The organism is Pseudobacter ginsenosidimutans (genome assembly GCF_007970185.1).
Lineage (GTDB): Bacteria > Bacteroidota > Bacteroidia > Chitinophagales > Chitinophagaceae > Pseudobacter > Pseudobacter ginsenosidimutans.
The window spans coordinates 5,017,419-5,075,089 of record NZ_CP042431.1; the positions used below are offsets into that span (position 1 = coordinate 5,017,419).

Sequence of the window (57,671 nt, forward strand, 5' to 3'; positions counted from 1 at the left end):
TTTCAATTCTTCACCTGCTTCCACAATATGGGATGAAATAATGAAGAGGCTGTTCGATTTGCCGGCGAATCCGCGCGTGACAGCCACCGTGGCTTCATGCGCATCCTTCACATTGGTGCCGCGGAACAATTCATCAAAAAGAATGAATAATGATTTGCCACTGCTCAGTTCGCTGGCCATCTTTTTAACCCGCAATACTTCTGCATAGAAATGACTGGCGCCGATGCCCAGGTTGTCCGGGAGATTCACTGTGGTGTACAAACCATCCAGCACGGAGAACTCCATCGAATTGGCTGCCACAGGGAATCCCATATGCGCTATATACAATGCTGTGCTCAGCGATCGCAGCATCGTTGATTTACCGGCCATATTGGCCCCGGTCAGAAATATCACATTCTGCTGTTCATCCATTCTTACATTGTTGCGCACTGCATTAGTGAGCGTTGGATGGTACACGCCTTCCAGGGCTAGTACGGGTTTTCCTTTGCTGAGCGCGCGGGGAAATACAAAGCCACGATCAGTGGCTGTTCTGGCCACAGCAATATATACATCCAGCTGATAAAGCTGTTTCAGCAGGTTTTCCAAATGAATTCTTTGTGCCGCTCTGAACAGGGAATCGAATGCCGTAACTGCCGCATATGAGATCTTGTTTTTTCCGGCTCCCTGTTTCAGCGCGGGCTCAAATGCAGGATTGGATAAGATCTTTTCTATGATCGTTCGCTCATTGATATATTCACTGAGTTGCTGCACATCATTTCGCTCAACAAAAATCTGGGTGAGATGTAAGAGATCGATAATTGCAGACACTCCATTCTGCACTTCCTTTTCGCTTAACTGAGTCTGATGCTGTTCGTTGATATTTTGGAACAAATACTTTTCAGTAACATCAAAAATTGAAGCATCAAAAGGGAAAACCAGATTTGCCTTCATGAACTGGGCAATGGTATTGCTTCGCTGGTTGATGGCAGTTTTGTCACTCAGGGGAGATTTGAACAACACTTCCAGTAATGCTTCTCCACCACGGGTATGCGCATTGTTGTAAATGTCATAGATCCCGTGACCGTCTCTTTTCCCAAATATGCCGAGATCATCGATGGTTTGTTCATCAGTTTGTAAATACATCGTTGCTTATTTTCTTTTTCTACGGATCAATACGATGGCGCCAATGCTCAGCAGTATCGCAGGCACCACCCAAAACATTATTTTCTTCTGATAGTATGCTGCGTGTTCCCCGATCTTTAGCAATACATCTTCTGGTTCTTTCCTGGTGGCTACAAGCGGGAACAGATTATACGCCATCCAACTGTAGATGGATGTGAGGAAAGTATTATTGTTTGATAAGCGCCTGTTACTGGCGAGGTCGGCATCACCACTGATCACCAGCCGCTGCTCTTTTCCGTTGATGGTCCTTGTCAGATTTTTGATCACAGAAAAACTTTGTTGTTTGAGATCGCCTGCTGCTGCATTGAAGGGAGGCAGGATGGAATCGATCACAATAGTTCCCCTGCTGAGCCAGGTGGCATTGGGTATGGTATTGGCGAGTGAATCAATTTTCCAACCGGCAGGTTGCAGACTGGTGACAGCTGTAACGCCGGGCAACAGTGCATAATCATTCAGGTTTGCTATCGGTTCTGCCAATGTTCTGCTACTGGCGGATACCAGCGCATACACTTTATCAGGTGTTTCGTCCTGGGTTGGATAAACAAGTTGTCCGGGCTCCAGTTGCATACCTAATGGGGCCAGTAAGGGATTCAATACATGTTGTTTGCCGGGCTCTCCGTAGAACATGCAATTACCACCTTTGGCAATGTACTGGTTGATCTTTTCAGTAACAACGGGACTAAGATCCATTTTAGGATCAGCGATCACCAGCGTTGTAAGTTTATCGGGAATGGATTGGGTATGCAGGTTGATGGTATCCACATCAAACCCGATATTGATCATCGACTTCCTGTGTTGTTTACTGGTTGTATGTGTAGCATATTCCCGGTCTCCCCATTTGTAAATATTCCTTTCAAGAGAACCTGTGCTGAAGGCAACCGAAGGCATGGGTGTTCCCTGCACTCTTTTGATAGCGGCCATCACATTGGTTTCATCGGGCCAGAAATTATTATCATCGAATGTGCGGAGTACTGCAGTATGCCCTTTGAATTTTAATTGCATCACCAGTTTTTCCTGTTCCGCTGCGAGGTTGATATCAGCCTGTACTTTGTTTACCGGGAGGTACATATCTTCAGACCGCCCGCTCATCTTGCACATTTCTTTTACGATTGCTTCCACAGATTTATGTGGGAACAATTTGGTTAAACTCTGCGGATCTGCGATTGTATCATACGCATAGTAATAAACATATTTAAAACTGATATCCGGTTTGAACCGCAGGTACATGTCCCAGAACTGTCCCAGGTAATTGCTGTTGCGGCTTTCGGGCATTCCATAGATGAGGTCATTTTGTTTACCGAGCAGATTGGAATACATCGTTACCTCCAGGGTGCTATCGCCCAACTCCTTCAACAACTGTTGTGTTTTCGGGTGCAGTGTATTTCTTTGGGTACTCGTGGCGTCGAGGTATCCTGTGAGCGCCGGACGCGAACTGATATAACCAAGCAGCAGTACAACCACCAGTGTCAACAGGGTTCTGCCAGCTTTGATATGCCAGGGTCTGTACTGTAGTTTACCGGAAAGTCTGAAGCAGGTGAATACAACAAACATCCCTGGCACCAGTATGAAATAAAACAGGTCCCTTGTGGTGATGAGACCGTTCAGCATTTTGTCTGCCCGGCCCTGCATGGAAAGGAACCAGGTAAGGTCTCTCACAAAATCATACCGCTGCCATAAGCTACCAATATAGATCAGCGCCCAGATAGTTAAGAAAGTGGCAATGGCAGATACGATCTGCGATTGACTGAGACTACTCAAAAACAGGCCGATAGCGGAATACGCACATACCAGTAAATAGAAACCCAGAAGGGCCGATAGTAATGCGCTGCTGTCAACCTGTTTGATATTCATCATTCCTGTTACCAGAAAAATAGCCACGATCAATACCAGGATCATATTGTACAACATGATACCAAGATATTTTCCCAGCACCACCTTCCTGATACTGATGGGTGAAGAATAAAGCAGTGCACTGGTGCCCATCAGGTAATCCCTGCTGATCAGTCCCATCGTTAACAATGGGATGATCAGAAAAAGATTGCCGCTGATACTGGTAAAAAATCCACCCAGCAGGAACACATCAGCTGTGAGCCCGTAGAAGGTGTGCAGGGCTTTGAATGAAGGAGCATTCTTAAGTTGCACTTCCTGGATATTCGCGAGATAGTGAATGGTGTTTGTATAGGAATGAGCACAGCTGATAAAAAAGATCAGCAACACAAACCAGGCAATCGGGGAGTAAAACAAGTTCCGGAACTCATTCTTTGCTATACTGAAAATGATTTTCATAGCGGATCGTTTATTTTCTTTTTCTTCTGATTAGAATTATCACGCCAGTTATCAGCACTAAGGATGGCAGTATCCAGGTGAAAACTATTTTCTGAATATAGGCCCGTTTCATTTTTACCAGCAGCCAGTCGTCTTTTGCCTGTGGCCTGGGTGTATAGATGGGGAACTTATTGTAGGCGGTCCAGCTATACATAGAATAGAGCATGGGAGTAGTTCCGTCCCAGATCCCCTGATTGCTGAGTATGTCTGCATCACCGGTCACGATAATTCTTTGTTCCTTCTGACCGATGGTCCTGGAGAGTTTGGTGATCACCGGTGCAGAAACTTCTTTCTGATCACCTGCTGCCGGATCAAAAACAGGCGCCGTAGAATCAACAATCAGTTTTCCTACTTTCAACCAGCTCTTGTTGGGAGCAGATAAAACAAGTGGAGTTGAATGAAATCCGTTTTCACCTTTTCCAGACAGGCTGGTGGCTCCTCTTATTTTCAGAAAGAGTGAGTCTTCGTAGATGCCATTTGCCCAGAGGTATTTTGATTGCCGGAAAGTTCTTTCTTCAGAGAGGTTGAAAGCAGTGGTATCGATAAAACCTGTAATTTTTTCCGGTGTTTCATGTTTGCTGAGTTGGACCAGCTGTCCATCCTGCAATTGGATACCTGTCTGTTTCAGCAATGGATTTAATACCTGTTGTTTGCCTGGTTCTCCCAGGATGATCATATTACCTCCTTGCAGCAGGTATTGCGTGAGCTTGCCCATAACAGTATCGGTATAAGCAACACGCGGATCGGCCAGTACCAGCAAAGAAGTATTGACTGGTATATTGTGTGTGGAAAGATTCAGTGTATCCAGATCAAACCCGGAATTGATGAGAGATTCCAGTCCCCATTTGTCGGCAGTATGTAACGACAATTCTCTTTCTCCTCTTTTGTAAATGCTTCTTTCCAGTTGTCCGGATACATAGTAAACCTGTGGAATTGGTTTATTCAGCAGACGGCTCAGTACTGCATTGATATTGCGTTCCCTGGGCCATGGTTTCGCCGGGGCATGCGTTCTCAGAATTGTTTTTCTTCCCTGGTATTCCAGGGTCATTAATAATTCCAGGTTTTCGGATTCCAGTTCTTTCAGGTTGGGCATTTCGGCAGCCGGTTTGAACAATGCCGGATCCACCTGTAGCATTTTTGCTTTCAGGCCGGCAATCTGTTGCAAGGTTTTTCCTGGATATTTTCTGAAGAGGCTGCTGTCAGTTTTTTGGATGCCATAATAGTACACATACTTAAAGTGGATATCTGATTTGAAACGCTGATAAGGCCACCATACTTTTTCCAGGTAAGTATTGCGTGCGGCGGGTAGCCCAAAGTTTGCTTTCTGATCCAGGAGATTGGTGTACAGGGTTATTTCCAATGGACCCTCATTCAGCTCCCTGATGAGTTCCTGTGATCTTGGATGTATGCTGTGAAGTTGTTGTGCAGTGGTATCGAAGTATACATTGTTAGCCGGACGGGAAAAAACATAACCTGTCAGTACGCAGATCAGTATCAGCGAAAGATAACGGCTCACCCTTACATACCAGACACGGCTTTCAGTGCCATGCTTCAGTCTTAATAAAGTAAATCCAATGAATGCGCAGATGATGAGAAGATAATAAATGATATCGCTGGTGGTTATGAGCCCAGACAGCATATTGGTGATCTTATTGGAGATCGCTAAGAACCAGGTGATATCCCTGAAGAATTCATACTCCTGCCAGAGTGTTTGAATGCGTGACAACAGAAACAACACCGTAAAACTGGCCAGTGCCGATACGATCTGGTAACTGGTAAGGCTAGACATGAATACTGCAATCGCAGTCAGGGCGCTGAGCAACAGGAACAAGCCCAGCAAACCAGAAAGGAGAGGAGGAAGATCAAGCGATCTGATATCAAAGAATCCAAGTACTATGAATATGCCGATGATGGCAACAAGGATGAAATTATACACCGTCAATCCCAGAAACTTACCCAGTACGATCTGCCTGAGTTTAACCGGCGATGAATACAAGAGCCTGATAGTACCATTGTTGAATTCCTTGTTGATGACGCTCATCGCCAGCAGTGGAACAAACAGGTACAAGTATTTTAAGATCACAAAAAACAGCCCACTTCCCAGGGTATTGTATATGTTTTTGGTGTAGGACTCATCAATATTATAAAAGAGAGGTTTGGGGTTATTTCTTTCCAGCATCTCGGTAGCTGCCGCATATCCCAACATTGGGTTTGTATAGAAGTAAGCTGTCATCACCAGCATGGTGAGCGCCAGGAACCAGCCAATCGGTGAATAGAACAGATGGCGGAGCTCGTTTTTGGCGATTTTGAAAATAATACGCATCAGAGTGATTTTACTTGCCTGGTAGATTAGTGATTGGATTGGGATGATAATTGTTTGAACACATCATCCAGCAATCCTTTGTCCTGACCGATTTCACGGAGTTTCCATCCTTGTTGTGCACTGGCATTGATCAGTCTGGCGTTCATCTCTTCATCACCATTGTAATGAATACGGACCTGTGAAGGATTGAGGAATTCTACGGATTCAACGCCTGGTATTTGCAGTAATGCTTCTTTGGATGGCGGGTTGTCGAATTTGACGAGTATGGCGTTTGCCTTCGTGTAATTGTTGAAAGCATCCATTGTATCGGAGAACACGATCCTCCCGCTCTCGATCATAATGATATCCCTGCAAAGCAGGTTGATCTCGGAAAGGATATGTGAGGATAATAAAACAGTGTGTTCGCGGGCAATTTCTTTGATCAGTTTTCTGGCTTCGATGATCTGGTTGGGATCAAGGCCGTTGGTGGGTTCATCCATCACCACCAGTTTAGGCTTATGGATGATGGCCTGTGCAATGCCCACCCGTTGGCGATAACCACCTGAAAGATTTTTGATGAGGCGAGAGCTGATATGAGACAGACCGCATTTGTCTTTCACTTCTTCAACAGCTTTCTTAATTTGCTTCTTATCAATTAGCCTGAGCTCTGCGCTGAAGACGAGGAATTCATCAATGGTGAGATCGGTGTACAGTGGCGCCTGCTGCGGGAGAAAACCAATTTCCCTTTTTACAGCTTCGGGGTTCTTTCGTTTATTGATCCCATTTATGAATACTTCTCCTTCGGTTTGATTCAGGGTGCCGCAGATGATATTCATGGTAGTGGATTTGCCGGCGCCGTTGGAACCCAACAGACCCACGATCCCATGCTCTGCAATTTCAATATTGATATCCCGTATGGCCCATGCCCTGGAATAACGGTGGGATAGATTTTCTGCTTTTAAGATCATCACTTTATATTTACTGTGTTTGAAATAGAACAAAAGGTCCCCCCTGATCAATGCAGCAGGCTGCTTTGACCGGTTATTGAATGCACTTCAAAAAACAGGGGAGACCTTATTCCATGGCTATGAATATTTTATTCAGGAAGTTTGAATCCGGCTTCCTGCGCGATGTTTCTGATGATGTTGAATTTTTTCAGGATGAATGCATCACCGGAATACAGAGCAGTGAACTCCTGTGCTGTGTAATAAAATGCCGCAGTGAGGAATGCCCGGCTGTCGTCCGCTTCCCTTGGAAGACAGGGATAGGTTATCTCCCTTGGACCTTCACCGGTTCCATACACTGTATATCGCAACAAGCCGGTTGGGCGTGGTGGTGGGATCATAGCCGGAGGAAGAAAAGTCAGCGGGTATCCGGAGTATACATCGATCCCCATCGACTTGAAAAATTTAGCTTCAGCTCTCGATACACTGAAAAAATCCTTTTGCAGTTTATCACCGGCAACTTTAGTCAGCCGCCTTTCAGCAATACCTGCCAGTATGGAAGCTGCGTACATCTTTCTTTCTTCACTGTTCATGACTGTTACATCCTGCACGGAAATGCCAATGGTATTGAACCCATGCCAGCTGGTCCAGCCATGTGCCAGCTCCACCTGTTTCAACAACAAACTGGTATAAAATGTATCGATCAGGAAAATGCTCGGGATCACAAATTGGTCCGGTAGCCCCGGGAGTACATTTTGTTTTACCAGGTCCAGTACAGCCGGAATATTTTCTTTATTGTCGATCAGTTTGAACTTGATATTGGCGAGATCCGATATCGAATATTCCAATGATAATGTTACATAAGAATAGCGGGGGAGCTCACCCAGATCACTGATCCTTTTTCTGTGAATGGTGTCATTATAAAAGCTGGCAATGCCGGTGCTTTCATAGAACCCGTAACGTGCATGATCTGCGGGAACATCAGGATTGTCCTTAACGATAAAATAGTTCTCATCCTGTTCACTTGGGTCCAGTGTTTTTTCTTTGCGACAGCCTGTTATCAATAACAGTCCTGCTGCCAGGCAGGGATATACTATCGATGCAACGGAATTCAACAATATATTTTGTTTCATGATGATGAGCATTGAGGTGAATGATGAAATCACTGCTTATTGTTTCAGCGGACGGCCAGGCCTTGGTTCATTGATCAGCATTCCCCGGTTGAATTCGATCTCATCATTGGGAATAGGTACAATGTATGCAGCGGCATCCTGTGCATAAGGGCTCAGTTCGTAATAACCGATCTCAGTATATCCGCTGCCGGTATTTGCGTATGCCTTGTGTTTGATCGATTTGCTGAATGGGTATTTTGCATTTACTGCATACCGGCGAAGATCGAACCAGCGATGGAATTCAAAACAAAGATCCAGTCTGCGTTCCTCCCGGATATTACTCATCAGTGCGGCGCCTTCCGTTGTGATGGCGGTCAGATCAGCAGGTTTGAACCTGTTCTTTCTTAATTCCTGTAAGCTGTTGCGGGCTTCTTCAAACTGATCTGTTGAAGCCAGCGCTTCGGCCCGGTTCAGGTATACTTCGGAAATGCGGAGGAGAAAATTATCTGATGCGTCATTGGTGGTGGCATTGATGTTCTTCCTCTTTTTTGCCGCTTTCAGGTAACCTTTGCTGCTTTGTATAAAGAAAGCCTGTCTGCGCAGATCGGTAGGGGAATAGCTGGTAGCGAGCTCATCAGACACGCGATAGAACGGGCTGCTGGCAGCATTGTCGCTCAGCCTCATGAGATCCGGAATAGCAGACCCGCCCATGGTAAAGATCACTTCAGTAGCAGAACGGGTGAGAAAATCATCCCCGGTTGTATGATTGTTGAGATCCTTTATCGGGTAACGTTGGGTATTGATCACTTTGTCTGCATATAAAACCGTCTTTTCATAATTCCCTGTATAGAGATAAACCCTGCAGAGTAATGCCTGTGCCGCAGCCTGGTTGGCTCTTGACGTGGAGGTTTGATTGGCGCCTTCCAGTTCTTTTTCTGCATCCAGCAGATCGGCAATGATCTGATCATACACCTGCCTGGTACTGCTGCGTGCAATGAACTGATCCTTGATGGTTGGATCGGTTCTTAACGGCACGCCAAAATCAGTGCCCGCAGAAGAAGGATTGTATGGTTTTCCATATAAGTTCACCAATATGTAATAATACATGGCCCGGAGAAAATGAGCTTCCCCGGAGATCCTGTTCAATGCAGCGGCAGGTTCTCCTTTGTCTCTCAGATCAGGGATGCTTTGGAGAATAGTATTGATACGGGCGATCTTATTGTAGAGTCCAATAAAATATGGATCATTTGACTGTACAACTCCATTGATATCCATGCGTGGTTCTGCCTGCCAGTAATGAAATCCTGTATAACTGTAAGGGATAGCGCCGGCATTTTCTACCTTACCCATTTCTGCATCATCATCCATGGAATGGAAATAAGACTTGTTGATATCGCCGGGCTGATTCAAATACTTATAATAGGCATCTCCCACCAGCACTTCATCCAGATCGGCAGCAGATTCAACGAAACTCTTGTTCTGGGAATAGGTAGATAAGAATTTCTTGCAGGAGCTGGTACTGATAAAAAACAAGCAAAGCAATGGGATCAATTTCCTGTTCATATATGTATGCATGGCTATGTTTTTAGAAACTGAGGTTGATATTGAGCGCATATACAGGTCTGATTGAAAGATTGATATTAGGAGCGGAGCCGGATTGTGAGGGATCCTGACCGCGTAGCGCTTTATTGGCGATTGTGAAAAGATTATTACCTGTGAGCCTTACAGTTGCTCCTTTTATACTCCATTTCTGACAAAGCTCCTTGTTGAACATATAAGCCAGCGAGATATTCTGCAATTTCAGGTAGTCTCCTGAAACCACACGCAGATCTGAATTATCATACATCTGATAATAATCACTGGCAAAATTGTTCACCGCATTCAGATATGGCGCCATGCCCCACCAGGGCACCTGCCCTGATGCGTCATTGAGTTTTTTACCTTGAATGGCTGGTATATTGGTGTACACTTCATCGCCGGGAGATCGCCATCTGTTTACGAATTCCTTCCGCAGGTTTTGTTGTGAGCCGGGTCTGAAAGTACCATACTTACCAGAGGCGATTTGCAGCAGCCTTACTTTATTGCCGATACTATAGGTGAAGGTGATATCGAGCATCCAGTTGCGGTACACAAAACTATTATTGATCCCTGCCTGTATTACAGGCTCTCTTCTGCCGGACTCCACCATTACCATTTCAAGCACCTGGTCCTTTGTCATTTTCTGGTACCGGGCAAATAGCTCGGCAGCTTTTTCAGGTTCTGCTCCGTAGAAGATCGGGTAACCATACTGGTGATCCAGGGACTTGAAGCGATAAGAATAAAAGGTGTTGATGGATTTGCCATTCACAGGCACACGGCCGTTCAGGTAATCCTCATAATTGATGGTGGCTGCATCTGCCATTACATTCCGGCTGTTCACGTTATTGTTGAGCAGAGTGTTGAATACCTGCGACATTTGTGGGTCGATCCGCCAGATAAATCCTCTCTTGTTACCCTTGCCCATATTATCGATGACCCTGAATTGCAGCGCAATTTCAACGCCCTTGTTTTCCAGCACACCACCATTGACCACATAATTGCTGATACCGGTGATCCCGGATACTTTCTTGGAAAGGAAGGCATTGGTAGTTTTATTGTAGAAATAACTCAATGTGCCGCTGACCCTGCTTTGCAGGATAGAGAACCGCAGACTTCCATTATAGTCATACTTTTTTTCCCAACCCAGGCCGGGATTCGGAAAGGAGATGATATTGGATCCGTTGGTGAGATAATACGGATCCACGGATCCTCTTTTGATCACTGTATAGGGTGTGGATTGATCATCCGGCATATTCCCCTGAACGCCAAAAGAAAATGTCAGGGCCGCAAGATCGATCCATGACTGGCGGCGGAGCAGATCCTCATGCATATTCCATCTTCCGGAGAGTGCCCAGGTGGGCAGGAATTTTTCATTGCTTCTCGATCCAAATGCATTCGAGTACTCCTGACTGGTAGTGGCTGAAAATATGAACCGGTCGTTGAAAATATAGGAGGCCACCAGGAAGCTGCGCAATGAATTCTGTTTTCCTTTTGTGATGGTGCCGTTTCCGTTTTGCGACATCCAGCTGGCAAAGGCCGGATATTTCACCGGGTCAACGATTGCAAAGCTATAACCACGACCGGGATAATAACCCCTGCTGGTAAGATCAAATGAATGAGTGTTGTTGGAAATCAGCTCGATGCCTGCATCTGCATTCAGTTGATGCAAATTCCGCCGGTCGAGCGACCTGTAAAAACTGATACGGCTATTGACCGTGTAATTCTGCCTCCGGGTGGTTTGCTGACGAAGTTGTCCTCCAAAGGGCATCACATTTAGTTTATCATCGAAAATCCCTTCCAGGGGTTTGTAGGCATTGTATTTCACCTGTGCAGCCCATTCTGTATTTTCTTCGAACCATGTTTGGTGATCGGCATTTCCACCAGTGTAGGCTAATGTGGAATTCCACTGAATGCCTTTGGCAATTTCATAAACGAGATTGGCCCTGGCGATGTATTCACTGTTCTCCACCAATTCACCGGTATGATCCATTTCATTGACGATATTCATCGATCTCAGATCATAATTGCGTGCGCTAATGGAAGTGGAAGAGCTGAGGGTGGAATAATAATAAAGGGAGCCGTCTTCATTGTACAAAGGAATGGCGCGGCTGGCTCCATATGCATAATTGAGCAGGCCGATTTCGGATGGTGTATATCTTCTTTTCCCTTTGTTGATCTCAAAACTGAGATCGGCCTTGAGTTTACCGTAACTGAGCAGCAGGTTGGCTGAACCAGTGTAGCGATCATTGGTTTCTTTTTTGATCACGCCCGGTTCGTTTTGATAGCCAAATGAAACACGATAACTGGCCGATGCAGTTCCTCCGCTGACACTCAATGTATGCGTAGTGGCAAACTGGTCCTGCATGGTGTTGCCGAGCCAGTCGGTATTGATCGTTTCTGCTCTGTCCACCAGTTTTTTGAATGTGTTGTAATCGATCCTTCCCTCGGAATAATCCAGCATGGCTTTCTCGTAGGCTTCCAGTGCAACACCACGGATAGGGATCTTCTTGTCGATCATTTCCCTGGATACGTCTATTCTTTCCCGTGAGTTCATCATGTACATCGATCTGTCTGTATACCTGGGTCTTTGTGTAAAGGATCCTGTTACATTGTAGTTCACAACAGGAGGGCCGGGCTTTCCTCTTTTGGTAGTGATCACAATCACGCCATTGGCGGCTCTTACGCCGTACAGGGCAGCAGCGGTGGCATCTTTCAATACATCGATCTGATCGATGTCGTAAGGATTTAAACCGGAAATGGCATTGCCGAGCAGGTTCACAAAATCCGGGTCATTGATCCTGTCGGCCGGAATTGGAATTGGGTTGGTGCGGATGATCCCGTCCACTACCCAGAGTGGTTCGCGGGAACCGAGTACTGTAGAGGTTCCCCTGATCCGCAGTTTGGGTGCGGCGCCTGACTGACCGGAATTTTGCATATAGGTCAATCCGGGAATGCGACCTTCCAGCATTTTGTCTACGGTGTTGAAACCCGGCTGCATGATGGAATCCATCTTTACTGAACTAACGGAGCCGGTCAGGTATTTCTGTTTGATCTTCTGATAGCCATTGTACACTACGGCATCGTCCAGTGTTTTGTCTTCCTGCATCATCCTGATCATGATGCGTGTACGACCATTCACATTTTCCTGATATTTCTTAAAACCAACATAGCTGAAGATCAGAACGGCATTGGGGTCTATATCGCGAAACGTGAATTCTCCTTTCTGATCGGTTGCAGTGCCTGCCTGTGTTCCTTTGATGGTTACACTCACACCCGGCAGCGGATTCATATTATTGTCCAGCACCAGACCTGTAATATCGAGGCGCTGGATTTCGGGGAGCAGAGAGGATGCGTTTGGAGTTATTCCGGCTGGTGGCCCCGTAGCTTTCCGCGATAGAAAAACAGATTTGACAGACAGGGTGAAGTCAATGGGCTGGTCCCTGAATAATTCTTTCAGGAATTGTTCAAGCGGGAGATCCTTGACCTGAAAAGTAACAGGCTTTACATTCTGCAATACATCATCGGTGTAAAGGAATACAAACCCAGTTTGCTTCTGCACCGTTGCAAATATGGCGGGAAGCGTTGCATTCTTAGCAGACAACGTAACTTTTTGAGAAATACCAGTAGCCGAAACCGTTAATGAAACAGCCGTCATTAATACTACAGTTAGTTTCATAACCAACAGAGATTTGGTGAAATGAAAGGTACCCCCACGGGCAGCCCTTCCGCAATAAGCAGTAATTAGCATACATTTGTGCTGTTTGGGTGAATAATAAGTAGTCTTGCTGGCTATGTTTGTTCATGTACCCAAACATCCGCCGCTTCGTGAGCAAGACGAAGCGGTTTTTGCTTTCAGGCACCAGGATAGGTAATAGCTTGAATTATGATCCTTTCAGGAAAAGTATCTTTCCATCGATCCGCGTTTTGATATGCAAACTGTTCAGATAACTGATAATATCGGATAAGGGGACATCCCTGTTCATTTGCCCGCGGAATGTAACGGTGGGGACTTTGCCTTCAAATTGTACCTGGATATCATACCATCTTTCCAGTTGCTTCGTGAATCCTTTCATTGAAAGGCCTTCCATATTGAAGAGTCCATTTTTCCAGGCCAGTACCTGGTCGATATTGGCCGCGTGCACGCTGATCTTTGCATCATTGTGCTGCGATGCCTGTTGTCCCGGCCGAAGTGTTACAGGCTGGCCGGATTGATTATTTGCGTTCTTATTGTTTGTTGCTGTTATGCGAACACTTCCTTCAACCAGTGTGGTGGTAATTGAATCCTCATTTTCATAAGCGTTGATATTGAAACTGGTCCCTAACACCTGGATCAAAGATTGTCTGTTCACATCTACCATGAATGGCTTCTGATTGTCTTTCACCACTTCCAGGAAAACTTCACCACTGACTTTCACTTTCCGTTCCATTTTTCCAAAAACAACAGGGTAGCTAATGGAGGAAGCAGCGTTCAGCCAAACCCGCGATCCATCGGGTAATACCAACTTGTAAGATCCTCCTTTGGGAGTGCTCATACTGTTGATCATTCCTGCATCCTGGTTTCCTCCCTGCATTGTATACCTGATCTCTCCGTTCTCAGATTTTTCTACGAAGGCGTTACCCTGTTGGGCAATCTGTCCCTGAGCTGCGTTGTTGAGGTCTATCTTTGTTCCATCTGATAATGTCAATACCGCTTTGTTTGAGCCGGGTAACAGATCCTGCTGTGTTGCGATACCAGGATCAAGGCTGGTCTTATCCTTACTGTTCTGATGCAGATAGAGATAAGTTCCTGCACCCAGGATGATAATAATAGCTGCCACCCATTTCCATCTCTGCAGGAAATGCACTGGCCTGACCTCCTGTTGATATACAGGCAAGGCCTTCTCTTCCGGCTCCACCTCGGGTACCTTCAATGCAGCAGCGATCTTTTCAGCCTCAGCATATTCAGACAGCTCAGTCCTGATAAAATGCAGGTTGATGAGCTCCTTGTATTTCGCCTCGTTTTCGGGAGAGATACTGCGCCATTGTTCCAGCAAGTTCTCTTCTTCCTGAGAGATCTCACCCAGTACCTTCTTTATTATGAGCTGTGCTATGAATGGAGCTGTCGACTTCATAAAACTTTACATATAATTAATACAAACAAGGGAGCTGTTCCGTCCCAAAAAGAATTACTTTTTTTTCAGGAGCTGCAGTAACAGGTCCAGGTATCCTGCCAGAACCCAGACCAGGATGGACTTTTGGCTCAGTATTTTTTTTATCAACTCAAGCGCTCTCATCTTTTGAGTTCGAACGGTGGAGGCGTTGATCCCCAGTTTTTGTCCAATTTCTTTTGGAGAGAGATCATGTGAATAGGAAAGATCGAACACGGTCCGGTATTCTTCGGGAAGCTGTTTTACTGCCCGATGGATCAATCCGATCATTTCAGTTTGAACCTGATCAGGGGATGCCAGTTCTCCTTCATCCAATCCTGCGTAGACCTTTTCCAGGATCTTTTCATGTCTTCGCTTCGCAGTATGATAATTGAGTACTTTATGCCGGACAGTAATAAAAAGGAAGTTGCGCAGGTGATTGTCCGATTGGAATTTCTCCCTGGATTGCCATAACAGCAGGAAGGCTTCGGAAATGATATCTTCCACTTCTCCGATATCGTCTATCGAACGTTTTGCATAATAAACCAGTGGAGTTTTGAACATTGCATGAGCCCTGGCAAATGCCTGCCTGTCTCCCTGAGCTATCAGGTCATAAAGTTTTGGGGCTTGCTGGTTCGACAAAACGTCAAATTCTAATTAATAATAGGAGCGTAAAGTAAAACAATTTCAAAATTCTTTCCAATCCGATCTTGCGGCTCTCCGCAATGGATTGCTGATCTCGTTTGAAAAGAATAGGATGAGGGAAGAGAAAATGCAATTCGGGAAAATATGCAGGAAAGGTGTCACCGAAAGAGAGTAATTAAAGTCACAGCAATTGCTATGATCTAAATAAAGAAGTCCTGATGAATATTGTCATCAGGACTTCCTTGTGCCCAGAACAGGAATCGAACCTGCACTTCTTTCGAAACGTGAGTTTGAGTCACGCGCGTCTACCGGTTCCGCCATCTGGGCAATCCTTAAGGGGCTGCAATATTAAGCATAAACTCAATTCACTCCAAATTCTCTGAAAAATAGTCTTTTATCTGCCGGGGGATGCAAATTCAAGGTGCTCCAAGGTCCTGCCTCCTTGTTTGTTAAATATTTCATAACCCGCAATATCCGCGTCCAATAAGGGGTAACAAACTTCCTCCCGCATGGATATAACAGTGAGCAAGTATTTCTTCACTAAAAAGGATGTTATGAAGTACCTCGTATATGCACTGTTAATCTTCCTGTGTCTGGATTCATTCAGTCAAACTACCAAACTTAAAAAAGATTCCACAGAGCGCAACGATCGCTACTGGCAGTTTTCCCTCCGCGGAGGCATGGACCTCGCTACCAAAAGCAAAATGCCTTCACTGGTGAAAATGCCGCTGAAAGGATATATGGGCGGGCTCAGTATCGATAAATACTGGGGTTGGTGGGGGGTAGGTATCGATGCAGACTTCTTCAGCAATGATGCGCCCAAATATGATTCAGCAGGATTCAGTCAGCAAGTGGCTCCCTGGGTAGTAGATAGCTATTCCGCTTCTTCCACTAAGCTTGAACGTTATTTTGCCGGTATCGGGCCTTCATTTAAATACCAGACCGCCAACAATCAGTTCACTACAGAATTGAATCTTCGTGGCGGTGTTACCCGAACGGATGGATCTGCATTGTCTGCAAACACTACTATTTCGAGTGTGACAGGTTCGCTGATCACTCCGCTCTTCCTGCATTCAGGGTATGCTGAAAAATACCATGCAGCAGCTAAAGCGCAGGTCCGCTTCAGTTACTACCCGGTAAAACGGATCGGTATCCAGGTTGGCGCTTATTACCTGTATCAGTTTGATACTGAAGAGCCTTTTCAATATGCGCTCTTTAATGCCAAACCGGAAGATCCGGAAATCGTTTATCAGCAAACAGCCTTATCATCCTATGGAGCATTTGTTGGCGTAAGCTATCGTTTGTTCGATAAGAAATCAAAACCGGCTGCTCCCAAATCAAAGCCACCTGTTGCAGCGCCTGCGCCTGTTGTGGTTCAACCAGCAGCGCCGGTGATCATTCAAAGGGATGTGATCGTACACGTAAAGGATGAACAGACTGGCCAGCCACTTTACAATGCTTCTGTAGTGATGAAAGGTACGGATGGGAGAGAACAGACAACCAACACCGATAAGCAGGGGATCGCACGTTTCCCCAAAACTTCATCTGCCGCTTATGAGATGGTGGCTATGCTGAACGATATCAGTTCTACCAAAGGCAGCATCGCTCTAACAGATTTCAATACAACGGGATCGATTGAACGAACATTGTACCACAATGATCCCCGGTTTACGCTATCAGGTAAAGTAGTGAACAAAACCACCCTGGACCCCGAAGGCGGCGCTCTGGCCACCCTCACCAATGAAACGAACAATGGCGTTCGTCAGGCATCTTCACAGTCAGGCACAGGCGAATTCAGATTCCAGCTGGAAGCCGCGTCAGATTTCAATGTGGTGGGTAAGAAAGCCGGATATATTTCCAATATTGAAAAAGTGTCTACCAAAGGCCTCAACAGAAGCCAGGTATTGTATGTGCAGATCGAACTGGGGGTGGAAGAAGCATCCAAAGGAAAGAAGATCACACTCAACAATATTTATTACGATCTCAATAGCGCCGCACTCAGAGATGATGCCAGCAGCGATCTGAAAAAACTGCTCATCTTCCTGCGCGATAATCCTGGCTTGCGTGTTGAGCTCTCAGCGCATACAGATTCAAGGGGCAGCGATAGTCACAATATGCGCTTATCGCAGTCCAGGGCGCAAAGCGTGGTGAATTACCTGGTGAACAATGGTATTGCCCGGGATAGAATGGAAGCGAAAGGATATGGCGAAACGCAATTGATCAATAAATGTAAAAATGGAATCGCATGTTCTGACGCTGAGCATCAGCAGAACAGGCGTACAGAAATAAAAGTGCTGGGTGAATAAACGATCAGGTTATTATCAGAATGGAACCGGGGCCTTGCGCTCCGGTTTTTTTGTGCAGGCTCCCGGATAAACAGGCAAAGGATCATTCAAACTCTTCCGGTAAGTTTTCCTTCGCCTGTTCATCTATCATTTCAAAAAGCGGCTCAAAGAATATGGCGTCCTGCCTGTTATCGAAAACCGGCAGGAGAAAAGAACCCATCCAGAATTTGATATGAAGATGTTGCAGTGTAGGGTGGCCTGTTACCTGTACATCTGCATCCCAGGAATCGGCGATGCCTTCCAGCTCCACTGCAGCGGAACATTGTTGCCCGTTTCCTGTAAAAGTCAATTGCAATCGGATCATGGCAGCAAATGTAAGTATTCAGGAAAAAACAAAATCCATCTGTACCTTCATTGTTGTATGGCAAGAATATTTATTACAGGTTCTGCGGATGGGCTCGGACAATTATCCGCCAGGCTGCTGATCCAACAGGGACATGAAGTAGTGCTGCATGCACGCAATGAGCAGCGCGGCCGGGATGCAATGAAAAATGCTCCGGGGGCTGAAGCTGTATTCACCGGAAATCTTTCCAGTATTGAAGAAACCAAAACGCTGGCTGCAGAAGTCAATGCATCAGGCAGCTTCGATGCCGTGATCCACAATGCCGGTATCTACCAGGGAAGCGGCAGACTGATGTTTTCTGTGAATACATTGGCGCCTTTTATCCTTACCTGCATGATGGCAAAACCAAACCGGCTCATCTATCTCTCTTCAGGAATGCATTTGCAGGGACGGGCCAGCTTCGGAAAGTTGGAAGATAATATAGATCGTATCAGTTATTCAGATACCAAATTGTATGTACTCATGCTCTCCAATGCAGTGGCGCGGCAATGGCCACAGGCGCTTTCCAATGCCGTTGATCCGGGATGGGTGCCCACAAAGATGGGCGGCCCGGGAGCTCCGGATGATCTGCAGGAAGGTTTCCACACCCAAACCTGGCTGGCTGTAAGCAATGATGAGAAAGCGATGGTGAGCGGACGATATTTTCATCACAGAAAGCAGGTCCGACATAATCCGCTGGCCGATGATCTTTCACTGCAGGACCAACTGCTTGAGATTTGTGAAAGGATCACGGGTGTTGCATGGCCGCTCTGAAAGTTCAGTGGAGGTATCTGGTAATCCGTACCTGATTACAGGCAATTCGTCGCCCGATTTGTAGGTTGATCGAACAGCCCGCCTCTGCTGCTCCATTTTTTTCTATCATTGACTCATGAAAACAAGTCAAACATTACTGGCGCTGACCATTTTCATCGGCGCATCCATCGCTACCGCATTTACTTTCCCTGCTGATCAGAAAGCAGCTTTCGCAGACAAATACTGGATACTTGAATCGTCCGTTGTTTCTCCGGCCATCGATCTCAATATGGACGGTAAGGCCGATACCGATCTTCGCGTGATGATGGAAGATTGTGAAAAAGACGATGCTGAAATGTTCAAGACCGGCGGTACTGTAATGAAACATGAAGGCGCCAATAAATGTGATGAGGAAGATGAAACTATTTCCGAGTCCGGCACCTGGCAATACAATGCAGCTACCAAACAGCTCACCGTTAAACATCATAATACAGATAAACCTCAAACTATGACGGTGAAAGAGGTTTCCGGAAACAAGATGATAGTCACTTCCACTTTTACATCAGCTAAAGGAAAGCACAATATCACGGCCATTTACAAATTGAAATAGCTTTTCTCTTTTTACATTTTTTTCGAGCGCTTCCCCGGGAGCGCTCTTTTATTTTACCTGCAAATCCTATCTTTATCAGAACAGCATTTAAAGTCTAAACACCCATATCTACTCCATGCGGAAGCAGGCGGACCTGAAAAAATTCAGTGTGCGTGAGTATGTGCAGCAGCAGCAGTCCAGATTCACGGGTTCATTTTTTATTGCCGACCAGGATACTTACAAAGACAATCAGGAGCAGTTCCCTTTTCGAACCTTTGCCTATAGTGTTGGTCTCTTCGGAGCCTGCAGAACGGGTCGCATGCAAATAGGGAGCGCTGCCTTCGATATCGGCTCAGGGTGTTTATCAACCATTGGTCCCGGTATTGTTTGCGAATGGCATATACATTGTGAAGGGGATCATGATACGGTATTCTTCAATGATGATTTTTTCAACGATGACGCCAGGAGCGCCTGGCTGCGAACACTTCCTTTCTTTCTGCCCGGTGGCAATCATGTGATCATACCGGATGATGGAAAAATGGAACAGTTAAGATCCTTGTTCATTACACTTAGGCAGTTCAGGGAAGATAAGAATGTACTCACCGGCATCCTGTATTCTATTCTGATGGTGGTGGCCGCCTGTCATGATTCCGCTGCCGCTCAATCCATAACTTCATTCTCTGTACATGAAAAAGTAACAAGGCATTTTCGGGAGTTGCTCTCTGTGCATTTCCTGCAGGAGAAATCAGTTGCTTTCTATGCACATCAATTGCAGCTCAGTCCCAAATACCTGAGTGAGATCCTGCAGGCAGTAACCGGCAAATCGGCCAAGACGATGATACTGGATCACACCCTCATGGAAGCCAGAACACTGCTGCGTCAAACGGAAATGAGCATACAGGAGATTTCCAGTTGGCTGGGTTACGAAGATTATTCATACTTCACCAAAGCCTTCAAAAAGAAAGAAGGGATTACGCCGATGGCGTATCGGAAATTATGATTGGTATTCCGCTTTCGTGATGCCGTATATAAAATTCAGTTTCGGTTCTTCGCCATAGTAGGATATCATTTCTTCTTTTATCTTTTTTGTTCCCAACCTCAGTACTGCGATCTGTGATCGGATATTGGAAGCGCCCACTTCCAGGTAAACATTATCAGTAAATTGAAAAATGTAATCCATCATCAGTTTCTTCACCATTGGGTTGAAGCCCGAGCCCCAGTATTTGGTGGCATAAAAAGTATAACCGATCCTGATGCTGCTGTCTGCTTCATCATATCCATAGAAGCGCGTGCTGCCTGCATATTCCCCGGTTTGTTTATCGATGATGACGAAAGCTCCCTTACTCTCCACCGCACCTTCGAAGAACTTGCTGAATACTTCCCGTTTGTAGCGGTCCGGTGTGGGATGCTGCTCCCAGATCTTTGGATCGGAGGCTGTCAGATAGAGCGCTTCAAAATCTGAAGGCTGCAAAGGGATAAGCTTCACAGTTTCGTTTTCCAGAACCGGCTGAATGGAAAAATTCATGGGTTTACGATTTGATCTTACAGATTGAACCTGTTTTCTTTTTCAGGATTGGAAGTTACAATAAAAAAGGCGTGCATCTCCCGATACACGCCTGCCAGTTTGTATTGCTTTATTTTACCGGCTCGATGATCACAGATTTCAATTTGAACAATTCTTTCCCATTGAATGCCGGACGGATGCGGATCTCCGCTTGTCCTGCTTTTGCGCTCACAATGCCCGCCACCTGTTTGATGAATATTAAAGGCGCCGATTTTTCAAAGCTGCCGGTCTTCAGCGTTCTGAAATACATAGGCTCATTATTGAAATAACAAATGCCTTCCTGTTTCGCAGAAGCAGGCTCGCAGGCATATTCCATGATCACCCTGTAATCTCCGGGAGCAGTAATGCGCAGGTTGAAACGGATCTCATCTGTACTGTCTTTGATATCAGTGATGCAGGTGGTATGCTTCCAGTCGCCGTAATAATGAGAGTAAGTAAGACTTTTGATCTGTCCATTTCCCTGGAGGGCAGCGTTTACTGCTTCAATATTATTCTGACTGAATTGAGGTGACACTGTTACCGGTACTTTCAGGTCATAGTCGGGTAATGATCCTTTGTATTCCATTACCACTACATGATCGGCGGAGCCAGGCAGATTGGATGGAAGTTGAATATTGATATCATTCCCGTGCGTTGTGAACTTCAATGCCTGCTTGCCTTTCAATAAATACACTTTGGAAACTACTACTCTTTTTTGCAGCGGCACCAGTAACTGGCGATCCGCAGGCATATGCAGCACATGCAAAAATTGTTTGCCGGCTCCGGAAGTGCTTACACCCCAGGGTTGGTCAGCTATGCGGCCAAAGCTGGTGCCGTAAATGGATGCACCGTTTTCTTTCAACCACTTGCCTGTTTCCCGGAGAAACCTGATGCTGTATTCTGGGATGCGGCCATTGCCGTCCGGCCCAACATTGAGCAGGAGGTTTCCACCACGGGACGCCACCTGCGCCAGCAGTTGAATGAGTGCTTCAGGTGTTTTAAAATTGAGGTCATGTTGAATATAGCCCCATGAATCGTTATGCGTATATAGGGATTCCCAGGCGCCACGCAGTGGCGTAGCCGGGATCTCCGAATCACCAAGATCCTTGTAATCGCCCAGGCCATGCCCTACACGGCTGCTGAACAAACAACCGGGCTGGAGTAACCGAAGTGAATCGATAAAGCTTTGCGTTTGTTCCTTCGTCATCCCTCCCGGCGTATCGAACCAGAGAATGCCGAGCGGACCATATTTCGTGAGCAACTCCTTGATCTGGGGAATGGCTTTCTGCTGATAATACAGCTGATAGTTCTTTTTCGATTCATCAAAATCCCAGCTGTTCTTTCCCCCGTTGGGCTCATGCCAGTCCTGGAACTGCGAGTAATAAAAACCAAATTGTATACCCCGTTTGCGAGTGGCTTCAGACAAGGGTTTCATAGGATCTTTGCCATAAGGTGTGGCGTCCACCATATCGAAGCTGGTCACCTTTGAATCGTACATGGAAAAACCTTCATGGTGTTTGGCGGTGATCACCATATATTTCATGCCTGCATCGGCGGTCAGCTGCGCCCACTCATCCGCATTGAAAGCGATGGGATTGAAACCTGCCGCCACCTGTTCATATTCTTTCGCAGGGATCTTTCCCTGGCTCATGATCCATTCGCCACTGCCGTAATATTTCTTTCCCTTCCATTCACCACCAAGCTTTGAATACAATCCCCAGTGGATGAACATACCGAATTTGGCATCTTTGAACCATTTGATATTCGGGTGTTCTTTTCCGTTGGAACGGTTATCCCACATTTCATCCATGGTTTGCGAAAGTGCGGAGGTATAACAGAATACAATAAGTACGGACGCTAACAGCAATCTTTTCATACAGCTAAAGATACTTTGTTCAATCAGGCAAGAGAAGGAAAATACAGGCTGCGTGATTGCTCTTTTTTGGTGAATGATTCAATGATATTGGCTCGTTTGAATGCAGGCCGGAAACAAACTTCTATTCTGGTTAACTCAGGACAGTAATACCGGCTGCCAATAAATTGAATAAAAAAACTATTTTTGGTTCTGTACTCAATAACCGAAAAGAGCAATTACCCAATTACCCCAGATTTCTGATCCGTATTGACAATCCACTCCAAATATGATGATGCTGCATTGATGCACTTGTTCCGTGAAGGAGATAAAGATGCATTTGAACATATCTATAAGCATTTCAATAAACGTGTTTTCTTCTACGTCCGGCAATACCTTTCAAGTATAACAGAAGCGCAGGACATTACCAGTGAATGTTTCTTCAGGCTCTGGGAAAAAAAAGCTGAGTTTCCCAGCCTGGATGCTGTTGGCGCCTTCCTGCACGTTGCTGCACGCAATCTCTGCTTCAACTATCTCAAACATGCGAAAATGGCCAGGGAGAAGGAGGGCGAGCTCCTGAGTTTGCTCAATATGCCGGACGATAACGGGTTTAAATTAGAAGAACTGCGGATGCAGTTGCTGAACCTGATAGCAGCTGAGGTAGACAAGCTGCCCTCAAAAATGAAAAAGATTTTCCTGCTGAGTTACGAAGAAGGACTAAAGCCGGCACAGATCGCGGAACGGCTGGGGCTACAGGTTCAAACGGTAAAGAATCAGCGACTCAATGCTGTGAAACTGATTAAAGCTGCGCTGGCAGACCATCCTTCATTACTTGCCCTGCTGCTGTTGCTCGAGTCCAAAAGCCCGGTTTTCGGTTGATTAGATGCCTGCCGGAATTATTTCAAAAAAAGGTTTCATTTTCCCTGGTACGTTTTACTACTTCGATTGTAGTATCCATCAAAGCCTCATTTTTTGGAGAACACCGATCCCATCCTTCCGTTATTATACAAGCATCTGCAGGGCACACTGACAGATGACGAAACAGTTATCCTGGATGCCTGGCTGGCTGCAGAACCGCGCCATCAGGCATTTTTGGACAATCTGAATAATGATCAGTCATTACTGGAACAACTTTGGCTAAACCAACCCGCCAACTGGGCAATGGTAGAAGCTGCGATCACGGAAAACCTTCAAAGCCGTATTGCAGCTGCTCAACCTTCGGGCCGCGTAATACCGTTGAAGCGATATTGGTGGGTTGCCGCTTCTGTGCTGCTGTTCCTGAGCATGGGTATTTATTGGTGGTTCCATGAAGGTGAGAATCAAAGGGATGCCATCGTATCCACCACTCCGGCTATCATTGAATCCGGTAAGAATGGGGCTGTGCTTACGCTTGCTGATGGAAAACAGGTTGTTCTCGACAGCCTTGGAAATGGGCTGGTGGCCCAACAACAGGGAGCACAGGCAATATTAAAGAACGGTCAACTGATCTATGCGGCAGATCAGAAAATTACCGGAGCTATCGTTGCCTATAATACGATGAGTACGCCTAAAGGCAGGCAGTTCCAGCTCATACTGCCGGATGGTACGCGGGCCTGGTTGAACGCAGGCAGTTCAATTCGTTATCCTACTCAATTCAGTGGAAGCGACCGTGTGGTGGATGTAACAGGAGAAGTATATTTTGAAGTGGCAAAAGACGCTTCGAAACCATTTTTTGCGAGTATCAATAATTTTACCCGCGTAGCAGTACTTGGAACCAGCTTCAACGTCAATGCTTATTCGAATGAACCTGTAACCAGCATGACGCTGGTTGATGGAAAAATAAGCGTAATGGTGAATGACGGTAATGTAGTGCTGATGCCGGGCAAACAGGCACAGGTGTTTGACGGCAATGTCAAGATTGTTAGTGTGGATACCAGTCAGGTGCTTGCCTGGAAGAGCGGCTTGTTTAATTTGAACAATCAATCTTTTGTAGCCATCATGCGGCAAATAGAACGTTGGTACGATATTGAGGTGGTGTATGAGAACGGTGTACCCAATGTGCCAATGGTAGGAGAGATCTCCAGGGATGTGAGCTTACAGGGATTGCTTAAGAACCTGGAACGAATGGGCATGAAGTACAGGCTGGAAGGGAGAAAGCTCATTGTGTCAGGTAATTGAAATTCTAATTAGAAACCTTTCTTATTCTCCATATTTTTTGAGGTAGCAAAAAAACTGCCCCGTATAATACCTTCCCTTATCCATCAGTACCAGGAATCATTGAACCTAACCTAAGCCTGGCGTTCAGCATAAAAAAACCGTCACGGATCTGACCCGTAACGGCGATTAGCTGGTTCGTCCAACATGGTCTGGCTGACCGAATATTGTAAAACCAAACTGAAGCAAGGTATGCAAAAAACTGCTAATGGCCACCCGTCTGTCCAATGGGGACGGCGACGCCTGTCCAAAATTTTCCTGGTTATGAAACTGACAGCACTCTTTCTCACCATTGCATTTGTACATGCATTTGCTGGTACGAAAGCACAACAGATCACGATCTCCGGTAAGGATTTTACCTATGTACAGGTATTTGCTGCCATCAAAAAGCAAACAGGCTATGTAGTAGCGGCAACACCTGATCTGTTTGCCGGGAACAGAAAAATTTCTTTGACGGTAAAGGATCTGCCGCTGAAAGAATTTCTCGATATCATTTTGAAGGATCAGCCATTCATGTATGATATCGATGGCAAAACGATCTTCATCAGCCGAAAAAAAGTAAATGAGTCAGCTGGAACTACACAGCAGATTACCAGTGCTGTTTTGCCGGATAACACTCCGGTGACAGGCGTCGTTTTTTCGGAAAAAAACACTCCGCTCAGTGGAGTAAGTGTTCTTGTGAAAAAAACGAACCGGGGAACCATCACCGATAACCAGGGCGGGTTTACCATTCAGGCTGAAACGGGTGATATCCTTTCCTTCTCTTCGGTTGGTTATACCAGTCAGGAAGTGAAAGTGACAGGTGGCACTGTAATAGTGAAATTGAAACTGGCCGTTTCCATGCTGGATGAAACGCAGATCATCGCTTACGGCAAAACTACCAAGAGGCTGTCTACAGGAAATATCGGAACCATTAAAGGAGAAGATATAGAAAAGCAACCTGTCTTCACCGTTCTTGAAGCCATTGCAGGGCGGGTACCGGGAGTAATTATTACTCCAATGCAAGGCAATTCTGCTGCGCCTGTAAAAGTGAATATCAGGGGCAGGAATACGATCAATCCCAATGTTATTTCTGATCCGCTCTATGTAGTAGACGGAGTTCCATTGAACAATCTTAATTCATCGCCCTGGATGAGCGGCGTATCTTATCAAACCGGCGCTGTTCAGGCAGGAAGAACGATCCTCAATGGTGAGAATCCTCTATTGAGTATAAATCCAAAAGACATCGAAAGCATCGATATATTGAAAGATGCAGATGCTACGGCCATCTATGGTTCCAGGGGTGCCAACGGCGTTATTCTTATTACAACTAAAAGAGGGAAACCTGGCCCCACCAGCTTCAGTCTTCAGGTAGCCAATGGATTCAAATCAGTGATGAAGTATCCCAAATTGATGAACACCGAGCAATACCTGGCAGTGAGAAGAGAAGCATTTCTGAACGATGGCATTACTCCAAACAGGTTCAATGCTCCGGATCTTACCATTTGGGATCAGCAAAAATATACTGACTGGCAGAGAAGCTTTGGATCAAGCGGAAATGAGCTGAATGTAAATGCAGGATTGTCCGGCGGAATGGGCCAGACCGTTTACCGTATTTCTGCCAATCATACTTCAACTACTGAGCTATTCAATAATGGTGGTGGGAACAAAAGAAGCTCACTGAGTCTGAGCCTTGGTCATGCAAGCATCAATCAAAAGTTCAAGCTGGATTTCAACACCTCCATGGCGCTTTCTGATCTATTGGTTTACTCAACTTCCGGTTTGAACAGTTTGCCGCCCAATGCTCCTGATCTTTTTGATGCAAAAGGAAAATTGAATTTCGAACCCTACAGGGGAGAGAATTCCAGCCTGTACGAACTGGGTGTATTGAAAAGATCAAGCAGCAGCAAATCGTTCTACCTGCAAAGCACACTGATGCTTCAGTACGAAATACTAAAGGGCTTACAGGTGAGTGTGAATGCAGGCTTCAACACCGATCAGAATGAAAACAATACCCTGACTCCTTCGGCATCACTGGATCTTTATTATCCCAGCCAAACGTCTCTTGCATATTTTGGCAGCTCCAACAGAAGGTCTTTCAATATCGATCCCCAGATAATGTATCGAACGATGATTGGACGGGGAAGATTGACGGCACAATTGATTGCCAGTATGCAGGAGTCTGAATCCAGGGGATTGACTACCGAGGCCAGAGATTTTCCCAATGACAACCTGATAAAAAGTCAAAACAACGCAAGAACACGGTTTACCGGTGAAGGTTATGCGCAACACCGTTATCTGTCTGCGGCAGGTATTATCAAATATTCATGGGACGATAAATATGTGATCAGTCTGAATGCAAGAAGAGATGGTTCTTCCAGGTTCGGACCCGGAAAACGGTTTGGGGATTTTGGTTCTATCGGATTGGCGTGGATCATGTCCGATGAGAACTGGGTAAGGTCTGTTATGCCGGAATGGATGAGTTTTGTGAAACTGAGAGGGAGTGTTGGAACAACTGGCAGCGACAATATCGGTGATTATGAATTTCTCTCAAGATGGGGAAATACGCTTTCGCTTACCAATGACCGTATCCAATTCGGTTATATGGGTCTCAATTCCTTTTCCATCCTCCGCGCATTGTACCAGGATTTTCAATGGGAGTCCACAAGGAAGTCTGAGCTGGCAGCCCAGTTTGGCTTTCTGCAGAACAAGCTGAACCTGGAGATCTCGTACTATTCGAATTTGAGCAGCAACCAGCTTACACAGGTTCCAATGCCGGTATATACGGGATTCCAGAATGTTACTGCCAACTGGCCCGCCAAAGTGCGTAATTCAGGTATCGAGGCTGCTTTGAACTGGAATGCGATCACTACAAAAGATTGGGGACTTACCTTCAATTTCAATATCGGAAGGAACAGGAATAAACTGGTGGATTTTCCTGGTATGGATGATACCCGTTACAAATCTGAATATAAGATCGGAGATCCACTTACTGTTAGGTACATGCTGCACTATACCGGCATAGATCCTCTGACTGGAGAGTATTCCTTTGAAGATCATAACAAGAATGGAGTGATCGATAATTCAGGTGGAGTGGTGCCTGCTGCCGGCCGGCCTGACGACAGATATGTAAAACTGGATCTCGCTCCCAAATATAGCGGTGGCTTTGGTTTTAATCTTACCTGGCGCCAACTGGCTGTAAGTTCTCAATTCACCTTCATCAATAAATTGTCCCCAGACCCTTATTTACAGTTGAGAGCAGGGGATATGGACAATAGCATGATGCCGGCGGATATCCTGGAGAATCACTGGAAAAAACCTGGTGATATAGTGAAGTATGCAAAATTCACTACTGTCACCGGTACAAGTATCACCAATGCAGATGCCTACTATACCAATGGTTCTTATGTAAGAATGAGTACACTGTCCATCAGATACCAGGCTCCTGAAAAATGGGTCAGGAAAGTTCACATGAAGAACGCCAGTATTGGTATCAGCTCAAACAATCTTTTTACGATCACTTCCTATAAGGGCTTTGATCCGGACATCTCTACATTGAATGGGTTGAGCCCGATACCCAGAATTATCGCTACCAATTTAATCTTCAACTTCTAAAACGATTTTTATGAAAAAATATAAATTGTTTAGCCTGGTGATATGGGTATGCAGCAGTGTTGTTTTGTTTTCCGGCTGTAAAAAATATCTCGATATAGCGCCACCCATAACCACTATCACCACTTCTGAAATTTTCGAGAACGATGATCAGGCAGAATGGGCTATCGCAGGAATGTATTCAAAGATGGTCAATGGTACAGACGGCAGACCGAATAATGCAGCCAATAATTCTTTCGCTGCAGGCGCCAGTACGATTGCCGCTGGCTTCTCTGCAGATGATATTGTGAGAAGTTTTGGAAATGACGATCTCTTTCGCAACAGGTTGCTGATGGCCGGTAATACATTTACCCAGAATATCTGGCTTTCCGCCTATAAACTGATCTACGATGCCAATGGCGTTATTGAAGGCATCCAGGCTTCTTCCTCTGAAGAGTTCAGCAAAACTGCCAGAGACCAGTTCACGGGAGAAGCACTCGCTTTACGCGCTTTTGCTTATTTCTATCTCGTTAATTTTTTTGGAGATGTTCCATTGCCGCTGAGTACTGATTTCAATAAAACAGCCAGCCTTTCAAGAGCTCCTGTTACCAAAGTATACGATCAGATCAAAACAGATCTTGTGAAGGCGAGATCCCTTCTGACAGATAATTTCAAAATAGGAAAAGAAGAAAAGATCAGGGTCACCAAATGGTTTGCAGAAGCGCTGTTAGCCAGGGTGTACCTGTATACAGGAGAATACCAGCAGGCCATCACCAGTGCATCTGCCGTGATTGCCATGTCTGACCTCTTCTCCATTGAACCTGATCTTAATAAGGTTTTTCAGAAGAACAGCACCGAAGCCATCTTACAACTTAAACAAACTAACGAGAATTCTTCGCTGAAAAATGCTACGCCGGAAGGTTTTCTTCTATACCATTTTCCCAATGGCTCAGGCACTCCACCCAGCTTTTATTTATCAGAACCCCTGTTGAATGCATTTGAAGCAAACGACAAAAGAAAAACCAGCTGGACCAAACAGGATGGCGCATATGTAAGTGTTGAGAAGTACAAAACAGGACAGTGGAATGGCGTATTCAATGCAGTACAAACCGAATACTATACAGTAATGCGACTGGCAGAACTTTACCTGATCAGGGCAGAAGCACAGCTGTTATTTTCCGATGCCAATAAAGACCTGGCCATTGCCGATCTGAATGAGCTCAGGCAAAGAGCCGATGTAGATAACCTGCCGCTAACACTCAGTGCCGGGGAAGTAAAAGAAGCCATTGCACATGAGCGGCAGGTAGAACTGTTTGCAGAATGGGGACACAGATGGTTCGATCTGAAAAGGACCGGAAAAGCTGCAGCCGTTTTGTCGCAGATCTCCTATAAAACGCCCTGGTACGGTAATTACCAGTTATTGTATCCCATCCCATTGAATGAGATCAAATACAATAATAACCTGGTGCAAAACCCTGAATACACACAGTAACCACTTACTGAAAAGATCAGAAAAACATTTACCGACATTATTTAAAGGAAATCTATGATCCGCATATATTCCCAACGGAACTTTTCCCGCTTTATCCGGGAAAGATCGATTGTTCTTATTGCTCTCATTCTTGTAACTGTATTTGCTTCCTGCAAAAAAATAAACTTTGAAGGAAGTCCGGGCACACTGGCTGTATTCAATGCACTGGATGATCAGATCAACCTGTACACGAATTTTTCGGGCAGCCACCCATTCAATTACAGTACTGCAAGCCTGATCAGGAACAAGGAATTTCAGCCAAACAATTACCGCTATAAAATTGACAGGGCTCCACTACCACTGGCTTTGTTCGCATCCACAGATACATTGCCCAAGGATGAGCCTGTATTAAAACTGGATCTTGATCTGAAAGCAGGTGATACTTATTCTCTCTTTGTATATGGCCAAAAAGATGCTGCAAAACATCTGTTGCTGAAAGACCTGATACCTGGCGTGAAAGAAAAGGACAGCCTTGTATGGGTGAGGTTCATCAACCTGAGCGGGTTCCCAAATATCAGTTTCAATATTGCGGGTAACGATCCGGGGGCTCTGGTAAGTGATCTGGCATATGAACAAAACAGCGGATTCCTTCAGCTTCCTGCCGACCATACCGTATTCAATTATGTTTTTGAAGTCAGGGATAAGAGTACCGGTTCTTTGCTCTTTTCATTGACAACTGAACGGATCAATGATTACACCAATCTTTACAATGGATGGTTCAACCGGCCCAACACACTTGTTTTTGCCGGTATACCGGGAGCTTCAGGAACCAATGCTCCAAAGCTTTTCATGATGGCTAACCGATAACGCTATTACCTGTAAATTAATTTAACCTACATATTGATGACGACCATTTTAAAAGTGGAGAACCTCTCCCATAGGTATTCCAGTGCCTGGGCTATCCGTGATATCAATTTCGAGATCGGCCAGCATGGTGTAATTGGCCTGCTCGGTTCCAACGGCGCCGGCAAATCTACCACCATGAATATCATTTGTGGCGTACTGAACCAGACGGAAGGAAATGTAATTATCAACGGGATCAATAAGAAAGATAATCCAAGGCTCGCGAAAACGCAGTTGGGTTTTCTGCCGCAGACCCCGCCATTGTATACAGATTTCACTGTCAGTGAATACCTCACTTATACTGCTGATCTGCGTTTTATGGATAAGAAGCTTATTAAAAAAGCTGTGGCCGAAGTGATGGATAAAACAGGTATCTCTCATTTCAGTTCAAGGCTGATCAAGAACCTTTCGGGTGGTTACAGGCAAAGAGTGGGCATTGCGCAAGCCATCATTCATAAACCCAAACTGGTGATCATGGATGAGCCTACCAATGGCCTTGATCCCAACCAGGTGATTGAAGCCAGGAAACTGATCAGGGAGATTGCGCTCGATCATACTGTACTATTATCGTCCCATGTGCTCTCTGAGATCAACCTGCTCTGCCGTGATATTATTATGATCGAAGGAGGAAGGATCGTGTTTTCAGATACCATGGATGCTTTTAACAATTACGCACAACCGAAGAGCATCCTGGCGGTGATGGATAGCCCGCCGCCTGCTGCAGCCATACAATCCATTCAAAACGTAACCAAAGTAGAATTCCTTTCAGACAAACAATGCCGGATCTGGTTTACCGGTTCTTCCGATATCACGCAAACGATCATTGCTGCCAGTATGCAACAGGATTGGAAGCTGAAAGAGATCAGCCTGGAAAAATCATTACTGGATGACGTTTTCAAACAGCTTTCCGGTTTTTAGTCATCCCTAATCAAAGCGCTTTATGAATATTATTTGGAAAATAGCCAGGGCGGAGTTGAGGAATCTTTTTTATTCTCCCATCGCCTGGCTGGTGATTGTAAGTTTTTATGTAGTGATAGCCGCGGTGTTCACGCTTTCTTTGGATGTACTCACAAGGTTACAGGATGTTACACTGGAAGTAAGGCCTGGATGGACAGGCTTTTCAATGGGTATTACCCGGTTAACGATGAGCGCTCAGTGCATGCAGGTAATGAATTTATTATACCTGTTCATCCCTTTGCTGACCATGGGAATTATCAACAGGGAGATCAGCAATGGAACTATCAAACTCCTGTATTCTTCGCCGGTGAGGTCGGTTGATATTGTGATAGGGAAATTCCTGGCGCTGGTGGTATTGAACACAGTGATGCTTTTGTCTCTGTTATTGTTCTTTGCCACTTCCTGGTTTGCTGTTCAGTTCCCGGAAATCAAATGGCATCTTTCCATGTTGCTTGGGCTCTTCCTTTTACTGAATACTTATGCTGCGATCGGGATCTTTCTTTCCTCCCTGACCAACTACCAGATTGTGGCGGCTGTGCTCACCTTTGCTGCTTTTTTTCTGCTTTCATTCATTGGATCATGGTGGCAGCAATATGATTTCTTCAGGGATATCTCTTTTGCACTTACCATAGCAGGAAAAGCAGAGAATATGATCATGGGATTGATCACCAGCAGGGATATTTTTTACTTTATCCTGTTGATCATATTGTTCCTGGGTTTTACCGTCATCCGGTTGAAAAGCACTCAAAGTACTATTTCAAAAGCAAGTCTTTTTGCCCGGTACACGGGGCTGCTGGTGGTGGTTACATTGCTGGGCTATTGTACTTCAAGATCAGGATATATCGGATACCTGGATGTTACAAAGGGCCAGAATAATACTATCACGGCGCCAATGCAGGAAGTGTTGAAAGAGCTGGATGGTTCACCGGTGGAGGTTACGCTCTATACAAATTTATTTGGAAGGGGTGTTGCAGAAGGTCTTCCTCAGTCAAGAAATGCATACTTATGGGGTTTCTGGGAAAAGTATAAAAGGTTCTATCCGAATATCAGTTTTGAATATGTTTATTACTACGACATAAAGGAGAACGACAGTAGTTTGTTCCGCAGGTATCCCGGCAAAACGATCGAGGAGATCAAGGACGTTTTTGGTGAATTATTGAATATCAGAACTTCTATTTTCAGAGCACCTGAAGAAGTGAGGCAAATGATCGATCTGAGTCAGGAAGACCTGGGAACAGTAATGGAAGTTTCTTATAAGGGTAAGAAGGAACTTATGAGAACATTCGGTGAAACCGATATCTGGCCTCATGAAAGGTCTGTAGCCGGTACTTTAAAGCGGTTGACCAGGAAAGAGGATGTTCGCGTTGCCTATGTAAGCGGTAACTATGAACGAAATCCATACGGTAGCTATAACAGGGATTATTTTGTTCACCTGAATGATAAAGGGAACAGGGCGGCTGGTATCAATGCAGGCTTTGATACGGATACTATTTCCATTCTGAACAACGAAATACCTGCAGGCATCAACTTACTGGTGATTGCGGATCCCAAATCTGAATATAGTGAAGCAGAACAGGAGAGGATTACCAGGTACCTGCAGGAGGGAGGTAATGCTATGCTGCTGGGTGAACCTGGCAAACAGCATATTCTCAATCCCTTGATAAAGTCGCTGAGTATTTATTTGGAGCAAGGTACTGTTGTAACGCCCAATGCACATGAAATGCCACATATCCTGTCTTCGAAAGTTACCAGCAGGGGAGCAGCCATGTCTGATGAATGGGCTTTCTGGCATTCCAGGAAATATAAGACGCCTGTAGAGGAACGGGTTAAGTTGGTGGGTGCTACTACTCTCGCAACAATGGATTCAACTTCCTTTCGCATCGATACCATACTGATGGAAAGATCAGGAGAGAATATATGGCTGAAAAATGGGAAGCTTGTGGTGGATTCTGCTGCTCCCGTGTTTGCAGCTGGAGATCTGCGAAAGGATCTGTATGTAATGGCTATATCACTTAGCAGAAACATAAACGGAAAGGAGCAGCGTATCGTTGTTGCCGGAGATGGGGACCTGTTCAGCAATGAAAGATTTTCCAGTAACGGTTCCGGCTTTTCATTTTATAGCTGGCTACTGTACAACCAATATCCATTATACCCAAACAGACCAGATGATGGAGATAACAAGTTCACCATAAAGAATGACAGTGCAAAAATGATCCAATACATTTTGCTCTATACCGTGCCTGTATTATTGCTGCTTACATCCATCATCCTCCTGGTGCGCAGGAAAAGAAAATAGCCAATTTGCTGAGCAACCAGTGACTAAATAATTTGCCATGTTTTTACAAACTGACGATCAAACGATCGAAGACCTGCGGATCTTCGGCAAGCGAGACGGCCAGGGATTATTCGATCTCTACAATCATTCACATACCCGCGGCGCAGAAGCTGTATTGAAGGAAATGTTCACCAAACCCCTGAGTGATCAGCAGGAGATCAATCGCAGAAGCGATATCATCAAGAGCTTCGCGGGCATGAATATCTGCTTTCCATTCGAAGGAGCTTTATTCGATATGGCGGAAAAATACCTGATAGCTGCCGATGAACAGAAAAAACAGGGAACACAACATTCGGTACTCAGTGAAAAAGAGATCAGCAATGGCGTAACGGCGCTGATCACACTGGTACAGCAGATCAAGTCTTTCATTAATTCAAAGGAGGTCATAGCCATGGAATCCTGGTCAAAGGAAAGGGAGGCGATTGCCTCCTTCCTCCTCGACCCTGCTTTTGAACCGGTACTGCGTGAACAGCAAAAAGGGAAGGTTTCCTATGCAGCTGTCACCGCTTTCGATCTCCTGTTCCGGCTTCGGGAACGAAATAAAATTGAACAGCTGCTGGCGCAGATCTATCAGCTGGATGTTTATCTGTCTGTTGCTAAAGTGGCACGCGAACGAAAATTCGTTTTTCCCAAAGCGTTAGAAAAGGGGAAAAGCATATTGCGGCTTAAAGGTGTTTATCACCCTGAACTGGCAAAGCCGGTGAGTAATGATTTTTCGATGGATGCCTCAAATAACGTGGTGTTTCTCACCGGGGCGAATATGGCGGGAAAATCAACCTTCCTGCGATCTGTAAGCACAGCTATTTATGTGGCGCATATTGGCTTTCCTGTGGCTGCGGAGGAAATGGAATTCTCTGTGATGGATGGTATGTATACCACCATCAATCTGCCCGATAACCTGGGCATTGGCGCCAGCCATTTTTATGCAGAAGTATTGCGTGTGAAAAAGGTGGCCGCCGAACTGGAAGCAGGCAAATCGATCTTCGTGCTTTTTGATGAATTGTTCAGAGGCACCAATGTAAAAGATGCGCATGAAGGAACTGTGGCCATCACAAAAGCATTTGCCGGCAGAACAAACAGCCTGTTCATTATTTCATCGCATATCGTGGAAGCCGGTGATGAGTTGAGCATGAAGAAAAATATCGCCTTTCACTACCTGCCCACCCGTATGAATGGGAACACTCCCCTCTACACCTACACACTGGAGCGAGGCATCACAGATGACCGGCACGGTATGATCATTATCCGTAATGAAGGTATTTTAGAAATACTGGAAAAGGGAAAGAAAGATTTACAAGGGGAGCGACTGGGCACACACTGATTAATTACAACAACTATGAGTTTTAGCATAGACAAACAATCGATTGAAGAGTTGAACCTGATGGGGAAATTCAGGCAGGGTTCCGTGTATTTCCTGTTCAACAAAGTGCAAACCAGGGGAGGAGAACAATTGCTTGACGAATTGTTCAGGCATCCGCTCACAGACGAAAAGATCATCAATCATCGTACTGCTGTGTTTAGCTTTTTTCAGCAGCAGCATCTTGCATTCCCTTTCGATAGCAGTCAGGTGAGTATTATGCGGGAGTATATCGATACAGCCACCGCTCGCAGCAAAGCGGCCAGCTACCTGAATATCCTGTTGCTTAAGATGACGGCAGCCTTAACGAGGAACGAACGGTTCAAAATACTGATCCAGGGTATTCAGGCTTCTATCTCTGTGTTGAAAAGAGCCTATGCTTTTGCCAATGAATTATCTGTTCATGAATCGCCCTTCAAAGAGCGCGCTGTTGCCATCAGGCAGCTACTTGAATCACCCCAACTGGCAGCGCTGATGGATACGGATATTTATAAATCGGTTTCGCTGCAGTCTATCGCAACATTCGACTACCTGCTTCGAAATAAAATGAACCAACAGCTGCAATTGGTGCTGGATTTCATTTTTGAAACAGATGTAAATATTGCCGTGGCTGCTGTTGCCAAAGAGCGTGGCTTCAACTATGCGAAAGCGCTGCCCAAGCAAGACAATCTACTGCGTGCTGTTGAGCTCAGGCATCCCTGTATTGAAAATGCCATCGGCAATACGATCAATATGCATCCCGGCAGTAATGTGATCTTTTTAACCGGCGCCAATATGGCTGGTAAGTCTACCTGGATGAAATCGATCGGTATCAGTGTCTACCTCGCTCATATTGGATTTCCGGTGGCTGCAGCCAGCATGGAGTTTTCTGTGCGCGAAGGACTGTATTCGAGTATCAATGTGGCTGATAATATCGGCCTGGGATACAGCCATTTTTATGCGGAAGTGGTAAGAGTAAAGAATGCGGCGGAAGCCACCAGTACCGGCAGGCACCTGTTGCTGATGTTTGATGAATTATTCAAGGGAACCAATGTGAAAGATGCCTATGATGGAACGCTTGCAGTAACGGAGGCTTTTGCGCAGTACAGGAATTGTTTGTTCATAGTGAGCACACATATCATTGAAGTAGGAGAGACTTTAAAACAGAAAAAGAATATTCAGTTCTGTTTTATGCCAACTATAATGAAGCAGGGAATACCTGCTTACACCTATCAACTAAAAGAGGGTATCACCATAGACCGGCAGGGGATGATGATCATCCGGAATGAAGGCATTCTTGAAATGATCGGATCGTAAATAACAGGTATTCTTTTTTAATCTACCAATCAATTGTAATGAAAATAATTTTTAAGATAGCCAGGGCTGAGTTGAGGCATTTATTCTATTCGCCGATTGCCTGGGTTGTTATTGTTCTTTTTTTTGTGATCACAGGCATGGGATTCGTTTCGAGCTTGAAAGAACTAGCCAGGATCCAGGAAGTTTCCATGGAAAACAGTGCCGGCTTTGAAGGATTTTTTGATGGGCTCACGTTGAAGCTATTCATGTCATCTATCGGAAATGCTTTGTCTTATTTCTACCTGTTCATTCCTTTGCTCACGATGGGAACCATCAGCAGGGAACATAATACAGGTACGATGAAATTGTTGTTCTCCTCGCCACTACGGGTAAGGGAACTGGTACTGGGCAAGTATTTTGGGCTGCTGGTCTTTAATTTTATCTTATTGTGCAGTATCGGATTGTTATTACTTACAGGCGCCCTGAGTATCAAGGACGCCGATTATCCGATCTATCTCTCTTCTTTACTGGGTTTCTTCCTGCTGTCAAATACCTACCTGGCCATTGGTATGTTTATTTCCAGCCTCACACAGTACCAGATCATGGCGGGGATCATTACTTACCTGGTGTTTGCCATACTCGGGATGGCGGATAAATTCGGGCAGCAGTATGACCTGGTGAGAGACCTTACTTATTTTCTGTCTTTGTCCGGAAGAGTTGATTTTATGATCCTGGGGCTGATCACTTCCAGAAATGTTTGTTACTATCTTTTGATCATTGCCATGTTCATCGGTTTTACCATGATCAAACTGCGGAGCTTGCAGGAAAGCAAAAAATGGACAGTGTCATTTACGCGCTATTCTGTACTCTCTGCCATCATCCTTTTTGCCGGTTATTTTACTTCCAGGCCCGGGGCTGTTGCTTACTGGGACGTTACAAGGCATAATGATAATACCATCGACTCCACTACACAAGCAGTATTGAGGGAATTGGATGGCTCTCCCGTAACAGTAACATTATATACAAATCTCCTGGATAAGAAGGTCAGGGAAGGGCTACCCGAAAACAGGAATAAGTATCTATGGGGATTTTGGGAGAACTACCTCCGCTTCTATCCAAATATGAAATTCAGGTTCGAGTATTATTACAAACTGGATGATAACTCCTTCTTTAAGGAGATGTATCCGGGGAGAACAGTAGAGCAGATGGTAGATCTGCAGGTGCGTACCCATGGATTGAAAAGAAGTTTATTCCAAAGCAGGCAGGAAATCGAAAAGAAGATCGATCTGTCTGATGAGCCGGCGAAATTATTGATGGAACTTGAATACAAAGGAAGGAAAACAATTCTCAGAACCTTTACCGACAATAGAAATATCTGGCCCACACAAATGAATGTTGCCGGAGCAATACGCAAACTGGTAAGAGACTCCATTCCCCGGATAGTATTCAGTACAGGGCATTTCGAAAGAAGTCCCTGGAAATACGGAGAACGGGAGTATGCTATGCATACAGCTTATAAAGAAGCTGGCAAAGCGCTGGTGAATACCGGAGTAAAGGTTGATTCCATTTCTCTCATGGAAAAAGTTCCGTTGCCGGGTTCAGATGTACTGGTGATAGCAGATCCAAAATCTGCGCTGAGTGCAATTGAACAGGAAAGGGTAATGGATTTTCTGAACCGGGGAGGAAATGCGTTATTGTATGCTGAACCGGGCAAGCAGGAAATACTGAACCCGCTACTGAACCGCATTGGAGTGAACATAGAACCTGGCGTATTAATGAACTTCAATATCAATACCAGTCCGGTTGATGTAAGAAATGAGCTCAATACAGCAGGAAACGCCATGGCCAGGGAAGAAGAAATGCAACGACACTTTCTCAAAAAGAAGCGTTCTGCTGCAGGTTTATTCAATAGTGCTGCCGAGCTTTCCTGGAAAGAGATCGATGGGTTTACAATAACGCCTGTATCTGTTTTTGAAGGTAATCAGAAAGTGTGGCGGGAAAATGGATATCTTGGTCTGGACTCTGCGCTCGCTACTTTTTCTGATGCTGAAGGCGATGTGATGAAAGATGGATATCCGATGGCGCTCAAACTGAGCCGTACTGTCAATGGAAAAGAACAAAGGATTGTTGTGGCAGGTGATGCAGACTTTATGTCTCTTAAGAATCACAGTGGATTTACTATCGGCGTTGGATTCTATAGCTGGTTGATGAATAATGAATACCCTGTTTACAGAACCGTGCATTTCAAAACAGATAAGTTTCTCACGATCGGGAGGAAGACCGGCAATTTGCTCTGGAATGTTTATGTGTATATACTGCCGGCAATATTATTACTGACCGGATTGATATTGGTGATCAGAAGATCGAGAAAATAATCTAAGTAAAAAGCAGGAGTTGTTGCTCCTGCTTTTTTTAGTTTTTCAGCATCTCCAGTATTCCTTCATTCCTGATGATCATCATGCCCTGCCTGTCTTCCGTGATGCCTTCTTCCAAAATATACGTGTACTTTGGCCTGGCGCCATCCATGATGGTAGGCATGAACCTGAATTGGATATTCTCCGTTTCCTTCAATGCTTCGCCTACTTCGATGATATGGGTGGAGACAATGAACAAACACTCCTGGTATTCTGCAAAAGCCTCTGTTACTGCAAGCGTTCCATCATAGGCATCTTTCACATTGGTGCCTTTGAATAGTTCATCGAACATCAATAATAATCTTTTTCCACTGCTGGCCGCATCGGCGGCTTGTTTTACGCGCACTACTTCCGCATAGAAATGGCTGTAACCAAGCCCGATATTGTCAGCTACGTTGATGGAGGAATACATTCCTTCGCGCACAGAAAATTCAAATGATTTTGCAGCAATCGGAAATCCCATATGAGCGAGGTAAATTCCTATACCGATGGATTTCATCAACGTGGATTTCCCTGCCATGTTAGCGCCGGTGAGGAAGATCACATTGGTGTTCTCATGCATCAGGATATCATTACCGATTGCTTTATCGATGCAGGGATGGGCAAGTTTGGATGCCTGTAAAACATTCATCTCAGCCGGCAAAGCCTTTGCATAAGTGAATCCTTTCTTCCGGGCTACATTACTAACGGAAATGTACAGGTCAAGTTCGTAAATGAATTGCAGAAGGTTTTCCATTTCCTCCGGCAAGCGGCTTTTCAGCAGGTGATCGTATTGAGCGAGAATGGTTACCGGCAGGTCTTTGTAGATATCGGTGTTGCGCAGTTTCTCCAGGTGCTTATCGGAAAGTAACTGAAGCAGCTGGTTCACACGGTCAGCCAGTGGGCTTTTTAATTGCTGCAATACTTCCAGCATGCCATGGCAGCGGTTCAACGTAACGATGGTAGCCTGTAATCCCTGTACCGATTTCTTGTACCGCTCATCACGTGTAAGCTTGCTGAGCAGTTTCTGGGTGAGCATACTGCTGACTGTGGCGAAAGCACTCTTTCCGGTGCCTGCATCCAGGTATTCCCGCATGATGTTCAGTTGCTGCACATCAAATGAGAAGCCCAGGCTTGATTGCTGAAAGAACCTGAAGATCTTACTGCGCTGGTTGATGCTTTCCGCATCCAGCATTGGATTGCGGAACATCTGGTCCAGCAATTGTTCACCTCCCCGGGTTCTTACTTCATTGAAAAGATGGTACACCGATCCCTGCCTGAATTTTCCCAGCAGGTTCAGCTCATCCACTGTTTGTTTATCTGTATTGAATTGCATTTTTGTAAAATTTTATCAGCGTGTGCCCAGTCGCTGGAGGCGACGGAATAGTGGTCACTCGCCGGAGGCGAGCGACTGCGGCACTCCGACAATTTTTTTGACAGCGCGTTTACGGCCATCTTTCAATGTTTCCAGGATACCTTCATTGCGAATGATGATCATACCATGCCGGTCTGCTGTGATCCCGCGCTCCAACGTGTAGGTGTATTCGGGAATATTTCCGTTCATGCGTGTAGGCAGGTATTGGAATCCAATAGAAGGAATCTGCTGTAAACGTTCTCCCGCTTCCACAATATGGGAGGAGATAATGAACATGCTATTCCTCTTTGCTGCAAAGGCAATCGTGATCTCCACCGTAGCTTCATGCGCATCTTTCACATTGGTGCCGCGGAACATTTCATCAAAAATGATAAAAAGAGATTTGTTGGCCTGCAGTTCTGATGCCACTTTCTTCACCCGCAATACCTCCGCATAGAAATGGCTGGCGCCAATCCCTAAATTATCCGGTAAGTTGATGGTAGTGTAAATGCCATCCAGTACGGAGAACTCCATTTCTTCTGCCGCTACCGGAAAGCCGATATGCGCCACATATACTGCAGTACTCACGGATCGCAGGAAGGTGGATTTTCCCGCCATATTCGCTCCGGTGAGAAACACCACGTTATTTGCGGCATCCATGGTAAAATTATTACTCACGGGCTTCGCCAGCTCCGGGTGATACACACCTTTGAGCCGGAGAATGCTTGTGCCTTTTTCTAACGCTTTGGGAAATACGAATTTCCTTTCCTGTGCAACTCTGGCCACTGAGAGATAAACATCCAGCTGATAGATCTGCGCCAGCAGTTGTTCAATTTTATTCCTTTCACGATGCCGGAACAAGAGATCGTAAGCCGTGATGGCTGCATAGCTCAATTTTGCTTTGCCCTGTTCCCGCATTACCGGTTCAAAAGCAGGGTCGAGGAGGAGGGAGGCAGTCGCCTCCCTTTCCTTTGACCAGGATTTCATGGCTATGACCTCCCTTGTATCTATGAAAGATTTGATCTGCTGAACCAGTGTGATCAGTGCCGTTACGCCATTGCTGATCTCTTTTTCACTGAGTACCGAATGTTGTGTTCCTTGTTTTTTCTGTTCATCGGCAGCTATCAGGTATTTTTCCGCCATATCGAATAAAGCTCCTTCAAATGGAAAGCGCATATTCATGGCCGCGAAATTTTTGATGATATCGCTTCTGCGATTGATCTCCTGCTGATCACTCAGGGGTTTGGTGAACATCTCTTTCAATACAGCTTCTGCGCCACGGGTATGTGAATGATTGTAGAGATCGAATAATCCCTGGCTGTCTCGTTTGCCGAAGATCCGCAGATCCTCGATCGTTTGTTCGTCGGTTAACAGGTACATGTTATAATGGATTATTGTCGTTTACGTCTGAGCAGGATCACTGTGCCGAGGATCAGGATGGCTGCGGGTAGTATCCAGACCAGGATGATCTTTTGTGTTTCTGCTGCTTTGAGGCTAACGGTCAGCAGGGTATCCGTTGGTGGAATGGGGAACAAATGGATCGGGAAAGCTTCATCGGTCAGCCAGCTGGCATAGTTACTGGCAAGGAATTGCGAGCCGATCCTGAGGTTGGAAGGAAAGTCTGCATCGCCGGCAATGACTATCTTTTGTTCCTTATTACCTACCTGCCTGCTCATTGCCAATGCAACTGTGAACGAATCCAGTTTGTAATCGCCTTCATTGGCAACCAGTACCGGTGGTGCTGAATCAGTTACCAGGTGACCAGCTTTTACCCAGGCCAATCCTTTAGGTCCTGACACCATCAGTCTGGTAACTTTGAACCCGTTTTCTGTATAGGAAAGGGGAGCAACGCCAGGGTGCATCACCTTGGTTGAATCGCCATCCTCCAATCCTTTTCTGACCATAATGCTGAAAGGATTCTTTTGTTTGAAGATCCAGGTGTGGTCCGTAGTTACGAATGGCGTTATCTTATCCGGTGTTTCATGCTGCGAGATCTGCACCATCGTGCCTTGCATCAGTTCAGCTCCCATTGGTTTGATCATCGGGTTCAGCACATGTTGTTTGCCTGGTTCTCCCAGGATCATGAGGTTGCCGCCTTTGTCGATATATTGTTTCAGTCGGTTTGTGATGGTATCGTTGAGCATTACTTTGGGATCGGCCAGCACCAGTGCATCTGCATCGGCTGGTATATCCTGTTTGCTCAGGTTCACCGTATCGAATTCAAAGCCGTGGTTGATGAGGGCAGCCCTGCTTAATTTCTGGATGGAGTAGCTGTTGTATTCGCGTTCTCCATATTTGTGTATGCTGCGTTCGAAGTTGCCTGTGGACGCATATACTTTTGGTATCGTATCGTTCGCCAGTCTCTTCAACGCTGCTGCCACATGCTCTTCATCGGGCCAGTATTTTGAATCTTCATAAGTGCGGAGGAAAATACTTTTGCCTTTGTATTTCAGGTGCATCACAGAACGCATCCCTTCACCCTGCAGATCGATCTGTTTCCTGATCTGCGCCGGCTTCAGGTACCAATTGAGATTTGTTTCAAACATCTTGGCATATTCCCGTGCTATGGAATCCAGTGTCATGCCGGGCATACGTTTATACATGGTGCTGTCTCCATCCGCCACATCATAATAAAGTACATAGTTGAATTTGATATTGGGCTTGAAACGGATGAACTGGTCCCAGAAATTCCAGATATAGGTATTGCGTGCACTGGGTCTGGTTCTTCCGAAACCCTGTCCGGGGTCCAGCAGGTTGGTATAGAGCGTTACTTCCATTGGCTCATCCTGCATGGTCTTCATGATACCCTGCGTTTGTTCCTTGATGGTATTGGCTTTCACCCTGGTGCCATCCCAGTAACCTACATAGCCTGGCCTTGATGTGAGATAACCTACTACCATAACCGAAAGGAACACAGTCAGGTAACGGACTGCTTTCTTTCCTCTCGATACCATTTCTCTTCCATGACGTAAGCTCAGGTAGCTGAAGGTTACGAACATATAGGTGAGGAGGGCATAGTACATGATATCGCGGGTAGTGATCAGGCCGGCAACCATTCTTTCCGCCCTGCCGTTGATAGCGAGGAAATAGGTGAGGTCGCGGATAAAATCATATTCCTGCCAAAGGCCGCCTATGCGCTGCAGGAGGAAGAGCAGGATGAATGTGGCGATGGCAGAAACGATCTGGTAATTGGTGATGCTGCTCATGAACATACCGATAGCGGTATAGGAACAGACCATCAGGTAGAATGTGATCAGGCCGGTGGTTAAATGCCCTGCATCGATATCCCTGATGCTGAAAGCACCTACTATCATGAAGAGCAGCATGATGGTCAGCAACAACATATTGTAGGCCATCACTGCCAGGTATTTTCCCCATACGATCTGGTTGAGCTGTACAGGCGAAGAGTAAAGCAGTTTTACTGTTCCGTTGTTGAACTCCCGGTTGATCAGTCCCATGGTGAGCAGGGGAATGAAGAGATACAGATTAGAGAATATATTGGCGATAAAGCCATTTGAGTCCATTCCCATGAACACGGATTTGGTCAATCCCATCGGGAATTCCTTGAAGGAAGGGGTTGTTCGTAGCAGGGAGTCCTGCCAGTTTGCTATTGCTGCAATGTAATTGCTGTAAAAGAGAGCACAGATGACGAGGAAGATGATTGTGAGGAACCAGGCCACCGGTGAGAAGAATAGGTTCCGGAGTTCCGTTCTCGCGATTTTTAAGATCAGTTTCATGGCTATACTTGTTGATGGGATTGGGTGGATAATTGTTTGAAGATATCGTCAAGCATACCTTTTTCGAGATTCACTTCACGGATACGCCAGTCTTTTTGTACGCCGGCGCTGATGATCCTTTCAGTAATGTCTTCTTCTCCGTCGAAAAAGAGCCGGACCTGCTTGTCTGTAGTGTATTCCGCCCTGGTGATACCCTGGATCTGCTGCAATTCAGTGATGGCCGGCGGATTGGCGAAACGTACCAGCACGCTTTGCGGTTGCATATAGTTGTTGAAAGCATCCATCGAGTCGGAGAAAACAATCCTTCCTGATTCGATCATAATCACTTCCTTGCAGAGCAGGTGGATCTCAGACATGATATGGGAAGAAAGCAATACTGTTCTTTCCTGTGCGATCTCCCTGATCAGTTTCCTTGCTTCGATCAGCTGATTCGGATCGAGACCATTGGTGGGCTCATCCATCACTACCAGTTTGGGTTTATGGATGATGGCCTGGGATATGCCTACCCGTTGGCGATAGCCGCCGGAAAGGTTTTTGATCAGTCGTTTGCTGAAATGTGTGATGCCTGTTTTTTCCTTTGCTTCATCTACGGCTTCTTTGATCTTCTTACCTTCTATCAGTCGCAGTTCTGCTGTATAGGTGAGGTATTCATCCACCGTCAGATCGAGGTATACCGGCGGTGTCTGTGGCAGAAAGCCGATGGATCTTTTTGCCAGCTCTGGTTCTTTCCTGATATCGGCGCCATTGATACTTACGTTCCCTTCGGTTTGGTTGAGCGCTCCGCAGATGATATTCATGGTAGTGGATTTACCGGCTCCGTTGGAGCCCAGTAACCCAATGATGCCATTGGTTGCGATCTCGATATTGATATCGCGGATGGCCCAGCTGCTACCATAACGGTGCGAGAGGTTTTCTGTTTTTAAGATCATGCATTGAGTGTTTTTGAATTTAGATGAGAGGCATAGTACGGCCTGATCAGTACAGTAAACTGTATCGATCCCATTTTTCAGACTGTCCGCAGACAGAATGCTGTTATTGTTTTATTGAATTAAATGTGACCTGTGTGATAACGCTGCCCAGATATCTCTTATTAAACAATTCCATGAGCCCGTCATTTGTATTACTCTTTTTGAAAAAAATATTGTTACAAAAAAAGAGCAGTACAAATATTGAAATGCAGGTGAGATTTTCTTTTACAAATTGCACAGCACGGTTGAGATGCACTTTCACTGTGTTGGGTGAAAGCTGCAGGCAGGCGGCGATCTCTGCTCTCTTCAGTCCTTTTTCCTTGCTGAGATGCAGCACCATTTTTTGCTGTGAAGGAAGCTGGTTGAAAATATGGTTGAGTAAAACATGCCTTTCCTTTACAATGAGGTTTTCTTCCACATGTGTGCAGGATAAGCTTTCTGCTTCACTCAATGTTTTGTGTATGCGAACCTGTATGTTCTTATCGCGTATATACCTGGCTGATAGATTGGTTACTACTTTGATCAACCATCCCACAGGATTTTCGGGGATGATCTTTGCTCTATGCTGCCATAGCGCCAGGAATGCTTCCTGCACAATGTCTTCCGCTACCTGTTTGTTTTTGGTGATCTGCCAGGCGGTGTATTGAAGATGTGCCGTCCAGTTATCCACGATCCTGGTGAACTGGTAATGAAAAAAATGCACAGGAACATCCCTGCAGGGATATTCCTGTACTGACATAGGTGAAGGCTTGTATTGGGTGATAGTGGTCATGTAAGATCATTTATCCATTCAACTTATTATTCCGGGATTTTGAATCCGGCTTCTTTGGCGAAACTCCTCATACTGTTGAATTTTTTCAGCAGGAGAGTCTGGTTGGGATGCAGATCGGCAAATTCCTGTTCAGTATAATAAAATACGGCAGTGAGGTATGCCCTGATGTCATCTGTTTCGCGCAGCATATTATCCACTAGAAATCCGCCCATGTCAAAAGTTGGATAAAAGAGAAAGCCTATATCATTCGGTGGTGGTATCTGGTCCGGCGGGATCAGGTATATGAATGGAATTCCGTAATAGATATCCACCTCAAAAGGGAAGAGGTTTTTTGATGCCTCTCTTGAAACGCTGAGGAATTCATTTTGCACTCTTGTGCCTGTTACCTTGTTGACCCTTTTTTCTGCGATACCTGCCAGTATGGAAGCTGCATACATTTTTCTGTCTGCGCTGCTCATCGCTTCCACATCCTTCACTACAAGGCCAAGTGTATTGAACCCATACAATGTTGTCCAGCCATGTGATACCTGGATATTTGTATTTATATAATTGATGAATGAATCAATCAGCAGTATGCTGGGGAATAGCCGAACGTCCGGCAGTTTGGGTACTACATCCGTTTTCATGAGATCCAGCAATGCCGGTATTTTTTCCCTGGATGAAAGCGGGACGTGGTAGGTCCAGATGTTTTCCAGGGGCATGTATTCCAGCGATAGTGTTACATAGGTATAGCGTTCCGGGTATTCGTTTTCTTTACTGACCTTTCTCTTGTAAATGGTATCATTATAAAAGCTGGCAATGCCGGTGCTTTTATAGAATTCATAGATCGAATGATCGATTGGATCATTGGGATTGTCTTCGATCACGAAATAGTTTTGATCCAGGTCGCTGGGCCCGGTGGATTTCTCTTTGCGGCAGCCTGCAGTCAGCAACATCACTGCCAGCAGCATACAGGCGAGTGTGGAAGGAGTTGAAAGGCTCATATAATTAAGTTTCATGATGATGTTGAATTGAGATGAATGATAGGCCGTTTATTGTTTTAGCGGACGTGCCGGCCTGGGTTCATTGGTCAGTAATCCCTGGTTGAATTCGATCTCATCGTTGGCAATGGGAACTACATAAGCAGCTGCATCCTGTTCATAGGGGCCCAGTTCATAATAGCCATTGTCTGCATATCCGTTCCCGGTGTAAACAACAGAGCGGTGCCGGATGGATTTGCTGAAAGGGTATTTGGTGTTGACCCCGTAACGGCGGAGGTCGAACCAGCGCTGCGTTTCCCAGCACAGTTCCATCCTTCGCTCATCGCGTATGGTATTGATGAGTGCCAGTCCTTCAGAACTGACAGGCGGGAGCTCATTGGGCCTGAAACGGTTCTCCCTGAATTTCTGAATAGTGTTGCGTGCTTCTTCGGTGCGGTCGAGAGCGGCCAGGGCTTCGGCCTTGTTCAGATAGATTTCGGATAGGCGTATCAGGTAGGAATCAGATACATCGTCGGTAGTGGAATTTTCGACCTCTCTTTTTTTAGCAACTCTCATATGGCCTTTGCTGTTGGGTGAAAAGAAAACCTGAAGGCGCAGATCCTGCGTAGAATAATTGATCATGAGGTCGTCCGATGCCCTGTAGCCGGGGCTGGACGATACATCTTCAAATAGTCGCATAATATTGGCTACCCGGTTTGCGCCCATGGTGAATATCACTTCGGGTGAATTCTTTCTCAGAAAATCCTTTCCTGCGGGATGCGTATTCAGGTTGGTGATCTTGTACTGGCCTTTGCTGATCACCTTGTCTGCATAGAGAACTGCCTGTTCATAATTTTCCATATACAGGTACACTCTGCTGAGAAATGCCTGTGCGCTTGCCTGGTTGGCGCGGATGGTAGAAGTTTCATTGGCGCCTGTCAGTTCTTTCTCTGCTTCCAGCAGATCAGCAACTATCTGATCAAATACCTGCCCGGTGCTGCTTCGTGAAGCAAATTGCTCTTTGATGGCCGGATCTGTTTTCAGGGGAACGCCATAATCGGTACCTGCAGTTGAAGGTTTATACGGTTTGCCATAAATATTCACCAGCAGGAAATAATAGAAAGCGCGAAGGAAATGGGCTTCTCCGGCAATGCGGTCCAATGTAGCAGCAGGCTGGCCTTTTGCCCTCAGCAATGGTACATTATGCAGGATCGTATTGATACGGGCGATCTTGCTATACAGATCGTTGAAATAGGGGTCGTTGTTGGTCAGTTGCCCATCGGAGTTCATGCGTGGCTGCTGTTTCCAGTAATGAAAGCCAGTTGGCTCCCACAGTTTGTTTATGGCTGTAGGGACGAGGGCTGCAACGTCATCATCCATCGTATACAGCATTTCCGGAGCGGATTCCATATACTGGTCCACGTATGCATCTCCAACCAGCAGCTCATCAAGATCGGCTGCTGATTCTATAAAGCTGTTGTTCTGAGAATATGAAGCAAGGAATTTTTTGCAGGAAAGGCTACTGATGCAGAGTATGCAAATAAAAAGTACCCAGATCCTGTTGGCAGGTGAATGCATAGTGTTGGTTTTAGAAGCTGAGATTGAGGTTGAATGCATATACCGGTCTGATTGAAAGATTGATATTGGGGGCGGAACCTGACTGTGATGGATCCTGCCCGCGAAGCGCTTTGTTGGCAATGGTGAAGAGATTGCTGCCGGTGATCTGTGCAGTTGCTCCCTTGATGGATAATTGCCTGCAAAACTGTTCGGGTAACCTGTAGCTCAGCGAAACATATTGCAGCTTCACGTAATCTCCTTTTACCACGCGCAGGTCAGAGAAATCATACATCTGGTAATAATCAGTGGCAAACTGACGGGTTACCAGGGTTGCCGGATTTCCCCACCAGCCAAACCTGTCGAAATCCACTACGCCGGGAGCTCCCAGGATGCCTGGGATATTGGTGAATTTTTCATCTCCGGGATATCGCCATCTGTTCACGAATTCCTTGCGCATATTTTGTTGCGAGCTGGGCCTGAAAGTGCCGTAATTGCCCGATGCGATCTGCATTAACCTGATCTTATTGCCTACACTGTAAGTGAATGTTACATTGAGGGTCCAGTTACCCAATACGAAGGAGTTGTTGATGCCTCCCTGCAATACAGGTTCTCTTCTTCCGGATTCAACCATCACCAGACTGAACACTTCTTCCTTCGTCATCTTGTTGTATTTCGCACTCAGCTCATTTTTGTTTTCCGGTTCCGCTCCATAGAAAATCGGAAATCCCTGATTGGGGTCAAGCGATTTGAACCGGTAGGAAAAAAAGGTGTTCACTGATTTCCCATTGACGGGCACTTTGCCATTCAGGTAATCCTGGAAGGTGAGCGTGGCTGCATCCACCAATACGTTACGATTGTTGAGGCTGTTATTGATGAGTTTGTTGAATACCTGGCCAAGCTGCGGATCAAAACGCCACATGAATCTTTTCTTACCGGCGCCCAAATTGTCGATGATCTTGAAATTCAAACTCATTTCCACTCCCTGATTTTCCAGTGTTCCTCCATTCACCACGTAAGTATTCCTGGGTGCTCCATTGATGGCAGAAACTTTCTTGTCAAGGAAGGCATTGGTGGTTTTGATATAGAAATAACCGATGGATCCGTTCACTCTTCCTTTGAGGATAGAGAACTGAAGCGTACCATTGTAATCCTGCGTTTTTTCCCAGGCCAGGTCTGGGTTAGGGAAAGCAGTAATGCTGGAACCTGGCGCCGTATAGAATGGATCGATGGGGCCTTTCTCAAAAATTGTATAAGGTGTTTGGCCGGGCAGCATGTTTCCACGGGTGCCAAAGGAAACCAGAAGGGCTGCCTGATCTACCCATTGCATATTGCGTAACAGATCCTCATGAATATTCCATCTGCCTGACAATGCCCAGGTAGGCAGGAATTTTTCATTGCTTCTTGAACCAAAGGAGTTCGAGAATTCCTGGCTGGTTGTAGCGGTGAGCACATAACGTTCATTGAAAATATAGGTGGATGTAATAAAGGGACGAACAGCATTCTGCAATCCTTCTATGATGCGGGGTCTGCCAAAGTTCGCCGCCCAGCCGGCGTAGCTTGTATAGATTGCAGGATCGATCATGGCGAAGCTATATCCCCGGTCAGGATAATAGCCCCTGCTGGTTTGACTGAATTGACTATTCCGGTTGGAAGTCAGGTCTGCAGCAACTTCCAAAGTGAGCTGGTGTTTGTGCTGCTGATCCAGGTACCTGTTGAAACTGAGACGCCCATTGATGAGATAGTTCTGTCTCCTCACTGATTGATGGCGGAGCTCGCCACCGAATGGGATCTCATCCTGGCCCGGTTGAAAGATATCCTGGAAGTAAGAGATCCTTCTTTGTTCTGTAACCCATTCAGTATTCTCTGCAAACCAGATATCGTGGTTGGAGTTGCCGCCGGTATATGCCAGTTTGGAATTGAACTGGATCCCTTTCGCGATCTCGTAGCTGAGGTCTACACTGGCATTGTATTCATTGCTTTCAACCGTTTCCCCGGTATGGTTCATCTCGTTCTCGATATTCATTGATTTGAGATCCTTGAAACTGTTGATGATCGTATTTGAATTAACGGTTGAATAGAAGTAGAGTGAGCCATCTTCATTGCGCAGCGGGATGGCCCTGCTGGTGTTATATGCGTAATTGAGAATCCCAACATCGGATGGAGTATATCTTCTTTTCTCCTTGTTCAGCTGGATATTGAATTCCGCTTTGAATTTCCTGTAATTCAACTGCATGTTGAATGTACCGGTATACAGGTCGTTGCTTTCTTTTTTGATCACTCCCGGCTCTGTTCGATATCCCACGGATGCACGGTAAGATGCAGAGGTTGTTCCGCCGGATACACTGAGGGTGTGATTGGTGGCAAAAACATCACGCATCGTATTGCCGAGCCAGTCTGTATTGATGGACTCCGCCCTGTCTACTTTCTGTTTGAAAGTTTCATAATCTATCGCTCCTTCATAATAATCGATGATGTCTTTCTCATAGGCTTCGAGCGCACCGCCGCGGAGCTTCATCTTTTTTTCGATCATTTCACGTGATACGTCAATCCGCTCGCGGGAATCCATCATATAAATGGCCCTGTCTGTATATCTCGGTCTTCGTGTGAAGGTCCCTGTTACATTGTAGTTGACAGTGGGAGGGCCGGGCTTTCCGCGTTTGGTGGTGATCACTATCACGCCATTGGCAGCCCTTACACCATAGAGAGCAGCGGCTGTTGCATCTTTCAAAACATCGATCTGTTCGATGTCGTAAGGATTCAGTCCTGAGATGGCATTGCCAAGCAGGTTCACAAAATCCGGATCGTTGATCCTTTCTGCAGGAATGGGAATGGGGTTGGTGCGAACAATCCCATCTACTACCCAAAGCGGTTCTCTTGAACCCAGGTAAGTGGAAGTGCCCCTGATACGCAGTTTGGGTGCAGCGCCTGCCTGTCCTGAATTTTGCATGAACATGAGACCGGGTACACGACCTTCCAGCATTTTGTCCACGGTGTTTAAACCTGGTTGAAAAATAGAATCCATTCTTAGTGAGCTCACAGATCCGGTGAGGTATTTCTGTTTTATCTTTTGATAACCGTTATACACAACCGCTTCGTCCAGTTGTTCGGCTTTTTTGGTAAGCGTAATGAAAAATAATTCATTGCTGGCAGTAATGGTTTGGCCGCTGAGCAGGCCATTCCTTGCTACGCCAACGCCTGTACCGGGGGCAACAGCTTTGTTTTGGGAAGACACCACCAGGGCAGTGACGGGCGAAGTGATCTTAATGCCAATGCTGTTAAAGCCCACGAAGGAGATCGTCAGGGTCTGACCAATTTCAGCATTGATGGTGAGCATGCCCTGCGCATCGGTTACGCCCGAATTCCGTGCGCCTTTTACCGAGATGGATGCTCCGGAAAGCGGGTTGTAATCCTGGTCCACGATCCTGAGCCTGATTGGTATGGCGTCTGTCAACCCACCGGCGCCGGGGATTTCAATTTGTCCTTCAAAAAACAGTGTAATGGGAAGCGGAGATACAATAATTGTTTTACTCCTGATTACGTAGGTCAATCGCTGAGCTTTCAGTATCTCGTCGAGTACTTCGGTCAGGGATTTGTCCTTAACATCGATGGTAACCGGCTGCGCCTCTTTCAACGTTTGTGCTCCATAAAGAAAAGAGAATCCCGTCTTTTCCTGGAGCATGGTAAAAACCTGTTTAAGCGGAACGTTTTTGACCGACAGGTCAACGTTCTGGGAAAGGGCGGCAGCCGAAACATTCATTAGGGCTACGGTTAAGTAGAATACGGTTAGCTTCATAACTAACAGAGTTTTGGTTAAAAGGCGGTTGTTCCCACGAACAGGCCGGCCAAAGACAGCAGTTTTTTGCATACTTTCGCGTAGTTTGGGTGATGTGGTAGCAGTCTGCGACGACTATTTTATTTTCGTTACCCAAACTTTTCGCCGGCAGTGTAGCAAGCACTTCCGGCTTTTTTTTGGGTAAGAATCTTTGATCGGATCAGTTGATTCCAGATCCTTCTTTTTCTAAATTTTACTTTTGGCTCAAGATCAATTTCCTTCCCTCAAGTCTCGTGCGAATGTCGAAGTTGTTCAGGAAGGTCATCAGGTCTGACAGTTGAACGCCTCTGTCCATTCTTCCTCCGATCTTTACATTAGGCATCGGCCCTTCAATTTGCACATCGATATTATACCATCTTTCTATTTGCCGGATGATCTCCTGGAAGCTGACAGATTCAAAATTGATGAAGCCGTTTTTCCAGGCCAGTACATGTTCAATATTGGCAGTCTGGATCCTGATCTCTTCTGTATTGCCGGTGATCACGGCCTGTTGTCCTGGCTGCAGCATAACTCCCTTGCCGTTGCGGCGGCCGTTCTTTTCCAGGTTGGCCACTTTCACAGAGCCTTGTACCAATGTTGTTTTGATCCTTCCTTCATTTGTATAGGAATTGATATTGAAACTTGTTCCCAGCACTTCTACAGTTGACTTCCCATCTATATCAACCAGGAATGGTCTGCTTTTGTCTTTTGCGATCTCCATATACACTTCACCACTGATCTTTATTTGACGATCGTTTCCGGTAAATGCAGCGGGATAGGTGATGGAAGAAGCGGCATTGAGCCAGATCTTTGAGCCATCTGGCAGCACAAGGTTGTACTGGCCACCATTGGGAGTGGTCATTGTATTCATCATCACTTTACCGGAAACGCTGCCATTTACATCATAGCGGACCTCCCCGTTGGGCAGCTTGATCACGGATGCGTTGCCTTGTTGTGCGATTGCGCCGGTAGCTGCACTGTCAAGGGGAATGACAGTACCATCTGATAAGGTAAGGAGCGCTTTGCTGCTTCCCGGTTGGATACTCTTATTGTTGCGTGATTGCTCTGCAATAACAGGTTTATTCCGGTTATCGCCGGTTACATAGAAATATACGGTCCCTCCAAGCAACAACAGTATGGCAGCAGCCCATCCCCAGCGGCGGTAGAGTGGGACCCTGCGTACCGGTGTTTCCCTTTGTTGCAGGATGCGTTCAAAAATGATCTCGCGTAAAACCGGGTCTTCAGCAACATCGAAGGAAGCGTCTTCCAGCGCTTCTGCCACAACGGCTTCCAGCTCCGGTACATGTTTTTTACTTTTTATGAGCGCAAAGAATTCCTGCTGTTCTTCAGCCGTAATAGTTTGCGTCAGGTACTTATCCAACAATCGTGAAAATACGTCAGGTGATTCCATAATAAGGTTTTAACGGGTCTTCAAAAGATCCCGGTAAATAAATAAGACAGGTTAAGAAAACGAACAGGTGCAGTGAGTGCTAAAAAAAATATTCAAGGATAGAGGTCAGCAACCAGGTTGTGAGGAAAATATCGCCGGAATGGAGGCGTACATATTCCCTGATGGCATTCAGTGCCCGGACCATATGGCTTTTCACGGTGGCTGGAGCAATATTCAGTTGTTGCGCAATTTCAGCATAGGATAATCCCTGTTCCCTGCTCAGTTGGAAAACGGCAGTCTGTTGCGGAGGAAGTGTTGCCACTGCTTCATCTATCAAAGCAACGGCGCTTTTGTATTCCAGCAAATAACCAGGGGTAAGAAGATCAGGAGGAGTAAGCTCATCTGCCGGGCCGGCGGCGAGCTGGAAAGCCCGGTTTTCCAGTGCATTGATGATGGTGTTACGGGCCAGTGCTGCGAACCATGCATCGAAATGAGAAACGTCTTTAAGCTTGCTGCGCTTTTCCCATAAGCGTACAAATACAAGTTGTACGGCATCCTGTGCCAGTTGTGTGGACTTCAGGAAACTGAGCGCAACGCCATAGACCCTGTTCCAGTACTGGTCGTATACCTGGCGATAGGTTTGTTCATCACCTTCCAGCAGGCGTTGTATTATTTCCTTTTCATTATGTTTTCCGGGATACAATGATTGTAATTCATTTAATATCCGCAAACTATAGTAAATATTTCACAAGAGCTGCAAAAAATATCTGTCCGCGTACTGGATCCATTTCCGGAAGGCAGCGGCAGATTCCTGGCTGATCACAACGCTGTGTTCGCCGATCATCAGATCCATCGTTACCTGCACTTTTACCTTCTCTACAGTTCTGAAACGTTTGATGTAATTGATATTGATAATATATTGCCGGTTGGCTCGAAAAAAGGAGAGGGGATTGAGCTCGGTTTCCATTATACTCAGTGGTTTGTCAAGCATGTAACGGTAGCCGTTCCTGTCGGTCGCGTGAACGATCTTGTTTTCCGCCTGGAGGTAAACGATCTCTTCCAGCAGCAACGGGATATTCTCATGTTTCTTGATTTTAATGAAGAGGCATAACAGGTGGCTGAAGCGGCGCTTTGGACTGTCGGGCGATACAGAGCTCGCCGGAGGCGAACAAAAAAAAGTCACTCGCCGGTAGGTGAGTGACTGCAGGTGCTCTGAGTAAATCCATTTATGATTTCGGAGACAACAGAATAAATTTGAATGAACTGTTATAAGCTGCATCGATGAATGTCAGCATCTCATTCCACTGCGCCTTCGGCACCTGTTTGGCATTGTAGGTCTTCTCGATGCTGATCACCACTTTTCCATTTTGTTCTTTTGCATCGATGCGGAAAAGCCCGCAGGCATGTTCCACTTTTGTATTCAGATCGTTCAGACCTGAAACGGTATAACCGGCAGGTACTTTGAAATTGATGGTCCAGTTAAGGCTTCGCGGATAGCGCACATCCATATCGTATTCGCGTGTACGTTCTTCGTCTTTGATCTGTAATTGTCCGCCGATCAGTCCGGCCAGGTTCACCAGGTATTTCTTTCCTGCTTTTTTCACCATATCCGTGAGCTCGAATTGTTCGCGGAAGCTGAGCGTACGTTTGTTAGGTGAGCGTCCATCATTGATGAGGGTGAACTTTACATCGTTCACTTTTTGCTGGTATTCGCGTTGGAGGTTCTCTTTGGAGAGTTCAGGTCTTTTCTTTTTGAATTCATCTTTGGCGGCTGCTACATTGGTCTCATACCTTTCCTGTTCTTTCTGCTTCATTTTTGCCGTGGGGTCTTCACCGTTATAGTACTGATAATCGTTGAAGATGAACGGATGATAGCTCAGCAGCTCGCGTGTATTCTTTGCCTTGTAGATACCGGTATAAGCGGAAGTGCGGGTTACGCTGAGTTTTTCCATACCGGCATCCAGTTCGGTGTCGAATTCTTCCACCTGCATATTGTCTGCCGCTTTGGTATCCGGCAGTTTGATGGCTTTGATGCCCGGAGGCGCATTACGTCCGGATGGCTCGGAAACGATATAGGCATCGTTGCCGGTGAGTGATTCCACCAGTTCTCCAGGATTGGAGTAATCGCTGGGATTGAAATAGAATTTGTCGCCCAGCTTCATCATGTAACGGATCTCGCTGTCGAACAGGATATCGTTGAGTTTACCGGTTTGGTTGCTAACGGAGATCACCAGTTCAGGTTTGATCTTCCTGTCTTCCAGCACGCCATTGAAGAGGCACACAAATTCTTTGTCAGACAGGTATGATCTCTGGTACAGCACCCGGTTCCTGATAAGGTACCAGCTGCGGTTGATATATTCTTCTTCTGTCCATTTTTTTGCATCGATGCCGCGCAGCGTTGCCAGTAAGCCATTGACGGTGATATTGTTTTCACCGAAGAATATCTTCTTCTGTTTTTCGATATCGTCCCATGCTTTTTGCGCCAGCTCTTCCTTGCTGAAATTGCTTTTCAGTTCACCGATCTGGCCGATGAATGCGCCTCTGGCGTCTTCGCTTTTTGCGTAGTTCACCTGGAATTTCACGATAGGGAACTGCATGAGGGGCGTAACGAAATTCACATCCTTGAAACGGTCGCGGTCCTTATCAACAAATACAAAACGGAAGAATCCTTTTTCTGCTCCTGCTTCTTTTTTGAAGGATGGTGCGCCGTTCAGTGCGAGTGATTTGAAGAATGTTTTGTTATCGGTATCGATCCCGATCTCGTTGTACATGAGGGGATACTCCTTGCTGCAGATCTCGTATTGGGGAGCCAGTTCCAGGTAACCTGCAAAGCTCACTTCGATGGAGCTCTTGGTGGTGGACACATATTCAAGGATATCACCGGGCTCCAGGTCGCGCACAGGAAGTTTGTAATAGGAATATTCCTGTCCTGTTGCGGAGTTGATAAAGCTCTGGAAGTATTCGGGGATCTCTGTTCCGCGCGGACAGGCAACGGCTTTCTGCGGATCGATCACGCGGGGCGCTTCGCCTGGTTTGATGAGTCTTAATGTAAATCCATCATCATAACTGGAGTAACGGAAATAGACCTCCGAAAATTTGTTCACGGCGTTATTGTCCTGCAGTTTGATGCGGAACCTGGTCTTCTCGAAGAAGTAAAGGAATTTCACGGAGCTCAATGCGCTGCGGTTCTGTTTATCCATTACGATATTCCGGGAATACCCGATGATCACGGCAGATTCCTTGTCCCATTTCGAAGGTGTTTGCGATACCTTGAAAGGAGCGGGCATATCTTTCAGCATTTCCGCAGAATTATCGGCCAGCGATTTGATCACTTTCCCTGTGATATAGCTCTGAGCATTGGCTGTGCTGAAAGCGAGGCCCAGCGCCAGCAGGAGAGCGGATAATCTTGTGTATAGTTTGAGATTCATCGGGTCTTATTTTTGGGTAATGCTGAAATAATAACTGTTGAAAGATTTAATGGATTTCAGGAATTTTTTCCAGTTATCGAAATCAGCCTTATCGATAGTGCTGTTCTTGATGGTGAGCGATTTCTTCAGCGTGATCTTATTGCCGTTCACTACGTATTCGCCGCTGAATTCATATCCCGGAAAACTGAGCTGCAGTTTCTCCGGCACATCCGTGAATTTTCTATCGCCGGGAATGGTGAGTGAGAACTCATCTTCATACGTGAGCACAGAGTTGAACTCGTATCCTCTTTTCCTTTTTTCATCGGGCATATAGGACCCCAGTGTTTTGGGGAAGAAGTCGAGGTTCAGGAAAAGGTCTTTATCGATCCTGTGCACGTGGTTGGAGAGATCGATCACACCGCTGAGCTGAACGGGGATCTCGCGGTTGGAAAGATCGCTGTTGGTGATACCGGATACTTCGATATTGTCGTTACCCAGCTGCAGGAAGCTCTTGAAGAATTTTTCGCGGTCTACCGAAGCCAGGTCCTGGTAGAGCTGATGAAAGTCTGTGCGTTCATTACCGGTGAGGGTTACCTGCACATTCCCTTTCATGTTTTGTGCATTGAGGGTGAAGTCCGCTTTGGTGCTTACTTTGTGGGCTTTGC

General features: G+C 45.8%; 39 protein-coding genes and 1 tRNA gene (2 of these 40 cut by a window edge). 14 read left to right on the plus strand and 26 right to left on the minus strand.

Annotated features, from left to right (window positions below):
- The 10 genes from FSB84_RS19745 to FSB84_RS19790 form a co-directional block, all read right to left on the minus strand.
- Window positions 1-1,122, minus strand: partial view of a MutS-related protein gene (locus tag FSB84_RS19745; RefSeq protein ID WP_130539608.1) — the 5' portion only. The gene continues 165 nt to the left of window position 1, outside the view; the window shows 1,122 of its 1,287 coding nt (coding positions 1-1,122); it begins with the start codon at window positions 1,120-1,122; its stop codon lies off the left edge, out of view.
- A gap of 6 nt (window positions 1,123-1,128) precedes the next feature.
- Entirely contained in the window at window positions 1,129-3,447 is a 2,319-nt protein-coding gene (locus FSB84_RS19750; protein WP_130539609.1) for an ABC transporter permease subunit, read from the minus strand.
- A 10-nt stretch (window positions 3,448-3,457) separates the two neighbouring features.
- Window positions 3,458-5,809, minus strand: coding sequence for a Gldg family protein (locus FSB84_RS19755; protein WP_130539610.1), 2,352 nt, complete (start codon window positions 5,807-5,809; stop codon window positions 3,458-3,460).
- Between the two features lie 26 nt (window positions 5,810-5,835).
- The gene (locus FSB84_RS19760) at window positions 5,836-6,756 is read right to left on the minus strand and encodes an ABC transporter ATP-binding protein (protein ID WP_130539611.1); all 921 of its coding nucleotides are present in this window, start codon (window positions 6,754-6,756) and stop codon (window positions 5,836-5,838) included.
- Between the two features lie 128 nt (window positions 6,757-6,884).
- Window positions 6,885-7,865, minus strand: coding sequence for a hypothetical protein (locus FSB84_RS19765; RefSeq protein ID WP_130539612.1), 981 nt, complete (start codon window positions 7,863-7,865; stop codon window positions 6,885-6,887).
- Window positions 7,866-7,901: 36 nt separating this feature from the next.
- Window positions 7,902-9,419, minus strand: a complete 1,518-nt coding sequence (locus tag FSB84_RS19770; protein WP_158644015.1) for a RagB/SusD family nutrient uptake outer membrane protein — start codon at window positions 9,417-9,419, stop codon at window positions 7,902-7,904.
- Window positions 9,420-9,429: 10 nt separating this feature from the next.
- Entirely contained in the window at window positions 9,430-13,098 is a 3,669-nt protein-coding gene (locus FSB84_RS19775) for a SusC/RagA family TonB-linked outer membrane protein (protein WP_158644016.1), read from the minus strand.
- A gap of 205 nt (window positions 13,099-13,303) precedes the next feature.
- Complete coding sequence (locus FSB84_RS19780) at window positions 13,304-14,533, minus strand: FecR family protein (RefSeq protein ID WP_130539615.1); 1,230 nt, start codon at window positions 14,531-14,533, stop codon at window positions 13,304-13,306.
- Window positions 14,534-14,587: 54 nt separating this feature from the next.
- Window positions 14,588-15,190: an RNA polymerase sigma factor gene (locus FSB84_RS19785; protein WP_130539616.1), complete on the minus strand. Its 603-nt coding sequence runs from the start codon at window positions 15,188-15,190 to the stop codon at window positions 14,588-14,590.
- Window positions 15,191-15,438: 248 nt separating this feature from the next.
- Window positions 15,439-15,520 (minus strand) — tRNA-Leu (locus FSB84_RS19790).
- A gap of 182 nt (window positions 15,521-15,702) precedes the next feature.
- Here FSB84_RS19790 and FSB84_RS19795 point away from each other — a divergent pair.
- Window positions 15,703-17,499, plus strand: coding sequence for an OmpA family protein (locus FSB84_RS19795; RefSeq protein WP_130539617.1), 1,797 nt, complete (start codon window positions 15,703-15,705; stop codon window positions 17,497-17,499).
- 82 nt (window positions 17,500-17,581) lie between these two features.
- Here FSB84_RS19795 and FSB84_RS19800 read toward each other — a convergent pair whose 3' ends face one another.
- The gene (locus tag FSB84_RS19800) at window positions 17,582-17,842 is read right to left on the minus strand and encodes a hypothetical protein (RefSeq protein ID WP_130539618.1); all 261 of its coding nucleotides are present in this window, start codon (window positions 17,840-17,842) and stop codon (window positions 17,582-17,584) included.
- 57 nt (window positions 17,843-17,899) lie between these two features.
- On the opposite strand from FSB84_RS19800, the gene FSB84_RS19805 reads away from it, so the two are divergent.
- The 3 genes from FSB84_RS19805 to FSB84_RS19815 all read left to right on the plus strand — a co-directional run bounded on the left by FSB84_RS19805 (window position 17,900) and on the right by FSB84_RS19815 (window position 20,202).
- On the plus strand, window positions 17,900-18,634 hold the full coding sequence (locus FSB84_RS19805) for an SDR family NAD(P)-dependent oxidoreductase (RefSeq protein ID WP_130539619.1): 735 nt from the start codon (window positions 17,900-17,902) through the stop codon (window positions 18,632-18,634).
- Window positions 18,635-18,749: 115 nt separating this feature from the next.
- Window positions 18,750-19,223 (plus strand): lipocalin family protein, encoded by a 474-nt coding sequence (locus tag FSB84_RS19810; protein ID WP_130539620.1) that lies wholly within the window; start codon window positions 18,750-18,752, stop codon window positions 19,221-19,223.
- Between the two features lie 115 nt (window positions 19,224-19,338).
- Entirely contained in the window at window positions 19,339-20,202 is an 864-nt protein-coding gene (locus FSB84_RS19815; protein ID WP_130539621.1) for a helix-turn-helix domain-containing protein, read from the plus strand.
- Here the strand turns inward: FSB84_RS19815 and FSB84_RS19820 are convergent.
- Together FSB84_RS19820 and FSB84_RS19825 are read right to left on the minus strand one after the other, a co-directional pair.
- Window positions 20,197-20,727 (minus strand): GNAT family N-acetyltransferase, encoded by a 531-nt coding sequence (locus tag FSB84_RS19820; RefSeq protein WP_130539622.1) that lies wholly within the window; start codon window positions 20,725-20,727, stop codon window positions 20,197-20,199. The two genes, FSB84_RS19815 and FSB84_RS19820, sit on opposite strands and share 6 nt — an antisense overlap.
- Before the next feature lie 109 nt (window positions 20,728-20,836).
- Window positions 20,837-22,621, minus strand: a complete 1,785-nt coding sequence (locus tag FSB84_RS19825) for an alpha-L-fucosidase (RefSeq protein ID WP_130539623.1) — start codon at window positions 22,619-22,621, stop codon at window positions 20,837-20,839.
- 246 nt (window positions 22,622-22,867) lie between these two features.
- Between FSB84_RS19825 and FSB84_RS19830 the strand changes: the two genes are divergently transcribed.
- From FSB84_RS19830 to FSB84_RS19875, 10 genes are all read left to right on the plus strand, one after another.
- Window positions 22,868-23,476, plus strand: a complete 609-nt coding sequence (locus FSB84_RS19830; protein WP_130539624.1) for an RNA polymerase sigma factor — start codon at window positions 22,868-22,870, stop codon at window positions 23,474-23,476.
- Between the two features lie 93 nt (window positions 23,477-23,569).
- Complete coding sequence (locus FSB84_RS19835; RefSeq protein WP_130539625.1) at window positions 23,570-24,754, plus strand: FecR family protein; 1,185 nt, start codon at window positions 23,570-23,572, stop codon at window positions 24,752-24,754.
- 300 nt (window positions 24,755-25,054) lie between these two features.
- Entirely contained in the window at window positions 25,055-28,384 is a 3,330-nt protein-coding gene (locus FSB84_RS19840; protein WP_158644017.1) for a SusC/RagA family TonB-linked outer membrane protein, read from the plus strand.
- A gap of 10 nt (window positions 28,385-28,394) precedes the next feature.
- Window positions 28,395-29,852 carry a RagB/SusD family nutrient uptake outer membrane protein gene (locus FSB84_RS19845; protein ID WP_130539627.1) on the plus strand — a complete coding sequence of 486 codons (1,458 nt, stop codon included), beginning with the start codon at window positions 28,395-28,397 and terminating at the stop codon, window positions 29,850-29,852.
- Between the two features lie 54 nt (window positions 29,853-29,906).
- Window positions 29,907-30,698 carry a hypothetical protein gene (locus tag FSB84_RS19850; protein ID WP_130539628.1) on the plus strand — a complete coding sequence of 264 codons (792 nt, stop codon included), beginning with the start codon at window positions 29,907-29,909 and terminating at the stop codon, window positions 30,696-30,698.
- Between the two features lie 36 nt (window positions 30,699-30,734).
- Window positions 30,735-31,652 (plus strand): ABC transporter ATP-binding protein, encoded by a 918-nt coding sequence (locus tag FSB84_RS19855; protein WP_207234193.1) that lies wholly within the window; start codon window positions 30,735-30,737, stop codon window positions 31,650-31,652.
- Between the two features lie 22 nt (window positions 31,653-31,674).
- Complete coding sequence (locus tag FSB84_RS19860; RefSeq protein WP_130539630.1) at window positions 31,675-33,987, plus strand: Gldg family protein; 2,313 nt, start codon at window positions 31,675-31,677, stop codon at window positions 33,985-33,987.
- A gap of 37 nt (window positions 33,988-34,024) precedes the next feature.
- Complete coding sequence (locus FSB84_RS19865) at window positions 34,025-35,347, plus strand: MutS-related protein (protein ID WP_130539631.1); 1,323 nt, start codon at window positions 34,025-34,027, stop codon at window positions 35,345-35,347.
- A gap of 15 nt (window positions 35,348-35,362) precedes the next feature.
- Window positions 35,363-36,679 carry a MutS-related protein gene (locus tag FSB84_RS19870; RefSeq protein WP_130539632.1) on the plus strand — a complete coding sequence of 439 codons (1,317 nt, stop codon included), beginning with the start codon at window positions 35,363-35,365 and terminating at the stop codon, window positions 36,677-36,679.
- A 38-nt stretch (window positions 36,680-36,717) separates the two neighbouring features.
- Entirely contained in the window at window positions 36,718-39,033 is a 2,316-nt protein-coding gene (locus FSB84_RS19875) for an ABC transporter permease subunit (RefSeq protein WP_130539633.1), read from the plus strand.
- A gap of 37 nt (window positions 39,034-39,070) precedes the next feature.
- Here FSB84_RS19875 and FSB84_RS19880 read toward each other — a convergent pair whose 3' ends face one another.
- The 13 genes from FSB84_RS19880 to FSB84_RS19940 form a co-directional block, all read right to left on the minus strand.
- Window positions 39,071-40,387 (minus strand): MutS-related protein, encoded by a 1,317-nt coding sequence (locus FSB84_RS19880; protein ID WP_130539634.1) that lies wholly within the window; start codon window positions 40,385-40,387, stop codon window positions 39,071-39,073.
- 54 nt (window positions 40,388-40,441) lie between these two features.
- A complete protein-coding gene (locus tag FSB84_RS19885) occupies window positions 40,442-41,785 on the minus strand; it encodes a MutS-related protein (protein ID WP_130539635.1) in 1,344 nt (447 codons plus the stop codon).
- Window positions 41,786-41,796: 11 nt separating this feature from the next.
- Complete coding sequence (locus FSB84_RS19890; protein WP_130539636.1) at window positions 41,797-44,142, minus strand: Gldg family protein; 2,346 nt, start codon at window positions 44,140-44,142, stop codon at window positions 41,797-41,799.
- A 2-nt stretch (window positions 44,143-44,144) separates the two neighbouring features.
- On the minus strand, window positions 44,145-45,071 hold the full coding sequence (locus FSB84_RS19895; protein ID WP_130539637.1) for an ABC transporter ATP-binding protein: 927 nt from the start codon (window positions 45,069-45,071) through the stop codon (window positions 44,145-44,147).
- Window positions 45,072-45,174: 103 nt separating this feature from the next.
- Window positions 45,175-45,882, minus strand: a complete 708-nt coding sequence (locus tag FSB84_RS19900; protein ID WP_130539638.1) for an RNA polymerase sigma factor — start codon at window positions 45,880-45,882, stop codon at window positions 45,175-45,177.
- Window positions 45,883-45,908: 26 nt separating this feature from the next.
- Complete coding sequence (locus FSB84_RS19905) at window positions 45,909-46,865, minus strand: hypothetical protein (RefSeq protein ID WP_147122282.1); 957 nt, start codon at window positions 46,863-46,865, stop codon at window positions 45,909-45,911.
- Window positions 46,866-46,913: 48 nt separating this feature from the next.
- Complete coding sequence (locus FSB84_RS19910) at window positions 46,914-48,419, minus strand: RagB/SusD family nutrient uptake outer membrane protein (protein ID WP_158644018.1); 1,506 nt, start codon at window positions 48,417-48,419, stop codon at window positions 46,914-46,916.
- A 10-nt stretch (window positions 48,420-48,429) separates the two neighbouring features.
- Window positions 48,430-52,191 carry a SusC/RagA family TonB-linked outer membrane protein gene (locus FSB84_RS19915; protein ID WP_158644019.1) on the minus strand — a complete coding sequence of 1,254 codons (3,762 nt, stop codon included), beginning with the start codon at window positions 52,189-52,191 and terminating at the stop codon, window positions 48,430-48,432.
- A 232-nt stretch (window positions 52,192-52,423) separates the two neighbouring features.
- Window positions 52,424-53,620 (minus strand): FecR family protein, encoded by a 1,197-nt coding sequence (locus FSB84_RS19920; protein ID WP_130539642.1) that lies wholly within the window; start codon window positions 53,618-53,620, stop codon window positions 52,424-52,426.
- Between the two features lie 79 nt (window positions 53,621-53,699).
- Window positions 53,700-54,329: an RNA polymerase sigma factor gene (locus FSB84_RS19925; protein ID WP_158644020.1), complete on the minus strand. Its 630-nt coding sequence runs from the start codon at window positions 54,327-54,329 to the stop codon at window positions 53,700-53,702.
- A gap of 15 nt (window positions 54,330-54,344) precedes the next feature.
- Window positions 54,345-54,782 (minus strand): LytR/AlgR family response regulator transcription factor, encoded by a 438-nt coding sequence (locus tag FSB84_RS19930; protein WP_158644021.1) that lies wholly within the window; start codon window positions 54,780-54,782, stop codon window positions 54,345-54,347.
- Between the two features lie 43 nt (window positions 54,783-54,825).
- On the minus strand, window positions 54,826-57,027 hold the full coding sequence (locus FSB84_RS19935) for a hypothetical protein (RefSeq protein ID WP_130539645.1): 2,202 nt from the start codon (window positions 57,025-57,027) through the stop codon (window positions 54,826-54,828).
- Window positions 57,028-57,033: 6 nt separating this feature from the next.
- Window positions 57,034-57,671: the final stretch of a transglutaminase-like domain-containing protein gene (locus FSB84_RS19940; RefSeq protein WP_130539646.1), read on the minus strand. 1,387 nt of this gene lie beyond the right edge of the window; only the last 638 of its 2,025 coding nucleotides appear in the window; its start codon lies off the right edge, out of view; the stop codon is at window positions 57,034-57,036.

Coding starts and splice junctions, on each gene's coding strand:
- FSB84_RS19810 (WP_130539620.1), top strand. CDS start 18,750: ATGAAAACAAGTCAAACATTACTGGCGCTGACCATTTTCATCGGCGCA.
- FSB84_RS19795 (WP_130539617.1), top strand. CDS start 15,703: ATGGATATAACAGTGAGCAAGTATTTCTTCACTAAAAAGGATGTTATG.
- FSB84_RS19840 (WP_158644017.1), top strand. CDS start 25,055: ATGAAACTGACAGCACTCTTTCTCACCATTGCATTTGTACATGCATTT.
- FSB84_RS19825 (WP_130539623.1), bottom strand. CDS start 22,621: ATGAAAAGATTGCTGTTAGCGTCCGTACTTATTGTATTCTGTTATACC.
- FSB84_RS19750 (WP_130539609.1), bottom strand. CDS start 3,447: ATGAAAATCATTTTCAGTATAGCAAAGAATGAGTTCCGGAACTTGTTT.
- FSB84_RS19775 (WP_158644016.1), bottom strand. CDS start 13,098: ATGAAACTAACTGTAGTATTAATGACGGCTGTTTCATTAACGGTTTCG.
- FSB84_RS19850 (WP_130539628.1), top strand. CDS start 29,907: ATGATCCGCATATATTCCCAACGGAACTTTTCCCGCTTTATCCGGGAA.
- FSB84_RS19765 (WP_130539612.1), bottom strand. CDS start 7,865: ATGAAACAAAATATATTGTTGAATTCCGTTGCATCGATAGTATATCCC.
- FSB84_RS19845 (WP_130539627.1), top strand. CDS start 28,395: ATGAAAAAATATAAATTGTTTAGCCTGGTGATATGGGTATGCAGCAGT.
- FSB84_RS19815 (WP_130539621.1), top strand. CDS start 19,339: ATGCGGAAGCAGGCGGACCTGAAAAAATTCAGTGTGCGTGAGTATGTG.
- FSB84_RS19915 (WP_158644019.1), bottom strand. CDS start 52,191: ATGAAGCTAACCGTATTCTACTTAACCGTAGCCCTAATGAATGTTTCG.
- FSB84_RS19890 (WP_130539636.1), bottom strand. CDS start 44,142: ATGAAACTGATCTTAAAAATCGCGAGAACGGAACTCCGGAACCTATTC.
- FSB84_RS19870 (WP_130539632.1), top strand. CDS start 35,363: ATGAGTTTTAGCATAGACAAACAATCGATTGAAGAGTTGAACCTGATG.
- FSB84_RS19855 (WP_207234193.1), top strand. CDS start 30,735: ATGACGACCATTTTAAAAGTGGAGAACCTCTCCCATAGGTATTCCAGT.
- FSB84_RS19935 (WP_130539645.1), bottom strand. CDS start 57,027: ATGAATCTCAAACTATACACAAGATTATCCGCTCTCCTGCTGGCGCTG.
- FSB84_RS19880 (WP_130539634.1), bottom strand. CDS start 40,387: ATGCAATTCAATACAGATAAACAAACAGTGGATGAGCTGAACCTGCTG.
- FSB84_RS19905 (WP_147122282.1), bottom strand. CDS start 46,865: ATGAGCCTTTCAACTCCTTCCACACTCGCCTGTATGCTGCTGGCAGTG.
- FSB84_RS19820 (WP_130539622.1), bottom strand. CDS start 20,727: ATGAATTTTTCCATTCAGCCGGTTCTGGAAAACGAAACTGTGAAGCTT.
- FSB84_RS19885 (WP_130539635.1), bottom strand. CDS start 41,785: ATGTACCTGTTAACCGACGAACAAACGATCGAGGATCTGCGGATCTTC.
- FSB84_RS19865 (WP_130539631.1), top strand. CDS start 34,025: ATGTTTTTACAAACTGACGATCAAACGATCGAAGACCTGCGGATCTTC.
- FSB84_RS19805 (WP_130539619.1), top strand. CDS start 17,900: ATGGCAAGAATATTTATTACAGGTTCTGCGGATGGGCTCGGACAATTA.
- FSB84_RS19760 (WP_130539611.1), bottom strand. CDS start 6,756: ATGATCTTAAAAGCAGAAAATCTATCCCACCGTTATTCCAGGGCATGG.
- FSB84_RS19920 (WP_130539642.1), bottom strand. CDS start 53,620: ATGGAATCACCTGACGTATTTTCACGATTGTTGGATAAGTACCTGACG.
- FSB84_RS19755 (WP_130539610.1), bottom strand. CDS start 5,809: ATGCGTATTATTTTCAAAATCGCCAAAAACGAGCTCCGCCATCTGTTC.
- FSB84_RS19900 (WP_130539638.1), bottom strand. CDS start 45,882: ATGACCACTATCACCCAATACAAGCCTTCACCTATGTCAGTACAGGAA.
- FSB84_RS19780 (WP_130539615.1), bottom strand. CDS start 14,533: ATGAAGTCGACAGCTCCATTCATAGCACAGCTCATAATAAAGAAGGTA.
- FSB84_RS19875 (WP_130539633.1), top strand. CDS start 36,718: ATGAAAATAATTTTTAAGATAGCCAGGGCTGAGTTGAGGCATTTATTC.
- FSB84_RS19910 (WP_158644018.1), bottom strand. CDS start 48,419: ATGCATTCACCTGCCAACAGGATCTGGGTACTTTTTATTTGCATACTC.
- FSB84_RS19800 (WP_130539618.1), bottom strand. CDS start 17,842: ATGATCCGATTGCAATTGACTTTTACAGGAAACGGGCAACAATGTTCC.
- FSB84_RS19770 (WP_158644015.1), bottom strand. CDS start 9,419: ATGCATACATATATGAACAGGAAATTGATCCCATTGCTTTGCTTGTTT.
- FSB84_RS19895 (WP_130539637.1), bottom strand. CDS start 45,071: ATGATCTTAAAAACAGAAAACCTCTCGCACCGTTATGGTAGCAGCTGG.
- FSB84_RS19860 (WP_130539630.1), top strand. CDS start 31,675: ATGAATATTATTTGGAAAATAGCCAGGGCGGAGTTGAGGAATCTTTTT.